Origin of the sequence: Bradyrhizobium murdochi (assembly GCF_000472965.1) — a bacterium.
GTDB lineage: Bacteria > Pseudomonadota > Alphaproteobacteria > Rhizobiales > Xanthobacteraceae > Bradyrhizobium > Bradyrhizobium murdochi.
The window spans coordinates 54,654-112,324 of record NZ_AXAU01000010.1 but is presented as its reverse complement, the minus strand read 5'-3'; the positions used below and the strand labels follow the sequence as shown (position 1 = coordinate 112,324).

The following is a 57,671-nucleotide window of genomic DNA, read 5'->3' as shown; positions in this document are numbered from 1 at the left end:
CTTCCTCGGCGCGGTTCTTCTCCTGCGAATATTTTTCCGCCAGATCGGCCAGTTCCGCCTTCGAGCGCTTCAGGTCGAGCACGTTGGCGCGCATGCGGGCATCGTTTTCGATCAGCTTCTGCTCGTGCTCCTTGATGCGGGTGATGTCGGTGCCGACCGAGACGTAGCCGCCGTCCTTGGTGCGGCGCTCGCTGATATGCAGCCAGCTTCCGTCGTCGAGCTGCGCCTCGAAGGTGCGGGCCCCCGGCGCTTGCGCGCCGGTCTCCTGCAGTCTGGTGCGAACCTCCGGCATGCTGCCGACCTCGATCACGGTCTCGTACGACGTGCCGGGGGTCACCGCCGTATCGGGCAATTTGTGCAGGCGCTGGAAATGCGAGTTGCAGAGCACGAGGCGATCTTCCGCGTCCCACAGCACGAAGGCTTCCGGAATGGTTTCGATCGCGTCGCGCAGCCTGAGGTCGGCTTCCACGGTCTTCTCGGCGAGGCTCTTCTGCTCGGTGATGTCGACCGCGATGCCGATCAGGTGCAGCCCGCCATCGGCCGAGGTGTGACTGAGCTCGCAGCGCACGCGCAGCCAGATCCAGTGGCCGCCGGTATGCTGCATGCGGAAGCTTTGGTCGATGTGGGTGATCTTGCCGGCGATCATCTGGTCGGCGATCGCGAACAGGTCGATGTCGTCGGATTTCACCAGCGCGTTGACTTCGCCGAAGGTGAGGAGATCGTTGCGGGAGTCGAGGCCTAGCATCGTGAACATTGATGCCGACCAGAAGATGCGGCCGCGCGAGAGGTCCCAGTCCCACAATCCGCAGCGGCCGCGGTTGAGCGCGGTATCGATCCGGCCGCGCACTGCGTCGTTGATCAGATCGCCCTCGCGGGCGCGGGTCGATTGCCAGTGGAAGGCGAAGCCGAGGATCAGCACGACGAAGCCGGTGGTGGCCGACAGCGTCACCGACAGAGCGGCATCCGAACCCCACAGCGGCTCGTTCCGTTCCTGGATGACGATGACCATGCCCGGCAGCGATTTGACCAACCGCGAGATCGCCATGGCGCCGTTGCCGTTCGGCAGCGTCATGTCGCTGACGACGCCCTGCTGGCCGGGCGTGGCGAGCAGTTGCGCCGTGCTGATGACGTCGAGGATGCGATCGCCGCCAAGGCTGCCTTCGACGGGAACGCGGGCCAGAATCCGGTGATCCGAGCCGGTGATGATGACGTGGCGGCCGCTCGCAGCGCCCCAGGCCGGGATCAGGTCGGGCAGCAGGCTCTGCAGCCGCTCGATATTGGCGGCGCGATCCTGCCGGACCGACGCGAAGCGGTCGAGGCGTTCGGCCAGGAGCTCGGTGAGCGCGGAGAGATCGCGCTTCATGGCGGCGCGCTTCTGCCGGCTCTGGTCGATCACCTGCACGAAGGCGCCGAGGCAGATGGTGATCAGGAAGGCGATGATGAGCGTGGGCACGGCGCGGCGAAGCGCCGGCTCTGCGGTGAGCAGCCGGTGATAGGCAGGTTTTGCGATCGATTGCGCCAATCCTTTGATCGAATCGGATTGGACACACGCGTTCGCCGCATTCGCCGCATGCGCGCGCGCCATGCTTTAGACCCCCGCCGAAGGCTCTTTGCACACCGTCCGGAAGCGCCTGACACAGCTTCCGAATCACAGCGATTTGAATCCACTTTTTTGGGGCTGTCGAGAGTCAACGATTCGTTAATTCGAAATAAATCCTGTCCAACGCGAATTAAGGCACGCTCGATGCGAGTCCGAAACGGGAACGGGCCCGCAAACTTACGCGCGCGGCGGTTCAGCATGGCTGATGACGCGCTTGATCGACGGGAACGCGCGGCGCAGCGCGCGCTCGATCTCGTCGACGTTCTCATGCACTTTGATCACGCTCATCGACGGCGCGGCGCGGCAATGGAAGTTGACGATTTCGCCCGCATCGGTGTCGCGGACCCGCACATTGTGAATGTCATGGATCGCGCTGTTGCCGCCGGCAAAGCGCGACAGCGCGGCCTTGATGGTTTCCACGCGCTCGGGCGCAGCGTCGGTGCCGTGCGGCAGCTCCGGCTCGAGCGGCTCGATATGGGTGTCGACCTCGACGTCCTCGCCAAATTCCTCGCGGATGCTGCGCTCCAGGTCGTGGGCGATGGCGTGCGCGGCGGTGAGTTCCATGTCGCCGTCGACTTCGAGGTCGATGCCGACAATCAGCCGGGCGCCGAGATCGTGCACGGTGACATGGTGAACGGCGAGGCCGGCATTGCGGGCGATCACCATGATGCGCTCGCGCACGCTTTCATTGTCGCGCGCGACCGGCACCGCGGTGAAGGTGAGGTCGGCGTCGCCGAGCGCTTGCGTGACCGCGACTTGCGCGGTCTTCTTGATCGCCTCGACGCGGTCGATCGGGTAGGTGCGCGGCACTTTCGCAATGGCGTCGATGAAATGCGTCGGCCCGACCATGCGCACGCGCACGCGTTCGACGCCGACGACACCGGGCACCGCGCGGATCGCGGCGGTCGCCTTTTCGGACGCGCCCGCCGGCGCGCGATCGAGCAGGGTTTCGACGGTGGAGCGCCCGAGCCGCAGGCCGAGGATCGATATCATGACGGCAACGGCGATGGCGGCAACCGAGTCACCCCAAGCAAAGCCGAGCCCGGTCAGCATCAGGCCGGTGATGACGGCGAGCGAGCCGAGCACGTCGGAAGCGAAATGCAGCGCATCCGCCGCCAGCGCCTGGCTCCGCGTCTGCCGCGCGGTGCGATGCAGCGCCCGCGCGCGCCAGAAATTGACCGCGATATCGATCACCAGTACGACGAAGGGGACAGCCGATATCGTCGGCGGCGGCGCACCGTCGCGCAGCCGGCTCCAGGATTCGACCAGGATGCCGCCGGCCAGCACGTAGAGCAGCGCGATGACGAACAGCGCCGACAGGCTCTCGAACTTGCCGTGGCCGTAGTGATGTTCCTCGTCGGCAGGCTGGTCGGATACCCGCACCACAAGCCAGGTGATCACAGTCGCGATCACGTCGACGGAGGAGTGCAGCGCCTCCGAGATCAGCGCGAGCGAGCCGATCGCGATACCAACCGCGAATTTCGCCGCAGCCATGCCGGCGCTGGCGAAGATCGAGATCGCGGCGACGTTGGTCTTTATGGTGGGGATAGTGGTCATGGCCGGCGGTTTAGCAGGGCGCTGTGTGGGATTAAAGCTGACAGTTGGATGCGCAATCGCCACTCACTTGCAGGAGCGATTTGTTGCGAATTGTTCTGAGTTTGTAGGATGGGTGCAGCGAAGCGATCCATTCGCCGCACAACGGATCGTCATACCCGCCACCGGGTCTCGCCTTCGGCGAGCCCGATGACATGCTCCGGCGGATATCCAGTACGCCGCGGCTTATCGGTTCAATCATTGCTGCCTCTGGAATACTGGGGCGCCCGGTCAAGCCGGGCGATGACAATTGGGTGTGTGTCCGCGCTCTCGCGGCGCGCTGCCCGAGCTTTGCAAATTCATTCGCCCTACAGAAAGAGGGCGCAGGGAATGCCGGGTGCTTGCTGCACCCGCGGTCTCGTGTGCAATAAGCGCAAAGAGATGCGCACACGAGCATACAGGTACAGCCGAGGCACTCCGGCATTCCCTGCGCAGTGGCTTTACGGCTTATACCGTGCTCTCCCTGGAGACGAATTCCTCTTGCCTCCATCGCTGCCGGATTAAAGGCTTGTCGAAACCCGGTTGGGCTCGACCCACCTCCGTCAGCTTGACACCAGCCACGGGTGCCAGGACCACACGGCTTTGCCGTACGCTTCAGCGCCGTACGTCCTGCGCGCCGTGTCCGCTCATGGCCGTAGCCGCCCTGCGAACAACTTCTCGCGCCGACGCTGCCGCGTCCACCGCATCCCGCCCCACGTTCGTGACGATGGCCAACGCCCCTCTTGTCGGGACGGGACGGCGGGATTTGTAAGCGTGATTTGGGTTGGCGGCGAAGCGGAATATTTTTGATGCGACGACTGGACAGGGCAAATCAGGTTGAAGTTGTTAGGGAAAATTGATTATTCAAGAAAAATCGATTTTTGGGCGCGCTGCCATTTTGAGATTCTTAGATCGCGTCAATAGCTGTTTGTAAGTGCTGGCTTACATTGGTGGTCACTTCGGGGCGCGGGTCCCACGTAAGTGCTGATGGCACAGAGGGGGCAGGCTGCTCCCGGCAGATCGGGTCCGTGCAGCCAATCTACATCAATGACTGGTGCCGAACGAAGGGCAAAAGGGTGGGTATAGCGACAGCGATACCCATCAATGCCTCCGTTCACACCTGCGCTAATCCGCCCTTGTAACGTGTGGTCGATCTGACATGGTCAACTCCAGACGTTGGACTCCGCCACTTTAGAATCCATAGAGGCGGAACATCTGGAGTTGTGACCGAGATCATACTGTTTCCTCGACTTCCGGAGCATTGTGCCGCCGCTACTGATATCCGTTGAGGTCCGGATGCAATGCACGAATTGCGCGGCCGAAGTCTCGGAGCAAAGCAAATTTTGTGGGCAGTGTGGAGCGGCGGTCGTGCGGCGCTGTCTGGCCTGCGGTGCGGCAAACCCAGCGCTGAACAAGTTCTGCCGCGATTGCGGGACCAGATTGGGCGCGGATTCTCCTACGGTGGTGCCATTGGCGCGGGACGCGCGCCCGATCGAGCGCCGACAGCTTACCGTACTGTTTTGTGACCTGGTCGGATCGACTGCGCTGTCCGCAAGGCTCGATCCCGAAGACTTCAGCGCAATCATCGCCGACTACCGGCGCTGCATTACTGAAACCATTGCCAGCTTCGACGGCTTTGTCGCGCGACATCATGGGGACGGCGCGATCGTATGCTTTGGCTATCCTCAGGCGCACGAAGACGACGCAGAGCGTGCTGTTCAAGCCAGCCTTGCACTGGTGCAGGCGATCGCCGCCTTGCCCGCGAAAGAGAAGTTGAGCGCGCGGGTCGGTATTGCAACGGGCGTGGCGATCGTCGGCGATATGTCCGATAGCGCGATTTCCGAGGAGCATGGTATCCTCGGCGACACCCCGAATCTTGCCGCCCGACTGCAATCGCTCGCACCGCCCGGTGGCGTTGTTATCTCGGGTCGCACAAAGACGATCGCGGGACCGCAATTCGAGTATCTCGATCTCGGTAAAGTCGAGATCAAGGGATTCGCAAAGCCGATCGCTGCCTGGCAAGTCGCCGGCAAGACAACAGTGACCAGCCGATCGCACGCTCTCCAAAGCTGTGATGTACTGCCTCTGATCGGCCGTGATGAAGAAATGGAACTAATTCTGAGCCGATGGAAGCGGGCCAAGGGTGGCGAAGGTCAGGTGGTGCTGCTCTCCGGTGAAGCGGGAATCGGCAAATCACGGCTCGCCGTCGCGCTGTTGGAACAGCTTGCTCGCGAACCGCACATTCGGCTGCAGTACTTCTGCTCGCCGCAGCATACCGACAGCACGCTCTATCCGGTGATCGGCGAGATGTCGCGCGCCGCCGGCTTTGCTCACGATGACAGCCAGCAAGCGAAAACGGACAAGCTTGACGCGCTGCTGGCGCAAAGCTCGACGCCTTCAGAGCATGCAGCGCTGTTTGCCGAAATGCTGTCGCTACCCAGCGATGGACGCTACCCTCCGGTTGAAGTTGAGCCGCAGCTCCGCCGAGAGAAAACGCTGAAGGCTCTTGGTTCGCACATCGAGGCGCTGGCGCGGATCCATCCCGTGCTGATGATCTTCGAAGACGCGCATTGGACCGATCCAACCAGCCTCGAATTTTTCGCGAGGGCGGTGGACCTGGCCGTGAATCACCGGTTGTTGATACTCGTTACCTTCAGGCCGGAATTCATGCCGTCCTGGATCGGACGGCCGCACGTGAGTCAGCTGACCCTCCATCGGCTGACGCCGTGCGACATCCATTCCCTCATCGAGGGCGTCGTCGGCAACCGATCGTTGCCGGCGGACATCCGCCAGGACATCATCGAGCGCACCGACGGCATTCCACTGTTCGCCGAGGAGATGACCAAGGCGGTGCTGGATGCAGAGGGTGAGAGTGACGTGCAGCGGGCCTGCGCAGCGGCACCGACGCCTGTCGTAGCAGTTCCGGCTAGCCTGCAGGCTTCGCTGATGTCGCGGCTCGACCGGCTCGGCCCAGCGAAAGACGTCGCGCAGGTTGGTGCGGCGATCGGCCGGGAATTTCCTCACATGTTGCTGGCGGCGGTCGCGCGAAAGCCGGAAGCAGAATTGGATGCCGACCTTCACCGGCTTATTGCAGCGGGCCTGTTGTTTCGACAGGGCATCCCGCCGCATGCGAGCTACCTGTTCAAGCATGCGCTTGTGCAGGACGCAGCCTACAGTACGCTGCTGCGAGAGCCGAGGCGCGCGTTGAACGCGCGCATCGCCGAAATCCTTGAAAGTCAGTTCCCGGAAATAGCCGAGAGCCAGCCCGAGTTGCTCGCGCGTCACTACACAAAGGCCGACCTTATCGCGAAGTCAGCGTATCTGTGGGGTAAGGCAGGACTGCGGTCACAGGAGCGCTCGGCGCTGATCGAAGCAGCAGAACAGCTTGGTCAGGCGCTGGCGCAACTAGCAACCTTGCCCAGCGCGCCCGACCTGCGGCGCGAGCAGATCATCCTGCAAGTCGCGCTCGTGAACACGCTGATGCATGTCAAAGGATATGGCGCTCCCGAAACCAAGACTGCTGTGGCGCAGGCGAGGGCGTTTATCGAACAAGCGGAACAGCTTGGAGAGTCTCCCGATGACCCTTCGCTGCTTCTCTCGGCCCTCTTTGGCCAGTGGATCGTCAATTTCATAAACTTCGACGGTGACGCGGCGCGCGAGCTCGCAAGCCGGTTTCTGGAGCTTGGTGAGAAGGAGGGAGCGGCGGTCCCGCTCTTGATCGGGCACCGTACCATGGCGAGTACGCTGGCGTTGAGGGGGGACCTGGTTGAAGCCAAGGCGCACTACGATGGAGCTCTCGCCCTCTATCGCCCCGTCGAACACCGGCGATTGATGACGCGATTTGGCCAGGACCTCCGGGTAACGTGCTTGGCCTTTCGTTCAATGGCCTCGTGGCTGCTCGGTTATCCCGAAGCTGCGATGAACGACGCAGACTGCGCGCTAATGGAAGCGCGCCAGATTGATCATGCTGCCACTTTGATGTTCACGCTGAATTTTCCGATTCTTGTTAATACCTACTGCGGGAATTATCACGCGGCAAATGAGCATCTAAAAGAGCTTGTCGCGTTAGCGGAGGAGAAAGGCGCCCCGTTCCGGAAAGCGGAAGGCGTGTTACGGCGGGGCTATATCCTAACCCTCACGGGAGCCGCGAAAGCCGTCGAGATGGTCACGGCGGGTATTGATTTATGGCGGTCGACCGGATCGACGATATTTACACCGGAGCAGGAGTTCATGTTGGCAATCGCCCATGCGGACTCGGGCCAGTTCGATGACGCCTGGCGCTGCATTGGCAACGCAATGACAGCGATGCAAGCAACCAAGGAAAGATGGTGCGAGGCTGAGACTCATCGCGTTGCCGGTGAAATCGCGCTCAAGTCGCCGCAGCGGGACGAGGCGAAGGCGCAAGCGTATTTCGAGCATTCCCTGGCCATTGCGCGAGCGCAGCATGCAAAGTCGTGGGAATTGCGCGCGGCAACCAGCTCGGCGTGGCTCTTGAGCCGTCAGGGCAAACGGAAAATGGCGCGTGACCTTCTCGCGCCGATCTACGATTGGTTCACCGAAGGATTTGACACAAGCGATCTGCGAAAGGCCAAGGCCTTGCTCGGTGAGCTTCGTTGATAGCGCCTTCCGTCGTCGCCAGCCTAAGATGCGGCGCGCTGATCCAGCACGCTGCCAGACGCATTGCAGCGCCGCATCCTTGGGATCTGGACGCGGGCCGGCCGCATGTCCAAAATGGCTCGCAACGAGGGGGGCGTCGATGGTGATTGTCGATTCCCAGGTTCATGCCTACGAGGCGAACAGTCCGAAGCGGCCCTGGCACAGTGTGCCGAGCCAGTGTTCTTTACATTGTGCCATCACCAGCGTTGCTCTGCGAAGTCTCGTACCGCAACTGAAGAAATCTCCAGCATAGACGGGTTGAAGCTCGGTGTTTCCGAACCGTACCGTCTCAATGGTGTGAACGCCGCAAATTCAGCACCGCACGGGCATCGTTGAGAGCTGCTAATTCTTGGCTCGCAGGATGCTGATTCGAGATTCGTCGACAAAATTCTTGCTGTCCTGATCGGACCGGCGGAAGAGGTTGCGTTCGACGACGAGTGAACGGCCACTGATCGTCTTGGTGCAGCGCTCCTTGAGATAGATGCCTCCCACTGGCTGGTCTCCTGCATCCGGCTGGCCCTCGGTACATGCCCAGCCGTCCGAGCCGTAGCGCGATCTAGCCTGCAGCCCCAGGAGAAACGCCTTCTTCCGGATATAGAGACGCGCCTTCGGATCGGTCTCGATCTGCAAGCCGGCAACGTGCGCGGTATCGTCGATCAGAAGGGTGAGGATCGCCGGATGACCCGCCACCATCGTGCCGTCGCGGCTGGTCGACGGATCGTAACTAAATCGGATCGACCGTGTCCCATTCGCGTCGGCAGGGCAGTCACGCCAGTTTTGCCAGCCGGCCAATGTGCGCTTCGGATCCGCCGCGCAGTAGAAATCGACGTAACCGGTCTCCGGCAACTCGGCCGCAGCCATTCCGAGGCGAATGTCCCGCAGATCGTTGCCGCTGAATTCTTCCGTCCGTGCCGGAGAGCTCGCGAACACGACGGCCTGCCAGGCAAGCAGGCCCGCAGCAAGAACGCCCGGCAGCTTCAGTCTGCGCATCACTGGCCCTTCCCGGTGCTGGCGGTCGCATCATCCGGCTTCTGCGTCTGGGTTTTGTAGACGTCGCATACCCGCGAGGTGTTTGAGAAGAAGGTGACGCATTCCGCGTAAGTGGGTTCGCCGGCCCCCTTGATGTGGGCGATTACGTAGTCGGCGACGGCTTCAATATCCTTCGGCCGCAGAAACGTTCCGCCCTCGGGCGGCATCTGTGCCCCCGCGTCCTGGCGGTTCATGCCGTGGCATTTCACCTCATCGTAGGCGCCGCGCATAAAGAATGGCATCCCGGTGCCCGGCCGACCGCAGCCGACGATTTCAATGATCTGATCGCGTGTCAGCTCGGTCTTGCGCAGCGACAGCGCGTCACCGCCGTAGCCGCCACCGCCATTGCCGTGCCATTTGTGGCAGCCCACGCAATTGGCCTTACTGAAAACGGCCTTGCCGGCATTGGTCGGATCCGAAGCTGGCGCTTGCGCCGACTGACCGAAAGCTGTGGTACCAATCGAGAAATTCAGGGCGACGACGCTCACGAGCAGCATGCTTGGTGCGGCCGGGAATCTGCTGAAGATCATCGTTGCGTCTCTTATCGAAGAAGTAGGAGGGCCCGCGGTTGGCGGACCCTCCGTTTCTTGGGATGTCAGAGTGCGAATACGTAGAGCATCGATCCCGGCTGTATCTTCTTCAGTTCGGGCGTCGAATCGATGAACCACTTGTCCCAGGCGCCGCCCAGGCCAACCAGAATGGCAACGTATTGTTTGCCGTCGACCGTAAAGGTCATCGGCGGTGCGTTGACGCCGCCGCCCGTGTTGAACTCCCAGAGCTTCTGCAATGACTTGGCGTCAAGCGCCATCACTTCGCCGGACGGCTGACCGGTGAAGACGAGGTCGGGAGTTGCAAGCATGCCGCCCAAATTGGGAAACGGCGTTTCCATTTTTTGGGCGATCTTCCCGGTCGTCACATCGATCGCAGTCACGCTGCCGGTGATCCTGAATGGCTGGCTCGGGCCGCCGCCGGTCCAGAACTCACGCGGTTTCAGTTTGTCCGGCGTCATCACTTCGACTTTGATGCGATTGCAGCTCTCGATCACCGGGATGTACCAGAGCTTCAAATCCGGATTGTAGGCCGTCGGCGGCCAGTTCTTGCCGCCCATGTTGCCGGGGCAGATGTCGGTTTCCATGTTGGTGCGGCTTGGCGTCACCGACGCGATATAGGTCTGCACGGCTTTGTTCGGGTCATACTCGATCGGCTTGCCGCTCTCCGGATCGAGCCCTTTGGTCCATGTGACTTTCTTGACGAACGGCAGGCCCCAGACGAACTTGCCGGTGGTGCGATCGATCGCATAGGCGAAGCCGTTGCGGTCCGCTTCGAGCGCGAGCTTCTGCGGACCACCGGGCCCGGGGATATCGACCAGCACGTTTTCCGCTACGCTGTCGTAGTCGTAGGGGTCGTTCGGGGTGTGCTGAAAGTGCCACTTGATCTTGCCAGTTGTGGCGTCAAGGGCCAGCGAGCTGTCGGTGTAGAGGTTGTCGCCCGGCCGATAGGCACTATCCCAGTCCGGCCCCGGATTGCCGATGCCCCAGATGATGGTGTCGGTCGCGGGGTCGTAGGTGCCGGTTACCCAGGTCGAGCCGCCGCCGGCGGCCGCCGCGTTGTTGCTGTCTTTCCAGGTCTCGATGCCGGGCTCGCCCTTGCCCGGGATTGTGTAAGTGCGCCAGACCTCCTTCTGGGTCGTGAGGTCGGTGGCGGCGATCCAGCCACGGATGCCGTACTCCGCGCCGGCGACGCCCGTGATCGCCATGTTCTTGACGATCAACGGCGCGCCGGTGATCGTCTCGCCCTTGTCCGGATCGGCCACAGTGCGCTGCCAGGCGACCTGGCCGGTTTCCTTGTTGGTCGCGATCAGCCGGCCATCGAGCGTATGGGAAATGACGAGATCACCCCACAATGCGACGCCGCGGTTGTCGACGCCGCAGCACGCCACGGCGCCAGCCCAGTCACGGTCGGTCTTGGGGTCCATCTTCCAGAGCAACACGCCGCGGCCACCATGCGCATCGATCTTGTAGACTGAACCCCATCCATCGGTGACGTAGAGAAAGCCGTTCTCGGCAATCGGAGTGCCTTCCAGCCCGCCATGGCTCCAGATGCCGCCGCCTTCGATGCCGCCGAGGTGCATGGTCCAGGCGACCTTCAGGTTCTTCACGTTATCGCGGTTGATCTCCTTCAGAGTGGAGAACCGGTGAGCCGAGTAATTCTGATGATGATGGAGCCAGTTGCCCGGCTCCTTCTCGACGTTGAGCAGCCGTTCCTGATTGACCTCGTCGGCGGCGGACGCCGGCAGTGCGGCCGTCATGCCCGCAACGACTGCAACAGCGAGCAGGCGCGCTCGCGTGGAGATTCTTGTGTGACCTGAAAATCGCTCCATGAGAAATGCCCTCCTTTGGCAGTCCACGTTAAATCGAGCGTCCGGCACATCCGGGCGTTTAGCTGAGAAGCCTCGTTCAGCGGGCTCACCGGTCCGCTGTCGCGATCAGGGCGTTCGCGAAACCTGCACCTCCGTTTCTTTGGTTCCGCCTTTCTGGAAAACGACGGCGCATGTAAACGTCTCGCCGTCGACAAGCTTCTGCCGTGTCTGCAGCAGCATCACGTGATGTCCGTCGTTTTTGAGTTCGGTCGTCTTGTTCTCCGGGATTGGAATGGACTTGATCTCGCGCATGGCTGGCGCGCCTTCGCCGCGATCGACCGTGTGCCTTACGGCGAAGTTCGCGAACGGACAGCGGACGCGCAACAGGGCGTCGGCTTCGGCCGCATCGTTCCTGATCGTCATCACAAGCGGGAGATCGATACCGATCTGATCGGACGCAGGCACCCGGGCGTTCGTCACTTGCAACGCTTCACCTGCCGCGGCGAACCCGCGCGTCAGCCAAAGAACAGCAACCAGTCCGAACACAAGAAATGCAATCCGGCCGCGATCAAGCCGTGCGCCATCAGCACCTGATGTCGCTGTCGCGGTCATCGGCTATGTCTCGGCCGAAGGGTAATCCTGCAAATGCGCGGTCAGTCGAGGTAAACAAGCGAGGGATGCCCAAACGAAACTCTTCGTTCTGCACATTGGCGTGCCTCCCAAGATCGATTTTTCTTGTTTCTTGGCGTCTCAAGTTACGCTTCAAAATAAGGCGACGAAAGGGCGCTGCGCATTTTTCCCAATCGATGACCGACGAAAAATGCGCTCGCCTTCACAGCCTCTACGCTGCTCGCTGATCAGGTGATCGAACAAACCGCGTCAGTTCCGCTGTTGGGACTCGCCTCTGGACACGAGCCTGCGACATTGTCCAAAATCTCTCGGTACAGAGGAACTGCCCGATGCCGATCATCGATTCCCAGGTCCATGCCTATGAGGCGAACAGTCCGAAGCGGCCTTGGCACAGTGTGCCGAACTGGCCCGATCACGTTACGGGCGACGAGATGGTGGCGGCGATGGACAAGGTTGGCGTCGACGGGGCGATCTTCATCTCGGCGTTTTCGTTGTACCGCTATGACGCCAGCTATGCCGTGGAAGTGCAGCGGGCCCATCAGGGCCGGGTCGCCATCGTCAAGCCGGTCGACCCCGATGACCCTGATGTGGCCGACGTCGTCGCCGAGTGGAAGAAGACGCCGGGCACGGTCGGGATCCGCATCATGCTGACGAAGGAGGCGCAGCGCGCGCCTGATCATCCCGGCCTCGACCGGATTGCGCGCGCGGCGGTTCGCCATGATTTTCCGGTCAACCTCCACTGCTGGGACAATCTGGACGCGGGCAGTGCGCTGATCGATCGCCACCCCGACACGCGGTTCATCATCGATCATCTCGGCCTCCTGCAGCCGCGCGTTCCGCCGGCGCCGCCCGAGCCTTGGGCGGAGCTGCCGAAGGTGCTGGAACTCGCCAAGCGACCGAACGCCGTGATCAAGGTCAGCGGCGCCTGCACGCTGTCGCGCGAGCCGTATCCTTATCCGGATATCTGGGACCCGCTCGCCCGCGTGTTCGATGCCTGGGGTTTTGAGCGCTGCCTGTGGGGCACGGACTGGACGCGGGCGTTCGCCGTCGTCAATTACGAGCAGGCCGTCGAGCCGTTCCTGAAGACGAGCCGCCTGAACGAGAGCGAGCGCGCCATGCTGATGGGCGGTGCCTGCATCAAGGCTTATGGCTGGTCGCCGAACAAAGGCTAGCGCGCAGCTCATCCACCTCAGGAGGAAACGCGATGGAATTTCGAACCTTTGGCCGCAGCGGGATGCGGCTCTCGATTCTCGGCTTCGGCTGCGGCGCCGTCGGCGGGTTGATGGTGCGCGGCGATGCGGCCGACCAGGAGCGGGCCATCGCACGGGCGATTGCGGCTGGCGTCAACTACTTCGACACCGCGGTGCAGTACGGCGATGGGGAATCGGAAAAGAACCTTGGCCGGGTTTTGCAGAAGCTGAAGCCGGCCGACGTCGTCGTCGGGACCAAGGTGCGGTTGCCGCCTGGCGATCGTGGCCGCATTGATGAGGCGGTGCGGCTATCGCTCGAAGGCAGTCTGGCGCGGCTGCAGCTCGAGCGGGTCGATATCTTTCATCTGCACAATCCCATCACCGAGCAGGGCGGCGGGCCGGCGCTGAGCGTCCGGCAGGTGCTGGACGAGGTGCTGCCGGCGTTCGAGCGGCTGCGGCGAGAGGGCAAGATCCGGTTTCTCGGGATCACGGCGCTCGGCGATACGGCGGCGCTGCATCAGGTGATCGATGCGCGCGTGTTCGACAGCGCGCAGGTCGTCTACAACATGCTCAATCCGTCTGCGGCCGGCGAATTGCCGGCGCGCTATCCGGCGCAGGATTACGGACGGCTGTTCGATCACACGGAAGGCGCCGGCGTAGGTGTCGTGGGCATCCGCGTGCTGGCCGGCGGGGCGCTATCGGGTTCGGCCGAGCGTCATCCGATTGCGGGTGCTGCGCCGGAACCGATCGGCTCTGCCATGAGCTATGATGCCGATGTCGATCGCGCGCGCCGGCTGATGCCGCTGGTGGAGGAGGGATTTGCCGCCAGCCTGACCGAGGCCGCGACGCGGTTTGCGATCTCTCATCCGGCGATGGGCACGATCCTGGTCGGCATGGCGACGCCGGGGCAGTTCGAGGATGCACTCGCCGCGGTGGAGAAGGGCCCGCTGCCGCAGGCGGCGCTCGACCGGCTGTCGGAACTGCGGCAGGCGTTTGCCGGCGAGGCGCGATGATCGAAAAACGACGGCCTCGGCTTCCCCTTATCGAAATTATTAACCAATCTGCATTAGGTTTAACGGATTATTAACCAATCTGGTTCGGGATTGGCGTCGCGACCAACCGGCACCAAGGGAGCACCTGATGGATACCCGAACGTCTGCCGCACCCGACGAAAAAACGCCTCCGTCGGAGGCTTTGGCGACGCAACTGAGCAAATCGGAAACGCAAGAGAAGTCGCAACCCTCTAGCGAGCTGGAGATCAGCGCCGAACGAATCAACTCCTCCGTCGCCCGGCTGACCTCAAATTCGATAGGCGAACTTCAGGGGTTGGCTTCGGAACTCCAAAAAATGCAGGACTTCCTGCAGGCCGAGGTCAACAACGTGCAGCGCCAGATCGACAGCGCGTTGGCTGGAATTAACATCATCGTCGAAACGATTAGTCCGTGGAAAAGTATCGCGGGCTCACAAACACTGCCATCCGGTAATCGCCATGTCCGCGCGGGGGGACCGGCGGCCAATATTGAGCAACGCAGTCGCGCCGGGTAGCAGCGGCGCGCGCGCCGCTCGCCGATCTTGTGGAGTCCCGACCGAACTGGCGTCGGTGCGGATACTCGGCCTCATCCATCCGATCGCTTCGGTTGAAGTGCACGGTGCGGGCAAGAGAGTGGTCGCCGGATCGCCACCGCCGCGTCACCAAATCGCCTAACGACTCAACGATGCTCGTTGCAACGGGCTGCGGGCGATGCGCATGGGTGCAGTGATGATGCGCTTTGGGTCCAATCTACATCTAACGCCCGCCCTGAGTGGGCTGGTTATGGTCGCGCTGCTAGTGCTTGGCGCGATCGTCGTTCAAAGTTTTGGACTGGCTGAGAAAGGTGGCCGTGTCACTGCTGTGTCCGAACACAGCAAGGTGAGCACGCGCACCGCCCCCGAGAACGGTGGCCGAGCAACCCTCGATATTGGTGTCGCAGACCTGAGAGGGTCGCTGCCGTAGGATAGCTTGCGGTTTGCGCTGTCTGGAAGAGCGGCGGTCTGCGTTCCCCGGATGCTGTGCGGCACGCCGTTTGCGGCGTGATGCACTGCTGATCCGGGGTCCACTGGTGCGTGGGTCCCGGCTCTGCGGTCAGCGCTCACGCGCTGCACCGCGTTCGGGATACGCAGCTAGTACGCCACCACGATCTTGCCGAGGTGCTTGTTGGCCTCCATGTGCTCGAACGCTTTGCCGATCTCGGCGAAGGGATAGACCTTGTCGATCGGCAGTTGCAGTTTTCGCGATTCCACCGCGCCCCAGATGTCTTTGCGGACCTCGTCAAAGATCTCGCGGATTTCTTCGATGCTGCGGGTGCGGAAGGTGACGCCGATATAGTTGATGCGGCGGGCGGCGTGGAGGTCGAAATTGAAATCGGCGTGGGTGCCGCCGAGCCGGCCGACATTGACGATGCGGCCCTTGACCTTGGTGGCGGCGAGGTTTTGGTTGGCGACCTTGCCGGAAACCTGATCGACGATCAGGTCGACGCCTTCGCCGTTGGTGGCGTTGAGCACCTGATCGACCCAGCCGGGGTCACTGGAATCGATCGCGAGATCGGCGCCGAATTCCTTCAGGCGGCCGCGGCGCATCGCGTCCGTCGAGGAGCCGATCACGAGTTTGGCGCCCTTCAGTTTTGCAATCTGCATCGCCATCAGGCCGACGCCGGAGCTGGCGCCCTGGATCAGGACGCTCTGGCCCGGCTGCAGCGCGCCGTTGGTGACGACGGCGTTGTGCATGGTGGCGAGCGCGACGGGGAGGGTGGCGGCTTCCTCGAAATTCATGTTCGAGGGTGCGCGGAACAGCCGGCCGTGGTCGGCCAGCGTATATTCGGCAAACGCGGCTGCACCCGAGCCCATGATCTTGTCGCCGACTTCAACGCCTTTTGCGTCAGGCCCGAGCTCGGCGACTTCGCCGGCCCATTCCATGCCGAGCACCGTGCCGACGCCGCCGGCTGCGCCGTGCACGTGGCCCTTGGTCATGCCGAGATCGGCGCGGTTGAGACCGCAGGCATGCACCTTGACCAGCACCTGTGTGCCTTTTGGAGAGGGTTTTGCGACCTCTGATATTTCGGCGCCGTTGGCGCCGTAGACATAGGCTTTCATGGGCTCTTCTCGTTGGTGGCGGAGACCGCTTTTATTCTGCCGCCTGACGCTGCGCGCCCGACAGCATGGCTTCGAACCGGCTGCGGATGATCGCTTCCGCGTCGCGCACGATGCGCGAGATCAGTTCGGCGCAGGTCGGAATGTCGTGGATCAGGCCCTGGACCTGGCCGGCCGACCAGATGCCTTCATCGGCATCGCCTGACGCGTAGACCATCTTGCCGCGGGCGCCGGCGACGAGCTCGCGCACGTCCTCGAATTTCGCGCCTTCTCTTTCCATCGCCACCACCTTGGTCGAGATCGCGTTCTTGGCGACGCGCGAGGTGTTGCGCATGGTGCGGAAGATCAATTCGGTCTCGCGCTCGTCATTGGCGACGATGCGCTCCTTCACGAGCTGGTGGATCGGGCTTTCCTTGGTGCACATGAAGCGCGTGCCCATGTTGATGCCATCGGCGCCGAGCGCCAGCGCCGCGACCAGGCCGCGGCCGTCGCCGAAACCGCCGGAGGCGATCATCGGTATCTTGACCTTGTCGGCAGCGACCGGGATCAGGATCAGCCCGGGCGTATCGTCCTCGCCGGGATGGCCGGCGCATTCAAAGCCGTCGATCGAGATCGCATCGACGCCCATCCGCTCCGCCGACAGCGCGTGGCGGACGCTGGTGCATTTATGGATGACCTTGATGCCGTGCTTCTTGAATTCGGTGACATGTTCCTGCGGCTTGTTGCCGGCGGTCTCGACGATCTTGATGCCGGCCTCGATGATGGCCTGGCGATACTCGGCGTAAGGCGGCGGCTTGATCGCGGGCAGAATGGTCAGGTTGACACCGAACGGTTTGTCGGTCAGGTCGCGGCAGCGCGCGATTTCTTTTGTCAGGTCCTCGGGCGTCGGCTGCGTCAGCGCGGTGATCAGCCCGAGCGCGCCGGCATTGGCCACGGCCGCGACCAGCTCGGCGCGCCCGACCCATTGCATGCCGCCCTGGACGATCGGGTGCTCGACGCCGACGAGCTCGGTGAATCGCGTCTTGATCATGTCCTGCCCTCTGGTTTCCCGGCGCGGGATGCCCGCGCACGTCTTCTTGTGAGAATTCGAGCGGCAGGATGCCGTCACCCCCCGCAAAAGTCTACCGGGGGCGGGCGGTGGTCAGGGCAACGCCATCATGCAAAAGCGCGGCTTGTTTCCGCAGTGCGAACAATTCCACATGGAGTCCGGCATTTCCGAGATCACCCGCAGGAGACGTTCTTGGGAGTTATCACTGTCACCCTATGACGCGCGGGCGAGAAAGATCGGCAGCCCTCGCTTATTGCCGTAGATGGGGCGGTAGCGCTCCGTGTTGTATGTGCTGGCGACGTCCAATTTGCGCGGCCCGAGCTTGGCGTCAGGGATGGGCACGAGGTCGTAGCGCCCCTCCACCAGCGCCGACATGCGGCCGGTCTTGCCTTCCAGGATGGCATCGTAGGCCATGTTACCGAAAGTCAGGGCCACGAGCTTGTCCATGAAGTCCGGATTGCCCGATCGCAGGTCGTAGGTGAGATCGGAGGTGATCGTCTCCTCGCCGACGCGTCGCTTGATCTCGTCGGCGAACGATTCCGCCACGCTCGCCTTCTTGCGATGACCGTAGGCATCAGGTTCACCGTATTCTGGCACCTCGTAGCCTTCCCACGCGGCGCCTTCGCTGAGCACGACCAGCGCGTAGTTGCTTGGGTTGGCGCGCTTCTCCTCGACGAGCAACCGGATCAGCTTGTCGAGATCGAACTTGTACTCCGGTATGACGCACCTTATCGAGGTGGCGTACGCGGTGTAGAGCGCCGTAAATCCGGCATCGCGGCCAAAGACGCGGAAAATGCCGATTCGCTCGTGCGATCCGACAGTGGTGCGCTGCCGCTGGATGGCGTCGCTGGCGCGGGTGATCGCGGTCGAGAAGCCGATGCAATACTCGGTGTTGCGGACGTCGTTGTCCATCGTCTTCGGGATGGCGATGATCTTGACGCCGAGGGCGCTGAGCTTGGCTGCGTAACTGAGCGTGTCGTCGCCGCCGATGGCGATCAGATGTTCGATGCCGAGCCCCGAGAGATTCGCCAGCACCTGGGCAGTAACGTCCCACGTCTTGGTTGCGATGCCGCTCTTGGTGCTGAGCGAGACCGGAAAGTCGTTGCCGACGAGATGATCCGGCAGCTTCTTCATCTTGGACGGATTGGTGCGGCTCGAGTGCAGCACGGTGCCGCCGCTCCGGTCTATGGTGCGCGTGTTGTCACGGTTCAGCGGGATGATGTAGTGGGACCTGCTGGCCGGGTCCTCGAGGTTTACGTGCGTGAGGGCCTCCCAACCACGGCGGAGGCCGACGACCTCGATGTCGTTCTCGCTGCCGCGATATGTCACGCTCTTGATGACGGCGTTCAGACCGGGAACGTCGCCGCCGCCCGTGAGAATGCCGATACGTCTTTTTGCCATGCCCACCTCGCAGGTGATGCCTTACTCGGCCGCTTCCGGCCTGCGCTCCTTGCGCACCTGAAAGCGCTTCAGCAGTGAGGACACGGTGTCGCGGAAGCCACCATACTCCAGCTCGGAATAGGGCAGCATCGCAGCACCGGACCAGCCCTGGCTGCGCATCTCGATTGCCTTGCGCTGGGCGCGCCGGCGGACCTCGTCCCACGCCGGGTTGTCGAAGAAATCGGTAAAGGACTCCGAAAAGCGGCCGTCCTTGTCAATCGAAAAGCCGGTGCAGGAAACGATCGGGAGGCAGTACATGCCTGTCACCGGTGTGTTAATTGGCACCGGCATCAGCGGCATCACGTGCGAGCCGCGCGCATCACCGCCTACGAAGTGCGCTTTCGCGAACGGCGAGACGATTTCTTCAGGCGCCGGGAAAATCCCCTGGTTCCTGACGATCGCGACCGGATCGTCCTTGCCGGTGTACTTGCCTGCGATCGCGTGAAGACGCTGCGCCGAAACGGCGACGGCGACTTCGCCATGGGTCCGGGAAACGATCCGATCAATGCCAAAGCGCTCGTTGTCGCGGAGCAGCGCGGCAATGTGGTAGCCGTCCGCGGGCGCGTCTAGTTCGATCATGCTGTCGCCGCCCGTGTGGTCCATGTCGATGACATGGAAACGGAATCCCTTGATCATCGGGGGCAGCATCAGCCCGGCGCAATACATGGGATCGGCAAAGGCGAGGTAGAGCGGCAGGTTGTAGGCGCCGGGGCCGCATTTGTCGGCGGCGAACACCATGAAGGACTCCGCGGGCCTCGAGCCGGAGAGGCTGTGGTCGAAGCTGAGCTCGGCGACGCCCGGGCCGGCGCCGCGGACGTTTCCGGACGGTGCGTCGACGAGAAGATCCTGGCCGGCGCCATAAAGCCCGGAGGTTTTCGCGACCGAGGTGGCCGCGAGGAACGCCTTCCAGGCAAGTTGATGCACCTCGGAGCTTCCTTCGCCCCGGGTGTGTGTCATGATGATCGCAATGTCGTCGCCGGTGTGGCAGACGAAACCGTCGATCAGCAAGCCATCGCAGATCGCCTTCGCGACCTCGCCTTCGACAGCCGCCATCATGCGTGTAGACGGTTTCGTATGACCGCCGACGGAGCCTATGTCAGCCTTGATGACCGAAAGAGTGAGTCTCATGAGCGTTTCCTCCGACCAGCGCAGCGCGACGCCTCGGCGTCTGCGCTTGCTGCGCCGGGGCGACGGCGCTGCTCATCCGCGAACCAGAACGTCCGAGGTTCCTTTAGGTTCCGCAAATGACCTTCTCGAAAAGCTCGGGCTCGTTCCGGTAGCGGGGATCATGATCACCGTAATGATCATGCCAGAAATGATAGGATAATCAGTCGGCGCCGACGAGCTCGGTGAGTCGCGTCTTGATCATGTCTGCCCTCTAATTCCCGGTACAATTCATTTCCGCGGAGGTGTCTAGATTCACGCAAGGCATGACCCATACCCGAACGGGTGTAACTGATGTCGTGTCTATCGCCCGAACGTTTGCGATCCGAATTGACGACTCGGCTTTTGGCTTGCCGAGGTGACATTCTCTCTTGAGTGCGGGAGGCGTCCGTCCGGTCGGCGCGAAACAATTTCGGTAGGGCAACAGTCATGAATCATCGGAGTGTACCGGACCCTGTTCACGGCGTTCCCCTGGACCGCAAGGCTCATCTCGGAAACGATCTGCCAGGCTCGTGGTGGCTGTCCGAGCATTCATGGCCACGCTTCCTGACCCACACGGGAGACAACAGCGCCGGCAATGGCGGCAAAGGTCATTTTGCCGGGAGCCTGATCCATAGCAGCTACGCTGGTTTCGAGCCGCTCAACGTGGCGTGGCCGGGCGTCCATGCGCCAGCCCTCGCCCATCAGACGAACGTCGCCCATTTTGATCAGTCCGCAAGCCAGATCGCGGGAGTTGGCGGCGATGGCGGCAATTGGAACGCCGCATCGGGTGGAAATGCCGGCGCCTTCGGGTCTTTCGGCTCTGCCGCGATCGGGACCGGCGGCAACAGTGCCGGCAATGGTGGCGATGGCTATTTTTTCGGGGCAATGGTGCATGCTCCTGTCGCGGTCTATAACCCGATCAATATTGCGGTGGCGGGTCCCCATGCGACGGCCGACGCTCATCAGACGAACAACGTGGTGTTCGATCAATCCGCGACCCAGATCGCGGGAGTTGGCGGCGATGGCGGCAACGGAAATGCCGCATCAGGCGGAAATGTCAGTGCGATCGGGTCTACCGGCTCTGGCGCGACGGGCACCGGCGACAACAGCTCCGGCAATGGTGGCGACGGATACGCCTACGGGGGCATCGTTCACGCGACCTTTGCGTTTTACTATCCGATCAACATCGCCGTGGCCGGATACAATTCCACCGCCAACGCCGATCAGACAAACAATGTGGTGTTCGATCAATCCGCTTTTCAGATGGCCGGCGTCGGTGGTGATGGTGGCAACGGTAATCACGCGGTTGGCGGAACTGCAGACATCTTCTCTTCCATCTTCGAGTTAATTGGCTCTGACGTAATAGCGACCGGCAACAACAGCGCCGGCAACGGCGGCAATGGCCACTTCTCGGGAAGCATGGTCGACATCGACGTGGCGATCTACGCCCCAATCAACATTGCGGTCGCCGGCTACAATTCAACAGCCGAGGCTCATCAGAGCAACAATGTCGTGTTCGACCAGAGCGTGATCCAGATTGCCGGAATCGGTGGCGACGGCGGCCACGGCAATGCTGCGCTTGGCGGCGATTTCGCTATGAATCTGTTGTCGGACCTTCACTTGCTGGATCATGCCTAGTCTTACTGCGTCATAAACCCTCATGGTGAGGAGCGCGAAGCGCGTCTCGAACCATGAGGTCCCGTCTGTGGCCTACATCCTTCGAGACGCCCGCTCTGCGGGCTCCTCAGGATGAGGGGTTGAGAAGTTATGTCGCAGTAGAAATAGAGCCCTTTCGTTTCGATAGAATCGAAACGCGATTCCAGGTTTTGATTTGACGCGTCTTCCTGGCGCGAACCTCTTCGCTTCACTCGAAAACGCTCGAGCAGCACTGGAGCTGCCCAGATCTCGGCGGCGCGACGGTAGCATTTCGGGCGTACACCGTTGCCACCGGGTGGCATCAGCTTTGGCGGCTAGACCGCTCCGGTGTCCAAATCCAAGATCGTTGCTGTCCACATTGGGACGCACAGTGCACAAACCAAGTCAGGGAGTCTCACATGGCAAAGGCATCATTTCCTTCCGACACGATCGTGTTCAAGGCGTCGACCGGCGGCAACAGCGCAGGGAACGGTGGAGACGGTTACAACGAGGGTAATATCATCAGCAACCCGAGTATCCACTTCAACCCGACCAACAAGGCCGAAGGCGCCGACGTCCACGTCAAGAACGGCGATGACGTTTATCAGAAGGCATACTGGGACGCCGGGGGCGCGAATGCGAAGGCGGAGAAGCATTCCAAGGCAGAGGGCGGCAAGGCCGTCTCGAATGGCGACCAGAAATCCGACAGCGGCCATAACAAATCCGACGTGGATGCCAACACGAAGGCCTATCAGGACAATTGGCTCGCTGCGGACCAGAGTCAGACCGTGATGGCCGGCGTCGGCGGCGACGGCGGAAACAACAACAAGGCCGAAGGCGGAGATATTTACTTCAAGGCCAGCATCGAATCCGCGAACCTGAACGACGTGCTCAACGATTCCAAGTACTTCCATATCGACGATTCAGGCATGTTCAACTGATCGATGCCTGTGTGGGGGTGAGACCGGCGGCGCAATGCCGCCGGTTCTCAATTCGCCGCGCAGTCGACGAGGAGTGAGCGGAAGGTTCGGACTTCAGATCTGGCGGGACCGCAATGCTGATGCCACCGCTCCGGCTGCAGACGATGTCACCACCGCGGACGCCGTTGAAGTCGGCGTTGCGGGCCTGCGCGGGGTCGTTCGGACTCGTTTTCGCGTATAGCTGCAGCTACAATCTCCTTCTTCTCGCGCCTTCCATTTATCTGCTTCAGATCTATGATCGCGTGCTGTCGAGCCGCAGCGGCGATACGCTCCTGATGCTGACGCTCATCGTCGCGTTTACCGTCGTGATCGGCGGGGTGCTTGATGCGCTGCGCCGCGCCGCATTGGGCCGGATGGGCGAGTGGCTTGAAGAAGAACTCCATCCGGCAGCGCTCTCCGCCTGCCTCAAATGCGCCCATGCTGATCGGGCGCGGGCATCGGAAGCCTATCGCGACCTTGCGGTCCTGCGTCAGTTCGCCCAGTCCGGAGCCTGCTCGACTCTGTTTGACGCGCTCTGGACGCCGCTCTTCCTCGGGGTTCTCTTCCTCGTGCATCCCTTGCTCGGAGTGATAGGTGTGCTCAGCGTGCTCTTCCTGCTTGGGCTCGGGCTTGCCGAAGACTGGTTCACGGAAGCACCGCGGGCGCGGTCGGCTGCCGCGGCGACGAGGAGCCAGGGATGGTTCGGCATGGCCGTCGGAAACCTCCAGGTGATCAGGGCCATGGGAATGCTCGACGGCACCGCGCGCCTGATCCGCCAGACTGCGCAGGATGCGAGGAGCGAGCAAGAGGTGGTCCAGCGCCGCCATGAAACCATCATGCTGATTTCCAAACCCGCGCGGGCGCTGGCGCAGGTCCTGATCATGGGTACTGCCGCCTGGCTCGTCCTGGAGCAAAGCCGAAGTCCCGGCATCATCTTTGCCACGACGCTTTTGTTCGGACGCGCTCTCGCGCCTGTTGAAGGGGCGGTTGCAGGCTGGAAGGCATTCGTGATGGCCTTGGCCGCGTACCGGCGGCTCAATGACGTCATGTCCGCTGTCACCACGGTTGCGAACGTCAGAGACCTGCCGGAGAGGCAGAAGGGCAGTCTCATTGTCAACAATGTTGGCGTCGCCGTCTCAGGATCGGACTGTTGGATGCTGAAGGACGTCTCATTCAGTCTCGCACCCGGTGAATGCCTGGGCATCATCGGTCCATCTGGCTCCGGCAAATCCACGCTCGGCAGGATCATCACCGGAATCTCCGCGCCGACGGCAGGTTCGGTCCTGCTCGACGGCATCGATATTCTATCCCTGCACGATTCGCGCGGCGGCGGGCGCCTCGGATATCTGCCGCAGGATATCGATCTCGTCGGAGAAACTGTAAAGGACATCATTGCACGGCTGGACGACGCCGATCTACAGAAGATCATTGAAGCAGCGAAGCTGGCCGGCCTTCACGAGACGATCATTCGTCTCCCGCAGGCATACGATACGGTCGTCAATGGCGCAGCGGCCAATCTCTCACGTGGATTTCGCCAGCGCCTCGGCCTTGCACGGGCGTTTTTTGGCGACCCGCACCTCGTGGTCCTCGACGAGCCGAACTCCAGCCTGGACAGTCTCGGCGAGCGCATGCTCTTCGACGCCATCGAACGGATGAAGGCGGCCAATACAACGGTGATCATCATCACCCACCGGATAGGGATCCTCGGCGCAACGAACAAGCTTGCGATCATGCAGGGCGGCGCGATCAGCGCATTCGGTGAGAGCAGGGAAATTTTCGAACGGTGTTTGGCAAGACCCCAAGTTACTTCGCGTGACCCTGTCTCATGAAGATTTCATTCACTCACGTCGATGTTCGGGAGATTCCACGCTGGCTGAGATCGGCGGCGCTGGCGCTGCGCGACCGGCTGCGCGGTGTCACCTGGATCCGCATCCACCGTCTCTTTGCCCGAAGGGGATGGGCTCGTCTAAAAATTGCATCCGCTCACGTAGAGATCTGGGACGTTCCACGGTGGCTGAGGTCGGCGCCGCCGGCGCTCCGCGACCGGCTGCGCGGCGTCACCTGGACTGGAAACCTGCTGGTTTGTGGCTTCGTCATCGGTCTCGGTACCTGGTCGACCTATGCACCCCTCGAGAGCGCCGCGATTGCTGTCGGCACCGTCGAGTCCGAGTCGAGCCGCAAGACGATTCAGCACCTTGAGGGTGGCATCATCAAGGAAATTCTGGTTGCGGACGGTGACGTTGTCCGTGCTGGACAAACGCTGATCTCGTTGGAGGACACCAAGGCCCGTGCCGAAGTCCAGAGCCTGCAAGGCCAGTTGTGGGAAGCGACGGCGCGAGAGGCACGGCTGCAGGCGGAACAGCGCGGAGACGAGCGGGTATCATTTCCGGGCAGGTTGGAGATGGCGCAGATGGCGAGTCCTTCAGTCGCGGATGTCCTTGCGGGTCAGCAAGCCATCTTCGAAACGCGCCGGCAGGTCTTTCTATCGCAAGCGGCCGTAAATCGGGAGAAGCGGTCGCAGGTGGAAAGGGAGATCGAGGGCCTCAGGGCGCAGGAAAGCGCCGCCGCAAGGCGCATCGACATCGTCCGCGAGGAAGCGGCAACGGTGGCCACGCTCGTCAGCAAGGGGCTTGAGCGGCGCCCGCGGCTTCTGAACCTCGAGCGAGAGATAGCTGACATCGAAGGACGGCGGGGAGAGATTGTCGCGCAGATATCGCGCGCGGGGCAGGTCATCAACGAATCCGAAGCTGTTCTCCTCAAACTGGAACATGACCGTCAAAACGAGATCGCGCAGTCGCTGCGCGAGGTACAGAACCAGATCTTTCAGATATGGGAACGACTGCGGGCGGCCGACGACCAACTCTCGCGAACGACGGTCAAGGCGCCCGAGGACGGCGTGGTAACCGACCTGAAGATCCATACGCCAGGCGGCGTTATCGGCGCCGGGGCACCTCTCATGGATCTGGTTCCCCGGCAGGATCGGCTCATCGTGATTGCGCGCGTCAGGCCCGAAGACATCGATGTGGTCCGTCTCGGACTGAGCGCCGAAGTGAATCTCCTGCCCTATAATCAGCGCCGCGTACCACGGCTCCATGGGACCGTGACGCACGTTTCTGCCGACCGTCTAGTCGATAAGCGCACCGATCAGCCGTACTACGCAGCGAAGATTCGAGTTCAGAATCTGGTCGGCGCCGGGATCGATAATGTCCAGATTATTCCGGGAATGCCGGCGCAGGTATTCATCAAGACGGGTCACGGCACAGTGGCGCTCTACGCTCTCAAGCCTCTACTCGACAGCTTCAACGGCGCGTTCCGTGAGGATTAAGCTGCGACCCGAACGGCGAGCTCGGGCAGCTCTCAAAATGATCGCACGCGTGAGGGTAGAGCGCGATGACTTTTCTTCGAATCGTCATCTCGCTCTATCTCTTTGATTTGAGCATGATCTCCGCGCAAACGCGTTCGCGTGTGTCGCGATGGAAACCGGTTCCCACTTTTCCGGATCATGCTCTAGGCATGATCGTTGGCTCGCCGGCTCCAGCGAATGACCGCCTCGGTGCGGTTATGCGCGGAGCATTTTCGCATGATACGTTGAATATGCATTTTTACAGTGTTTTCCGATAGGTTGAGCCTGACGGCAATCAACTTGTTGGGAAGGCCAAGCTGCAGCGCCTCGAGCACATGTTGTTCGCGCGGCGTAAGGTCGACCATCGCCTTCTCCGGCACAATCCTGGTGGCGCCGTTGCCCTCGTTAGTTCCGAGTAGCTCGGACGTATCTGGGCATCCCGATATCGTCTTGTGGCTTGTCCCTCCATTTTGCCCCACGATCGGTAACGGTCGGTAGACCCCACCGGCAAGGACCAGGCGTAATCCGGCAATCGCGAGTTCGACCGGGATCGATGTCGGAAAGAAACCGCGCACTCCGCGTTGCATCGCGGCCGAAGCCGTCGCATCGTCGTCGCGGTTTGACAACACAGCAACGGACGCTTTCGGGCAGGTTTCTGCAAGGAAGGCGAGGCTCTCCTCGATCGAAGGATCAGTGATCTGCTTGTGCCCGATATTCAGCGCAATCAAGCGGATGTCTCTGCCGGATAGCCAGTTCAGGCCACTGGTCGTTGCCATCTCGACGATCTCGAATCCAGTGAGTTCTCTTTTGAGAATATTGAGGATGCATGTCCGCGCCAGCACATGTTGCTCGATGATCACGAGCACCGGCGAGTTTTGTGATACCGAGGCCAGTTCCGCGGGATTAGAAAAATCGTCCATGATGTCCCCGAAGTCAGAGGTTAGCTGTCTCCACAAATTTTGATTTCCATTTTCCATGGAGCAAATCTGCCCCACACACTCTGCAGCGAATTGCTGCTGATCGCGACGTTGCTTCCGAGCTTCGAGTTCGTTCGCAACGTCGTCACGGACCTTCTGGTCCGTCGCAATAGATCTTGGCAGCGGTCTTATTATTCCAGGCTAGCTGCAAATATTGCGGTACGCGCTCGCCGCAGCCGACTTGGCGGGGCCATCGACGACATATGCTTCATCTTCCGTCACGAGATACAGAAACGGCCTATCTCCAGTATCTTCGCCCGACGCCGTTTTTCCTTTGACACGGCCGCAAATGGTGTCGACGGACTGCCCGAGCGTATTTTTGCGGATGGCCCGTTTCATCTCACCGAACTCGGCAGACGCCGGCTCCTCCAACTTCGCAGCAATGGTGGTCTTCGCCTTGATAATGACCGGATCGGACGTCGCAGCGGGCCGACCAGATGCCGGAGCTTCGACTTTCGCTTCGATCGTGGTGGACTTCGCCTTTTTCTCAGCGGGGTGAGGCCTGTCGCGGACGTCGGCAACCGACGGCTTTTCCGCCTTCGTCGCGATCGTGGACTTGGCTTTTGTTGTCGCGGAATTGGTCTTGGATGACGTAGGCGCCGATTCAATCGGTCGACTGGCGGCCATCCCGTTGAGACAGCCGAACCCGCTCGCGTCCGTGCATGCTTCCATGCTCGCTTGCGGCGGTAAAAGGCAGCTACAGCCAACCAGGGTCGCAGCCAGAACACCAATGAGAAGCGTTCTCATGCTAATCCCTCAAAAAGGGGCCTGAGGTCCGCTCGCAATTCTTGCGGCGATCTAAAATGTTGCGCTGGTTGTCTATCATTTGCGCAAAAGTCTTAACTGTTGCTAAACGCCATCCCGCGCCGCAGCGGTGTGCCCGTGCGCAATGCGGGGGGATGGGCTCGAATTGGCCTGTCGGTGGCCAATGATCGAACGCGTTTTTGAGCGAAGCAGGGACTGTTCGCGTAAAGAAGCGCGGCTCTACTTTGCTGAGACGGGAACGCCTCGCGGCGCCTCAGATGCTTCCGCCGCGATGCTCTTATTCAGTTTCTGATTGACGATCTGGACCGTACGGTCGATTTCGGCATTGGGTACGCCAAGCTGATGCGAAATCAGCTTCACCAGAAGGTCGACGCGCTCGATAGAAGGTGCGCCACCAGCGACCGCCCGGGCCGCCGACGAGGGCTTGAGAAGGCTTTCGGCTGCTTTGGCGTATTTCTCGAAAGGGACCTGATCGGTGGGATCGGCGCCCAGCCGCTGGGCGATGGCATCGACATGGTCGTAGATCGACTGCGAGAGATTGATATCGCCGTGCACCGCGTCGCGGATCGATTGCGGCTCATGCGGCGTGATGCAGCGGTAATTCCCCGTCAACAGCATCGACCATTTGGCCAGAGGGACGAACATCGAATCGAACACTTTGAGCTTCACCGGAACGTCCTGGCCATCCAGCTTCACCGCATCGACGTCGGCTTCCAGCTCCCGAAGCAGCAAGTTATGTTTCTCATCCGCAAATGACGCTGCCTTGAAGTTTGTCGGCAGGCCGACGTGAAGAACATTCGCCGCCTCCTCCGGTGGGCGGAAGGCCTGCGGATCAGGGGAGCAGAGCGACACCAGACCCGGCTCGAACCGTTCCCATACCGCGGCGTTGGTATAGGCGTCCTCCAGCTCCATTTTCGCAAGCGCCGGGATCCGTTTGAGGTAGGGCAGGGGCGGCATGTTCATGATCGAAAGGCAAGGCAGCTTCGCCTCAGCGATCTTGATCATCAGAGCCTGGATCGCATGGTCGGTGTATTGCGGCTCCTGCATGGCAAGACCAACCAGATCATAACGGCAAAGATCGACGTCGGCGGGCTCGACCGCGTCCAGGATGCCAGGCAGGTCGCGCGAGAAGATCGGCCGGTGCGCCGCCTCGTCGCGCAGCTTGATGCGAACTTCGGTGCCGTCGCGATTGATGAGTTCTGCCGTCTGCTTCCGGCAAACCAGCGTCACGTTGTGACCCGCCATCAAAAGCTTTGTCGCCAGCAATGAGCCATATGAGGCTCCAAGGATCAGAATGTTACGCGCCATGCGCCCTCCCACAGATAATGCTTTCCGGCGCGCCACACCTCCGGCGCAAATTTGCGAGCGCCTGCTTTGCGACAGGAGTTAAGCCGAATTTTCGGTGCGATACCGCCGGCTTCCCTGGAGTGCTGCCCAGGAAATGCCGGCGGAGTTCGAAGGGACCGGTCAGGCCGACGCGGCCAGTCTGTAGGGCGTTGCTTCGTCGTCGAACGCGGTCGTGATGTCGCGAATGCTGATGACGCCGATCAGGCTGTAATTGTCGATCACCGGCACGTGGCGGATGTGATGCTTGCTCATGAGGTGACGGACATGCTCGAGCGTATCCGTCGAGGTGCAGGAGACGAGCTGCTGCACCGAAATGAATTGCGAGACGCGCATGTTCACGCCGGCTGCGCCGTGTTCGGCAATCGCGCGAACCACGTCGCGCTCGGTGAACATGCCGACCGCCGTGTTGCCTTCGGTGCGGACGACATCCTTGACGACCAGCGCGCTGATATTGCCGGAGCGCATCAGTTGCGCGGCAATGGCGACGGTCTCGTTCATGCGGACCGTTGCGACACGGGCGGCTTTCTTGCGCAGGATATCTCCGACTTGCATGGCAACCTCCTTGGGGTGGATTATAGGTGAAGTCTGGTATACATAATGCCAAATGTCAACACGCGGAGCGTGGAATTCTCGCAGCCGAGATCGAGATAAATAGGCAGTATTATTGACGTTTCTGGAGCGTACCGTGACATTCCAGAAGGAGGGGCCTCGGGTTTTGGCGGTCTCATGTGGCGTCAGGTATGCCAGAGCTTGCTAGTCGGCAAAAGAAAACGCGCCCACCCGGAGGTGAGCGCGTCTTGTTCTTGCCGTGGATCGGTGAGGTCAGGCCGCAATCTGCGATTTGGCGACCACCATCTTGCGCCATGGTTTCAGCACCGCGATCGCCAGCAGCGAGGCCAGGATATTCGCGCCGGCCGCGACGATGAACACGGTGTCCCAAGTGCCCGACGACTGCTGCATGTAGTTCGCCACCGGCACCAACAGCGCCGCGGTGCCCTTTGCGGTGTAGAGCAGGCCGGCATTGGTGGCCGCGAACTTCGCGCCGAAGGTGTCCGTGCAGGTCGATGGGAAGAGGGAGTAGATCTCGCCCCAGGCGAAGAACACGAAGCCCGACAGCAGCACGAACCAGACGGGATCGTGGCCCAGCATGTAGAGGCCCCAGATGCCGATGCCTTCCATGCCGAAGGCGATGAACATCGTATTCTCGCGGCCGATCATGTCGGAGATCCAGCCGAAGAATGGACGCGTCAGGCCGTTGAGGACGCGATCGATAGTGGCTGCGAACGTCACGGCCGTCATCGTCACCGCCATCAGCGTCACCGGCACGCTGTCGACCTTCCAGTCGACGGCGATCGGCTTGAGGTTGGCCGTCACCATCAATCCGCCGGCGCCGACGATCACGAACATGAAATACATCAGCCAGAAGATCGGCTGACGGATCACTTCGGTGGGCTGATAGTTGCGCCGGGTCTGGATCACGTTGCTGTTCTGCACCGTCGGCACCTGTCCCGGTTTCGGCGAGAACATCAGGAAGGCGAGAATGACGATGATGATGCCTTGGCCGAGGCCGAAATAGAGGAAGGTGGTCTGGAAGCCTGAGTCCTTGATCATCGCCTGGATCGGCGCGACCGTCAGCGCCGAGCCCGCGCCGAAACCGGCGGCGGTGATGCCGGCCGCAAGGCCGCGCTTGTCGGGAAACCATTTCAGCGCGTTGCCGACGCAGGTGCCGTACACGCCACCGGCGCCGATGCCTGCGATGATCATGCCGAGATAGAAGCCGTTGAGCGTGGTCGCGTGGGCGTTGATCGCCCATCCGATGGCGCAGAGGATGCCGCCGATCAGGACGACGAGGCGCGGGCCGTATTTATCGACGAACCATCCCTCGACCGGCACCAGCCAGGTCTCGAACAGCACGAACAGCGTAAATGCCCACTGGATCGAGGCGCGATCCCATCCGAATTTCTGCTGGATGTCGGGGACGAAGAACGTCCAACCATATTGGTAGTTCGCGATCATCACCATCGCGGCGACGCCGATGGCCAATTGAGTCCAGCGATAGGCATCGCTCACTCGCGCCTCCGCGACGGGGGCTGCTCCGTGCACTGTATCCGTCATTCTTCCTCCAAAGGGCTGCTGTTCTATCGTTGCCCGACAGCTCGCGCGAGTGTGGTATATGTTATGCCAGTAGACAAGCGGAAAATTGCATGTGTTCTAAGAATTCCCCGCGCCGGTGAAAAAGCTGCACAAACAAACAAAAAGGGCCGCGCGGTTGCGCGGCCCAATCGTCGGAAGCGTCTTAAGCTATTGCTTTGCTTACAGCTTAATCATGCGGTCGCCGCGGATCGCAGGCGGCTATATCCTTCCTGAATGACCGACCAGAACAGCGCGATCAATCCCAGGATCATGATCGTGCTGACCAGCGGATTGGAAAGGAACACCCCAAACGACCCCTGGGATCCCAGAAGCGATTGGCGGAAGGCCTCCTCGGCCTTGTCGCCGAGCACGATCGCCAGCACCAGCGGGGCGAGGGGATAGTTGCACTTCTTGAGCAGATAACCGATCACGCCGAACACCAGCATCAGCATGACGTCAAACGTGCTGCTATGGACCGAATAGGCACCGATCGCGCATAGCACCAGAATAAGGGGTGCAATGATGCTGAAAGGCACGCGCAGGATAGCTGCGAAAATTGGTACGCAGGTGAGCACGACGAGCAGGCCGACAATATTGCCGAGATACATCGAGGCGATCAGGCCCCAGACGAATTCCTTCTGTTCGACAAACAGCATCGGTCCGGGCTGCAGGCCCCAGATCAACAGGCCGCCGAGCAACACCGCAGCCGTCGGAGAGCCCGGCACGCCGAGGGAGAGCATCGGCAACAGGGCCGCTGTACCCGCGGCGTGCGCCGCGGTCTCCGGCGCAACGACGCCTTCGATCTCGCCCTTGCCGAAATTGCTGCCTTTCTTCGCGACGCGCTTGGCAATGCCGTAGCTCATGAACGAGGCTGGCGTTGCGCCCGCCGGCGTGATGCCCATCCAGCAGCCGATGAAGCAGGAACGCAGCGAGGTCATCCAGTATGCGGGCAGCTCCTTCCAGGTCTGGAGCACCACGCGCAGATTGATCTTGGCGGTGCCGCCACGGAAGGCCAGGCCTTCTTCCATCGTCAGCAGGATTTCGCCGATGCCGAACAGTCCGATCACGGCGATCAGGAAGTCGAAGCCGTTGAGCAGGTGGGTGACGCCGAACGTCAGCCGCAACTGCCCGGTGATGGAATCAAGTCCGACCGCGGCAAGCGCGAAGCCGATCATCATGGCCGCAATGGTCTTGAACGGCGGCTCCTTGCTCAGGCCCACGAAGCTGCAGAATGCGAGGAAATACACCGCGAACTTTTCCGCAGGCCCGAATTGCAGCGCAAAGCTGGCAACCAGGGGAGCGACCAGCGTGATCATGACGACGGCGAACAGCGCGCCGACGAAGGAGGAGGTGAAGGCGGCGGTCAGTGCCTCGCCGGCCTTGCCCTGCTGCGCCATCGGATAGCCGTCGAATGTCGTGGCCACCGACCATGGTTCGCCCGGTATGTTGAAGAGAATCGAGGTGATCGCTCCACCGAACAGCGCGCCCCAGTAAATACAGGACAACATGATGATGGCCGACGTCGGCGACATGCTGAATGTCAGCGGCAGCAGGATGGCGACGCCATTGGCGCCGCCCAGTCCCGGCAGCACGCCGATGATGACACCGAGCACGATGCCGATAACCATCAGCATGATGTTGTACGGCTGCAGCGCGACCGCAAAGCCGTGAAAAAGATTGACGAGTTGTTCCATCCCGATAATCCAATCCTGACTGTGCGTCGTTGTTTACAGGTCGAGCCACTCTTCCAACGGTCCCTTTGGAAGCGGGACCATGAACCAGCGCTCGAAAATCAAATAGGTGACGAGGGGCATGCCGAATGCCACCGCCAGGACGGTGATCCAGTTGTATTTGCCCAGCCATCGCATGAACCATGCGATGAAAATGGTCGAAGCGACGTACAGCCCGATGAACGGCATGGATCCGACATAGATGCCGGTGGGAATGACGACGCTGAGAACCTGACGAAGCTGTCCCCACTCGGCGAACAGTCCGTCATTGTCTTCGCGCAGCCCGTGCCAGAGATTGATCCCGCTGGAGGCGACGATGAAAAGCCCGATATAGAATGGGAAGAACCCGGCGCGGGGGCCCTCAGCGCCCCAATTGATCCCCGCCTTGAGGCTGCCGGCGATCACGATCACTCCGAACAGAGCGATCAGTAGGGTGACGCCTGCTTCCACGAGCTTGTGGGTCGGGCCGGTGTTGCTCGAACTGCCTGTTGTCATCGAAACTCCATGCGCAATCAAGCCCGCGGAAACCGAGCCCGCCGTCTGCGTTGCTACCCAATCGATCAGTGCTTCTCGGTCAGTTGCTCGGAGCGAGGAAACCGGCCTCTTTCATCAGAGCCTGATGACGCTTGTCCTCGGCCTCGACCCATTTGGCGTATTCTGCGCCGGTCAGGAAGGTCGTGTTGAATGCGCCGCTCTTCATGAATTCCTGCCACTCAGGAGTGGCGCGAATTTTCTTGAACAGTTCGACATAATACTCGACCTGGTCCTTGGTGGCCCTGGGCGCCATGAAGATGCCGCGCAGCATCAGATATTCCATGTCGAGACCTGCCGACTTGCAGGTCGGAACGTCCTTCCAGGCCTTGCCGTCCGCGATCGGCTCGTCGTAGGCCATCGGCTTTGCATCAAAAACGCAGAGGGGACGCAGCTTGCCGCCGCGCCATTGCGCGACCGCCTCGATCGGATTGTTGACGGTCGAATCGACGTGGTTGCCGACGAGTTGAACAGCGACTTCGCCGCCGCCCTTGTAGGGAATGTAGGTGAACTTGGTGCCGACGGCTTTTTCCACGGCGACAGTGATGATCTGATCTTCCTGCTTCGAGCCGGTGCCGCCCATCTTGATCGAGCCGGCGGGAGCGGCCTTCACGGCATCGATGTACTCCTTCGCCGTCTTGTACGGCTTGTCGGCGTTCACCCACAGCACGAATTCATCCAATGCCAGCATCGCGACGGGCGTGAGATCTTTCCAGCTAAACGGAATTCCGGTGGCAAGCGGTGTGGTGAAGAGGTTGGAGAGCGTAATGATGATCTTGTGCGGATTTCCGCCCGATCCCTTGACGTCGAGGAAGCCTTCGCCGCCGGCGCCGCCGGACTTGTTGATGACGACCAGCGGCTGCTTCATCAGACTGTGCTTGGTGACGATGCCCTGGATCGTGCGCGCCATCTGGTCGGCGCCGCCGCCTGTGCCGGCGGGGACGATGAATTCAACGGGCCGCACCGGCTCCCACGCCGCCGTTGCGGGAGCCGCGACCCCGCCCGTGCACAGCGCCGCAATCGCTCCCAACGCAAGATGTGTAGAACGCCTCATTTGCTTCACTCCCGTTGAACTGTGGTTACGCCGGTCTTTGCCGGCTTATTAAGTTCATTTCCCGATCAAACGTTTCGGGTCTTCATGCACCCATGATCGTCGCGCCGCAATGGTTGCCTCAACGCGACTCCCGTGGGTTCGAATTGTACGAGGGGCCTGATCGGGCGGCATCCGCTGCTTTCGGCCAATTGTGAATCTGAAAAGCGCAAGAAGAGGGGAAGGCACGCTTGCGCTGCCTGTTCCTTGCGATATCGCCTTCGCTGTCCCTTGCGGACTGCACGGCCTAGCTCCCCCCTGGTATGCGCCATTGTTCTATTATGGGCGTTTTTAGAATTCTTGTATATGATATGCCACGATGCAACTGGTTTTTGGTTTCGACAGGAGGCTAGGCCAATTTGTCGCAGGCGGCGCCCAAACAGGCAATCGGTGAGCGGCGAACGAAAACGGCCCCGGAAACCGGGGCCGTTGATCGAAATGCAATCGATGGTTGCTGTGGGATTTCGCGCGGTGCCGCGCAAAAAGCCTTTACTCTAGAAGCATCAGAGGCCGAAAGGGGGGAGGTCGCCGTTGCGAACCGCAATGCGGCTGCTCGCGATCAGAAGGCGGTCGATGGAAGCCATCAGGCGACCGAACAGGGTGGGGGAGGGCAGGAGGCCGATGGATGCAGTCTTGGACATGGACGTCCCCTTTCTGAAGTAGCGGAGAAGCTCCGCTTTCGTGATACGGGAGACTTATGTATACCAGATACCACCAACAATAACTTTGTTTGCATAGCAGCAATCGGACGTTTGCATTGCAGCAACGAGTCGTGATGCTGGCACTCCAGAATGAAGGAGGCCGCCGGAAACCGGCGGCCGTTGCATTCCAGAATCCCAGGCTGCTTATTCCGCCGCCTGCTTCCGCGGCGGATCTAGCGCGCCGGAGCCGTGGATTTCAGCGACCTGGTGCTCGCTGAGGCCGAGGACCTGGCGGAGGATCTCGTCGGTGTGCTCACCGAGCAGCGGCCACCTCGGTACCGCTTTTCGATCGGAAGGCTTTTTTGCAATGGTGAGCACAGACGCTTTACCTTTCGCCGTTAGATTGCAAGGGACAGGTTACACTCGACGAGGATGGCTAGTAATGAGCGAAGCGACGACGCTCGCCGCGTCCGGCGCTGCAGAAACTGCGCGCCGGAGGTGGCGTACGTTGCTGCTGCCCTTCAGCGCGCCTAACGCGCTCCTGCTCGCGGGCGGGCTGCTGCTCCCGAATCTGACTTCGCTAGTGGGGCTGACCTCGATCGTCGACATTGCTCTGCCGCCGCGGACCTGGGCGATCATATTCTATGCAACCCTTGCGATCCTGGCGCGCCGTATTCCGTTCGCGTCCACGGTTGTGCTGTTCCTCTGCGTGCTCGCCTTCGACATCGTGCACACGCTCTCGCTGCTGTTCCGCCTTGAGCCGATGGAGCTGATGGTCGCCATCGAACTGGTGCGCCACCTACATCTCTTCGCCTCGCCACTTTATCAGGCGCTGATCGGCACCATAGCAGCGACTACGCTGGCGGCGTTGGCGTGCCTCAGTCGGCGTAGCATGCTCATGCGCGGTAATGCTGTCCTCCTTTTCGTTATGGCGCTCGCCTTTGCCACGCTCGATTATCTCAGCAATATCACGTGGAACTACCATTTCGGCTCAATGCTCGGCCGTGATAAGCCCGTCCAGTCGGCAGCCGAAGTTTCGGGTTTCACGGCCGCGGCGACCGCACACGGCAACAACGTCGTCCTGGTGATGGTCGAGGGCCTTGGGTACCTGCTCGATCAAGCCGCTCGCGAGCGCATCGCCGCGCCGCTCTTCGACGCGGAAATTACCAAAGACTATATCATCACCGGAGGTCATACCTCCTATTACGGCTCGACGACTTCGGGCGAGATGCGCGAGCTGTGCAACACCCGCACCTTCTATGCTGATTTTGTTTCGGGAGACACTGCCTCCTGCCTGCCCAACTTGCTCAAGGCGCGGAGCTACGCCAACATCGCCGTGCATGCCTTCTCGGGTGGCATGTTCGAGCGGACGAAATGGTATCCGACGGTTGGCTTCGACAAGGAGCTGTTTGGCGAAGACCTCATCGGGACCGCGCACCGCACCTGCGGCAGCACTTTTCGCGGCGCCTGCGACGCCGATCTGGCGCCGGTAATCTCCGCCGCGTCCCGGGAGGCCGCAAGGGACGGCAAGTCGCGCTTCATCTACTGGCTGACGCTCAACACGCACGTTCCGATCGCGCCCAACGAATCCCAGACCGATTTCCATTGCGGTCGTGACGGCAGCGGCTTCGGCGAGCTCAGGGTGTGCCAAATGGCGGAGCTATGGCACGACGTTTTCACTGTGGTAGCGAAGATCGCGCGTGACCCGGCCGTCGGCCCGGCCGACATCCTTGTAGTCGGCGATCACGCGCCACCGCTGTGGTCGAGGCTTGGCCGAGCACAATTCGCGGACGGTCAGGTTGCGTGGTATCGGCTGCAGCCGCGTAGCAGCGCACTCGTGCCGAGTCGGGAAGCGCAGTAGCCCGCGGACGCACCTTCGATGCGACCCTGCGAGCGGGAGAGGTGCAGCGGGTGCCCGCCGTACCGATTCAACCTGACTTCCTCTCGCTCCAACAAAAAGGCCGCCGAAACCGGCGGCCTTTCGTGCTGTTCGGATGGCGTCGTTATTCCGCCGCCTGCTTGCGCGGCGGCTCGAGCGCGCCGGAATCGTGGATTTCGGCGACCTGGTGATCGCTGAAGCCGAGAACCTGGCGCAGGATTTCGTCGGTGTGCTCGCCGAGCAGCGGGGAGCGGGTCACCTCGCTCGGTGAGTCCGACAGCTTGATCGGATTGCCGACCGAGATGTACTTGCCGCGGGTCGGGTGATCGACCTCGACCACGGTGCCGGTGGCGCGCAGCGACTGATCTTCGGCGATCTCCTTCATCGACAGGATCGGCCCGCAGGGAATGTCGTCCTTGTTGAGGATCTCCATCGCCTCGAACTTGGTCTTCGTCATCGTCCACTGCTCGATGCGGGCGAAGATCTCGTTCAGCCGGGGCAGGCGGGCCGGCGGCTTGGCGTAATCGGGATGGGTCTTCCAGCCGGGCTCGCCGATGACGTCGCAGATCTTCTCCCAGACCGGCGCCTGGGTGATGAAATAGATGTAGGCGTTGGGATCGGTCTCCCAGCCTTTGCACTTCAGAATGCGGCCGGGCTGACCGCCGCCAGAATCGTTACCGGCGCGCGGCACGGCGTCGCCGAACGGAATGCCTTCGCCATACTGGCTGTATTCCTTCAGCGGGCCATGGGCGAGGCGCTGCTGGTCGCGCAGTTTTACGCGCGCCAGATTCAACACGCCGTCCTGCATCGCCGCGGTGACACGCTGGCCTTTGCCCGAGTGGGTGCGCTGATAGAGCGCGGTGACGATGCCAAGCGCCAGATGCAACCCGGTGCCGCTGTCGCCGATCTGCGCGCCGGTGACGAGCGGCAGCCCGTCGCGGAAGCCGGTGGTCGAGGCGGCGCCGCCGGTGCACTGCGCGACGTTCTCATACACCTTGCAGTCTTCATACGGGCCGGGGCCAAAGCCTTTGATCGAGGCCACGATCATCTTCGGGTTGATGCTGTGGATCTTCTCCCAGGGGAAGCCCATGCGGTCGAGCACGCCGGGGCCGAAGTTCTCCACCAGCACGTCGCAGCTCTTGATCAGCGCGGTGAGGACTTCCTTGCCCTTCGGGTTCTTGGTGTCGAGCGTGATCGAACGCTTGTTGTGGTTCAGCATGGTGAAATACAGGCTGTCCACGTTCGGGATGTCCTGCAACTGACCGCGCGTGATGTCGCCGACGCCGGGGCGCTCGACCTTGATCACGTCGGCGCCGAACCACGCCAGCAATTGCGTGCAGGTAGGGCCCGACTGGACGTGGGTGAAATCGAGAATACGAACGCCCGTGAGCGCCTTTGTCATCGTCATTGCTCCGTACTGTGTCTGTACTGCGTGATGCAGATCGAATGGATGGAAGTCGGTTACTTCTTTTTCAGGACGCTCTGCGGGTTGAGGTTGCCGATGCGGCCGCTCTCCGAGCCTGCCGCCGGATCGATCACGGCGTTGATCAGCGTTGGCTTGCCGGAATCCATCGCCGCGTTGACGGCGCGCTTCAATTCGTCGGGCGAGGTGGCGTTGATGCCAACGCCGCCGAAGGCTTCCATCATCTTGTCGTAGCGCGAGCCCTTGACGAACACCGTCGTCGCCGGATCGGAACCGCCCGTATTGACGTCGGTGCCGCGGTAGATGCCGTCATTGTTGAAGATGACGATACAGACCGGAAGCTGGTAGCGGCAGATGGTCTCGATCTCCATGCCGGAGAAGCCGAACGCCGAGTCGCCTTCGACCGCGAGCACCGGCTTGCCGGTTTCGACCGCAGCCGCAATCGAATAGCCCATGCCGATACCCATCACGCCCCAGGTGCCGACGTCGAGACGCTTGCGCGGCTTGTACATGTCGATGACGCCGCGGGCGAGGTCGAGCGTGTTGGCGCCTTCGTTGACGAGAATGGCATCCGGCCGCTCCTTGATGATGGTGCGCAGTGCGCCGAGCGCGCCGTGATAATCCATCGGGGAAGCGTTGCTCATCAGCTTCGGCGCCATCTTGGCGACGTTGTCGTCACGCTTCTTGTTGACGGTCGAGACCCAGTCGGCTGGCGCGGCCGGCCAGTTGCCGCCCATGCCCTCGAGCAGGGCGGATACGCAGGAGCCGATATCGCCGACCACGGGGGCTGCGATCTCGACATTGGAATCCATCTCCTTCGGCTCGATGTCGACCTGGATGAATTTCTTCGGCGCATCGCCCCAGGTCTTGCCCTTACCGTGCGACAACAGCCAGTTGAGGCGGGCGCCGATCAGCATGACGACGTCGGCGTCCTTCAGCACGGTCGAGCGCGCCGCACCGGCCGACTGCGCGTGCGTGTCGGGCAGCAGGCCCTTGGCCATGCTCATCTGCAGGAACGGCGCGCCGGTCTTTTCGACAAAGGCACGGATCTCGTTGTCGGCCTGCGCGTAAGCCGCGCCCTTGCCGAGAATGATGAGGGGGCGCTTGGCGCCCTTGAACACGTCGAGCGCGCGCTTGACGGCCGACAGGGCAGGGATCTGGGCGGGGGCTGCATCGATCACCTTCACCAGCGACTTCGCGCCGGCGCCGGCGTCCATCACCTGGCCAAAAAGCTTGGCCGGCAGGTCGAGATAGACGCCGCCCGGACGTCCCGACACCGCGGCGCGGATCGCGCGGGCGAGACCGATGCCGATGTCGGCGGCATGCAGCACGCGGAACGCTGCCTTGCAGAGCGGCTTGGCGATCGCAAGCTGATCCATCTCTTCATAGTCGCCCTGCTGCAGGTCGACGATCTCGCGCTCGGAGGAACCCGAGATCAGGATCATCGGGAAGCAGTTGGTGGTGGCGTGAGCCAGCGCAGTGAGGCCGTTGAGAAAGCCGGGCGCCGAGACCGTGAGGCAGACGCCCGGTTTTTTGGTGAGAAAGCCGGCGATCGAGGCCGCGTAACCGGCGTTCTGCTCGTGGCGGAACGACAATACGCGCATGCCCGCGGCCTGCATCATGCGTCCGAGGTCGGTGATCGGGATGCCCGGCACACCATAGATGGTGTTGATGCCGTTGAGCTTGAGCGCATCGATGACGAGATGAAAGCCATCCGTCAGCTCTTGCTCGGTGCCCGGTGCTTCGGACTTGGTCGCGGTATTCAGCATGGGCTTCATCTCCCTGATCGTTTTGGTTCGGACGATTTTTCGTCGTCTTCTGGTGCGAAGGTTCGTCTAGCTAAAAAGTTCCTGCCCGTGCGCTTCGACGTAGGCGGCAAGGCCTAGCGTGTGGTCGCGCGCGCGCTTCTCGGCGAGTTCGGTATCGCGTGCTTCCAGCGCTTCGATGATGCCAAGATGCTCGGGCAGCGAAGTCGCGGTGCGGTCCTTGCGTCCGATGGTCAATTGCCGGTAGCCGCGCACATGCAGCAGCAGGTCGTTGGTCAAATCGACCAGCACCGGCGATTCCGAAAGCGAGATCAGCGCCTGATGGAACGCGATGTTGGCCTTGGAGTATTCCTCGACATGATCCTGCGGCAGCCGGTCCTTGCCAAAATCCTTGAAGAAATCGCGCAGCGCGGTGATGTCCTTCTTGCGCGCCGTGGTCGTGATCAGGCGCGCCGCCATGCTCTCGAGAGCGGCCCAGGCGCGGATCATGTCCACGATCTCGGTCTTGGTGCGGCGGACCACGACGATGCCGCGACGCGGCACGGTTTTGACGAAGCCATCCTGTTCCAGCATCGCGATGGCTTCGCGAATAGGGGTGCGGCTTACGCCGAGGCGTTCGGACAGCGCGCGCTCGTCGAGCATCACTTGCTCGGGCGTCGCATAGATATCCATCTTGAGAATAGCTTCCTTCAAGGCCTCGTAGGCCTTGTTCTTGAAGCTCGTCTCAGGCGCAATCCGAACGATTGCGATATCTGCCTCAGCCATGACAGGCGGCGCCTTGGTTTGTTTACGTGCGGGCACGACTCGTCTCCTCCCTGTTTTGGAGACGTCTTCTTAGCAGAAGAAACACCGGAAGATTTTTGGCATACCAAATACCAGGATGTCAAGATGCCCGTGTTTTCGCTGTTTCCGCGCGATAGTTTGTCTTGACAATCTAATCTCTGGCATACCAAATGCCATAAAACTAGCCCCAGGAGGAAGCCAATGTCAAATTCTGCAGATGCGGCCCGCAAGATCGCTGAGCCCAGCGCCCAAGAGGCTGTCCGCCGGGTGCTCGATACAGTGAAAGCCGAGAAGCGCACGAGCCTTACCGCGCCGGAAGGCAAGGTGGTGTGCGATGCCTATGGCATCCCGGTTCCTAAAGAGGGCGTGGCCAAATCTGCCGCTGATGCATCCAAGATCGCATCCAGCATGGGCTTCCCGGTGGTGATGAAAATCGTCTCGCCGGACATTCTCCACAAGACCGAAGCCGGCGGCGTCATGGTCGGGGTCAAGACCGCGGCCGATGCCGAGAAGGCCTATGACACCATTCTCGCCAATGCAAAGAAGTATAAGGCCGATGCCAAGATAGAGGGCATCCAGGTGCAGCAGATGCTGGCCGGGGGCACCGAGGTCATCGTCGGCTCAATTACCGACGGCTCGTTCGGCAAGCTTGTCGCCTTCGGCCTCGGCGGCGTGCTGGTCGAGGTGCTGAAAGACATCACCTTCCGCCTCGCGCCCGCGACCAAGGACGATGCGCTGTCGATGCTCGACGGCATCCAGGCCCATGACATGCTGAAGGGCGTGCGCGGTGGCGATCCGGTCAGCCGCGATGCGCTGGCTGACGTCATCGTCAAGGTCTCGCAGCTCGTCAGCGACTTCCCCGAAATCGTCGAGCTCGATCTCAATCCAGTATTCGCCACCAAGAAGGACGCGATTGCCGCCGACGTGCGCATCGTCGTCGATTTCGACTACAAGCCGCGTCCGGCGCCGCGCCCGACCGAGGAAATCGTCGCTGCCATGAACCGCATCATGCAGCCGAAGGGCGTCGCCGTGATCGGCGCCTCCGCCGAGGATGGCAAGATCGGCAACTCCGTGATGAAGAACCTGATCAATGGCGGCTACAAGGGCGAGATCTATCCGATCCATCCGAAGGCGGCCGATATTCTCGGCTATAAGGCCTACAAGAGCGTCAAGGACGTGCCGGGCGTGATCGACACGGCGGTGTTCGCGATCCCTGCAAAATTCGTCGCCGGCGCGCTAGCCGAATGCGGCGAGAAGAAAATTCCAGGTGCCGTGCTGATTCCGTCGGGCTTTGCCGAAGCCGGCGCGCCTGAATTGCAGGCCGAAATCGTCGAGGTCGGCAAGAAGTACAACGTCCGCCTGATGGGGCCGAACATCTACGGCTTCTACTATACGTGGTCGAATCTCTGCGCGACGTTCTGCACCGCCTACGACGTCAAGGGCCATGCGGCTTTGTCGTCGCAGTCCGGCGGCATCGGCATGGCGATCATCGGTTTCTCGCGCTCGGCGAAGATGGGCGTCTCTGCGATCGTCGGCCTAGGCAACAAGTCCGACATCGACGAGGACGATCTGCTCGCGTTCTTCGAGCAGGACCCCAACACCAACCTGATCGCCCAGCACTGCGAGGACCTGAAGGACGGCCGTGCGTTTGCGGAAGCCGCCAAGCGCGTTTCGAAGAAGAAGCCGGTGATCGTGCTCAAGGCGGGCCGCACGTCTGCTGGTGCGAAGGCGGCCTCGTCGCATACCGGCGCGCTCGCCGGCAACGACAAGATCTACGAGGACGTGTTCAAGCAGTCGGGCGTGATCCGCGCCCGGTCCTTGCGGCAATTGCTCGAATTCGCGCGCGGCGTGCCGGTGTTGCCGACGCCGAAGGGCGAGAACGTGCTGATCATCACCGGCGCCGGCGGTTCGGGCGTGCTGCTGTCGGACTCCTGTGTGGACAACGGTCTGTCACTGATGCAGATGCCGCCGGATCTCGACGCGGCGTTCCGCAAGTTTATCCCGCCGTTCGGCGCGGCCGGAAATCCTGTGGATATCACCGGCGGCGAGCCGCCGATCACCTACATCAATACCGTGAAGCTCGGACTGTCGGATGAGCGCATCCATTCGCTGATCCTTGGCTACTGGCACACGATCGTGACGCCGCCGATGGTGTTCGCCCGCAACATGGTCGAGGTGAAGAAGGAGATGGAGGCCAAGGGCTTCGTGAAGCCGATCGTCGCCTCGCTCGCCGGCGACGTCGAGGTCGAGGAGGCCGCCGAGTATCTCTACCAGAACGGCATCCCGGCCTATGCCTATTCGACCGAACTGCCGGTCGAGGTGTTAGGGGCCAAGTACAAGTGGGCACGCGGCGCGGGCTTGCTCTGAGCTTATCAACGATAAATGCCGCTTCGGAAAACCATCCGAAGCGGCATTTTCATCTGACGAATTATTAGAAACGGAACTTGCCGATCTACGCGCTAGAGCATTTTCCGTGGCTTCATCCTTCGAGACGCCACGCTTGCGCGTGGCTCCTCAGGATGAGGTCTGAGACCCTCATGGTAAGGAGCGCGGCGAAGCCGCGCGTCTCGAACCACGAGGCCACGGATACGCGGTATTGATCCAACCGACGGATGGATGCAGGTCGCGATGAAGAGAGACGTGATCCGGCGCAAGGCGATCGAGCCGAAATCGAGTTCAGACCAGGACGAGAATGCCCGCGACGGCGGCGTCCAGTCCGTCGACCGCGCGCTGTCGATCATTGAAACGCTCGCCGAAGACGACGAAGGCTATCGCCTGAGCGATCTCGCCATCCGCACGGGGCTGTCGACCTCAACCGTGCACCGCCTGCTCGGGACGTTGGAAAGCCGCCGCTTCGTGCAGTTCGACCGTACCGAATCGAAATGGCATGTCGGTGCGCGCGCCTTCACGGTGGGGGCAACCTTCGCCCGCCGCCGCAATTTCACGGCGCAGGCGATGCCATATTTGCGCAAGCTGCGCGACCTGACCCGGGAGACGGCGAACCTCGCTGTCGTCGACGACGAATTCATCATCGTGCTGACCCGCATGGAAAGCCGCGAAATCATGCGTTCGCTGACCAAGGTCGGCGGCCGCGTCGCGATGGTCGCCTCCGGCGTCGGCAAGGCGGTGCTGGCGACCTATTCCAACGAGGACGTCAGCGCGATCATCCGTCATCACGGCATGCCGCGGCTGACCGAAAAGTCGATCGTGCGGCCGGGCGATCTGTTCAAGGAACTCGAAAAAATCCGCCGCCAGGGCTTTGCGATCGACGACGAGGAGGCCTGCATGGGCCTGCGCTGCATCGCAGCCGTGGTCTACAACGACTGCGCCGAGCCGCTGGCGGCGATTTCCGTCTCCGGCATGACCAGCCGGCTGACCGACGAGCGGCTGCCAGCAATCGGTCAGACCGTGCGCGAGGTGGCGGCTGAGCTGACGGTGGCGCTTGGTGGGGTGATGCCGGAGGCGAATGCCGGCTGAGCCGTGGCCGCGAGTGGCGTCGCGACAATCTTCGCGAGATTCTCGGGGCCACTCGATTTTCGACTTTTTCAACAGTATCGTCTGCAAAGCAGACTTTCGCACGGTCAGCTACCAACAGGTTAGGTCCGTGTCGATGGAAGAGCGTCTAGCCTCGCGCAAGAACGATATCGAAATTCAGGACGCGATGGTGGGGCCGGTTTCCCAATGGGACGGGGGTCGCGACCAGCAGGTCCGGACGCAGCGCGGCGTTGAGCAGCCTGTCGCAGGCATTGAGCGGCTCGTCCGGAAAATACATCTGGGTGATCAGCCGCTCGAACTGACCGTGAATTTCGAAGTGAATATGAGGTGGCCGCATCCAGTCTGGACCTGCGGGATAGGCGCCGGGCTTCACGGTCTTGATCCGATATGTGCCGTCGTCGTCAGATCGAATGTCAACGCAACCGACGAAGTTCGGGTCCAACGGTGCGGGGTTGGAGTCATTGGAATGCGCGTACCGGCCGAAGGTATTTGCTTGCCAGATCGTGAGGCCCGCACCGTGAACCGGTACACCATGGCGATTGAGAATGCGTCCGGTGATCTCGATAATTTCTCCTTGCGCAACACCATCAACTCCTTCGATGGTAGTCATGTCGTCCTTCTTTGCCGGCGTGCATCCCACTGGAAAATAGGGGCCCAGAATCTGGTCTGGCGTCCGGTCTCTGTCGGTACTGTTGGTGGAGGCGATCATGACCGGCCTCAATCTTCTGGCATAAATCCGGAGGCTTGCACGATCGATCCCCAACGATCAAAATCGGATTTGATCAGCAGCGCAAATTCCTCCGGCGTTTCGCCGGCAGGATCGACGGAAAGCTTGGCCAAGGCAGTTTTGAAGGCGCCGGCGTTCACGACGGTGCGGATCGCCGCATTGAGCTGGCTCACCGTTTCGGTCGGCGTATTTGCCGGAACGAAGACGCCAAACCACTCATTGGCTTCCAGAGCGGGATATCCGGCCTCGCGAACCGTCGGCACATCGAGAAGTCGCGGCGATCGTTGCGGCCCGGTTGTCGCCAGCGCTCGAATGGCTCCGGACTGCACATGTGGAAGCGCAGTGCCGATGGGATAGATCGTCGCGGCAATTCGACCGCCGATCAGGTCCTGGATGCCGCCCGGGCCGCCATATGGCAGATGCACAAATTCGAACCTGCCCGCCTTGGCCAAGGTCACGCCGGTGAAATGCAGCATTGATCCCGCAGCCGCGGAGCCGTACGTCGCCTGCTTGGGATTGGCCGCGCACCATTTCACGAAGTCGGCCAGCGTCCTGACATCGGCCGGCACCATCGGACCGACGGTGATCAGAAATGGAAAGGAGCAAACCGTGGTGACGGGAGCGAAATCCTTGAACGCATCATAGCCAAGCGTCTTGTAGACATGGGGGAATACGGCGACGCTAGAGGCCGGCGTCAAGATCATCGCCGTGCCATCGGCCGGACCGCCTTTCAGGGCGACAAGCGCAAGTCGTCCGCCTGCTCCGGGTCGATTGTCGACGATGAATGAAGGTGAGTAATCCTTCATTCCGTCAACGAGCATTCTGGCGATCACGTCGATCGCGCCCCCGGCACCAAAGCCCACCAGCATGCGCGAAACGGTCTGGGCGGCCACTGTCGGGATTGTCTTGGGGCAAATGGCAGCGAGACCACCTGCGCACGCCCACGATACGAACCTTCGTTTGGTGATCATGTGATGATCCTCATGTGGGTTCTCTCAGTTTCGGCCAATAATCATCGAGCCGCCGCCACTCTGGTCGTCGCGGCTATTATCTGGTAGACCGAAAATTGCGGCATTCCTGTAACCCCTGGGTTAAGGCTTGCAATGGACTGGTCGGATCGAATTGGCCGCCGCATCAAGTTGCGCGACCTTCATATCCTCATGGCGGTGGCCGACACCGGCAGCATGGCGAAGGCGGCCGCCAGGCTGAGAATTTCCCATCCCGCTGTCTCCAAGGCGATATCCGAAGTTGAAGGTACGCTCGGCGTGCGATTGTTCGATCGCGGCTCACAGGGCGCCGAACTCACGGCCTATGGCCAAGTGCTGCTTCGATGTGGCATCAATGTTTTCGACGAAATGCAGCAGGGCCTTCGCTCGCTGGAATATCTGTCTGATCCAAATTCGGGCGAAGTGAGGCTCGGATGCACCGACATCATTCTGCACGGCCTGGTGCCGCCTATCGTGCGAAGATTTTCCAAGCAATATCCCGGCGTTCAGCTTGACGTGAGGCTCACCAATCCAGGTGAACATCAGATCCAGGAGTTGCGCGAGCGCAAGATTGATCTGCTGATTACGCGAGCCACGGGACAGCAGGACGACTTCCATTCCGAAGTCTTGTTCGATGAGCCTTTTGTCTTCGTTGTCGGGGCGCAGAGTGAACTTGCGCGAAAGCGCCGAATTGATCTCAAGGATATCATCAAGGGCAACTGGGTCTTGCCACCCTACAATAGCGCGCCGGGCGCACTCGTTGCCGAGGTATTTCGAGCCAATGACTTCTCACCGCCGAAGCCGTTGGTTAAGACGATAGCTATTCAGCTCACGGTGTCTCTTATTGCGAGTGGAGAATTCGTCGGCATTCTACCGGCGTCCGTCGCGGCACTGAGCGCTCATCGAGCCGCTTTGCGGGTTCTGCCGTTAAAATCTTCTGGGCCTCGAATATCGGCCGAGATCGTATTCTTGAAAAATCGAACCCTCAGCCCAGCGGTAGAATCTTTCATAAAATGCGTGCGGGAAGTCGCTGTTTCACTTGTCCGGATACCTTAATCAGCCGAACGGCCGCTATTGGGCGCAAAGCGGCTGTTTGGCAGGAAACCCAGATCCGGTAGAGTGCTCCCCAACGGACGAGCGGACGCGGTCGCGTCCTCACACAAAAAAACCGGGGAAGGAAGCATGGCGCGCAGAATCGCGATCGTCGGAGCGGGCGCCGTTGGCGGGTATGCCGGCGCCCATATGGTGCAGGCGGGCGAGGACGTCACCTTCATCGATCCATGGCCCGAGCACGTCGAGCACATGCGAAAGCACGGGCTGCGCGTCACCCACGCGATGGATGTCGCGGAGTTCTCGGTGTCCGTGCGCGCGCTTCACGTCACGGACGCGCAGCGGCTCGCCAAGGAGAAGCCGGTCGACATCGCCTTTGTCTGCATGAAATCCTACGACACCGCCTGGGCCACCATGCTGATCCAGCAATATCTGGCGCCGGACGGCTATGTGGTGTCGCTGCAGAACTGCATGAACGAGGAAACGATTGCCGGCATCGTCGGCTGGGGCAAGACGCTGGGCTGCATTGCCAGCAGCATCACGGTGAACCTGCCGGAGCCCGGCCACATCCACCGCGGCGCCGGCAAGGGCGGGGCGGCGCATACGGTGTTTCGCGCTGGCGAGGTGCACGGCCGCATCACGCCGCGGGCGGAAGAGGTCTGTTGCCTGGTCGGCTATTCCGACAGCGCCAAGGTGACGGAGAATCTCTGGGGCGAGCGCTGGTCGAAACTGGTCGCCAACGTCATCGGCAACGGGCTCTCGGCCTGCACCGGCCTGCCGGGCGCCGAAATCCTGCAAAGCGATCCGCTGCGCCGCTTCTCCACCCGGCTCGGCAGCGAAGCTATCCGCGTTGGCCAAGCGCACGGCTATCAACTGGAAGAGATATTGCATCTGCCGCCGGAGACGATCGCGCGGGCCGGCGAGGGCGACGAGGAAGCCATGCGCATCTGCGACGAGCAGCGCTTCAAGGACAGCAAGCGCACGTCTTCCCAGCAGCGCCCCTCGATGGGTCAGGACATGCAGAAGGGCCGCCGTACGGAGATCGAGTTCCTCAACGGTTTTGTCGTGCGCGAGGGCGAGAAGCTCGGCATCGCCTGCACCGCAAACGCTGTGCTGACCGACATCGTCAAGCGCGTAGAGCGTGGTGAGCTGAGCCCCGATCCGCGGCACATTACGGAACTGCGGATGAACTGAGCGGCCAGCGTCGTCTAGTTGACGGGCCCGCCGCGACCTAAATGTTCCATATCTGGCTCGACCCTCGTTATCCCGGTCATCCGGTTGATCATGATCGTGATGAGCCACAGAACGATGCCCACCCCGATCAGGACGCCGGCGACCCGGTACTGAACGGGGTCACGGCCGGCCCAGGGACTGGCCAAGAAAGCGCAAAACAAGGCGCCCAGGATCGGCAGAATGGTCGGCGTGCGAAAATGCTGATGACTTACAGAATCGCGCCGAAGCACCAGCACCGCAACGTTAACCACCGTGAAAACGCATAACAAAAGCAGCGCGGTGGTGCCTCCGAGTGCCGGCACCTCACCGACGAACGTGATCAGGGCAAACGCCAGCAAGGTCGTGAAGCCGATGGCGACATAAGGCGTCCGCCGCATCCTGTGTACTCTCCCGAGAGCTGGCGGAAGCACATGCTCGCGGCTCATGCCATACACAAGGCGACTGGCCATGAGCATATTGATGAGAGCGGTATTAGCCACGGCAAACATGGTGATGAATCCAAAGATCCAGATCGGAAAATTTGGCGCGCCCTGTTGGACGACCTTCAGAAGGGGTGTTTCGCCTTCGCCCAATTGCTCCGGCGCCACCAGGGTGATTGCCGAGACCGAGACTAGAACATAGATGAGACAGGTGATCACAAGGCCTGCAAGCAGCACCTTTGGAAAGTGACGGCTTGGATCCTTGCATTCCTCGGCCATGTTGACCGAATCCTCGAAGCCTACCATGGCAAAGAATGCGAGCGTGGTCGCGGCAATCACCGGCCAGAACATGCCGCCGTCAGCGGTCGAACGAAACTGCATGACACGCGAGACATCGCCCTGGCCCAACCCGATCGCCCAAAGGCCGATCACAATTATAATCAGCAGTCCCGTCAGCTCCACACAGGTGAGAACGACGTTAGCTTTCAGACTTTCGCCAACACCGCGGAAATTGATCGCGGCAACGACAGCCATGAAAGCGAGACCGGTAATCGTGATGGCAAAGGCCGATAGGTTGAGGCCCATTGCGTTCGACATGTTCGCGGCGAAAGCCCGGGAAGCGGTCGATGCCGAGGTGATACCCGAGCACATCACCGCAAATGCAACGATGAACGTGACGAAATGGATACCAAAAGCCTTGTGAGTGTAGAGCGCCGCGCCCGCAGCTTTTGGATATTTCGTGACCAGTTCTAGATAGCTGAACGCGGTCACAAGGGCGACCACAAACGCAACCACAAAAGGCAGCCACACGACACCGCCGACTTGCTTCGCCACCTGGCCTGTGAGCGCATAGATTCCGGTGCCGAGAATATCGCCGACGATGAACAGCAAGAGCAGCCAGGGGCCCATGACCCTACGAAGGCTCGGTTCGGCAGCGATCGATTGAGTACCGGCGTTCATGGGGACATCGGTCATCGCACGTCCTTTTTATCGGTGGCGCCAGCGCAGTCTACTGGTAGTTGAAGACCTTGTGCAATAATTCTGCCTGGGGTTCGGCAGTGCGAATTGGCTGAAATCCGGAACCATTGCCGGCCGCAGGCATTCAATTGGCTAGCTCGAAGCGGATCTCGAGAGGGCTTGATATGCGATAGATCACATCAACGGCGATACTGGTCCTATCGGTACTTCCTGCGTTCGCCGATCGCGCGGTCACCGAAGACGAGCGCGCAAAGCTTGTCGCTGCGGTTCAGGTCGAGGGATGCTCAGGCGGCAAGTTCGAAATGGATGAAGACGACCAGCAGTTTGAGGTCGATGACGCCGTCTGCGCGGACGGCAAGAAGTATGACCTCAAGTTCGATATGCAGATGAAGTTGAAGCGGAAGAATTTGGACTGAGTTCGGACGCAAATCCTTCTCGCAACGGCGTCCTCACAGGCTTTCCACCACGTTCGTGAACCAAGCGCCTGATTTGTCGCGTATTTTCTAACTCGCTTCCACTCCGCGGGAAATAAAATCACCCGCGTTGAGATCGCACCTCGCCGCCACGAAGATCGCAACCAGAGCCAACACTGGTGAGCGAGGCGCGACATGGCGAAGATGCGGGCGATCGATGCGGCTGTGCGGATCCTGGAGAAGGAAGGCGTGACCATCGCCTTCGGTGTTCCCGGTGCGGCGATCAATCCGCTTTACTCCGCGCTGAAGAAGCGCGGCTCGATCGGGCATATTCTGGCGCGCCATGTCGAGGGCGCTTCGCACATGGCCGAGGGCTATACCCGCGCCAAATCAGGCAATATTGGCGTCTGCATCGGTACCTCGGGTCCGGCCGGCACCGACATGATCACCGGGCTTTATTCGGCGATCGCGGATTCGATCCCGATTTTGTGCATCACCGGGCAGGCGCCGCGGGCGCGCCTCTACAAGGAAGACTTTCAGGCGATCGATATCGAATCGATTGCAAAACCGGTGACGAAATGGGCGGTGACCGTGCGCGAGCCGGCGCTGGTGCCGCGCGTGTTCAGCCAGGCGTTTCACATCATGCGTTCCGGGCGTCCGGGACCGGTGCTGATCGACCTGCCGCTCGACGTGCAGCTTGCGGAGATCGAATTCGACGACGAGACCTACGAGCGGCTGCCGGTCTACAAGCCCGCCGCGACCCGCAAGCAGATCGAGAAGGCGCTCGACATGCTCAATGCGGCGGAGCGGCCGCTGATCGTGGCGGGTGGCGGCGTCATCAATGCCGACGCGCCCGAACTGCTGGTGCAGTTCGCCGAGATCGTCAACGTTCCCGTGGTGCCGACGCTGATGGGGTGGGGCGCCATCCCCGACGATCACGTGCTGATGGCAGGCATGGTGGGTTTGCAGACCAGCCACCGTTACGGCAACGCGACCATGCTGCAATCCGACTTCGTGCTCGGCATCGGCAACCGCTGGGCCAACCGGCACACCGGGTCGATCGAGACCTACACCAAGGGCCGCAAGTTTGTGCATGTCGATATCGAGCCGACGCAGATCGGACGCGTGTTCAATCCCGATTTCGGCATCGTCTCCGACGCCAAGGCGGCGCTGGAATTGTTCGTCGCGGTCGCCAGGGAGTGGCGCAAGGCCGGCAAGCTGAGGGAGCGGCAGGCATGGCCGGCGGCGTGCCAGGACCGCAAGCGCACGATGCTGCGCAAGAGCCATTTCGACGACATGCCGATCAAGCCGCAGCGCGTCTACGAGGAGATGAGCAGGGCGTTCGGGCGCGATACCTGCTACGTCAGCGTGATCGGATTGTCGCAGATCGCCGGCGCGCAATTCCTCGGCGTTTACGGCCCGCGCAACTGGATCAATGCGGGGCAGGCCGGTCCGCTCGGCTGGACATTGCCGGCGGCACTTGGCGTGCGTGCGGCCGATCCGTCGCGCCAGATCGTCGCGCTGTCAGGCGACTACGATTTCCAGTTCCTGATCGAGGAGCTCGCGGTCGGAGCGCAGTTCAAGCTGCCCTACATCCACGTCGTCGTGAACAACTCCTATCTCGGGCTAATCCGCCAGGCGCAGCGCGGTTTTGACATGGACTATCACGTCCAGCTCTCCTTCGAGAACATCAACGCGCCCGAGATCGGGGTCTATGGCGTGGACCATGTCGCGGTCGCGGAGGGGCTCGGCTGCAAGGCGATCCGCGTCACCGACCCGAACCACGCGCAAGCGGCGTTCGCGACGGCGCGCGAATGGATGGCGGAATTCCAGGTGCCTGTCGTGGTCGAGTTCATTCTCGAGCGCGTCACCAACATCTCGATGGGCACCGAGATCGACAACATCATTGAGTTCGAGGAGGTGCTCGATCTGCCGCTGGACGACACTCCGGCCAAAGCGAGCGCGCCGCAATCCGGCAAGCTGCTGCCGGCATAAAGGGAGAATCTGATCGTGCCGAAATTTGCCGCCAATCTCACCATGCTGTTCGGCGAGCAGCCGTTCCTCGATCGCTTTGCGGCCGCCAAGGCGGCGGGATTCACCGGGGTCGAATATCTATTCCCGTATGAATTCGACAAGGCCGATCTGCGCGAGCAGTTGCACCAGCACGGGCTGACGCAGGTGCTGCACAATCTCCCCGCCGGCAACTGGGCCGCCGGCGAGCGCGGCATCGCCATTCTGCCTGATCGCGTCGACGAATTTCGTGACGGCGTCGGACGCGCCATCGATTACGCCAAGGCGCTCGATTGCCGCCAGCTCAACTGCCTCGTCGGCATCGCGCCTGACGCTGCTGATGCGATCGATCTCAACGAGACATTGATCGGCAATCTTCGCTTTGCGGCGGACGCGCTCGCCAAGCAGCAGATGAAGCTCCTGATCGAGCCGATCAACACGATCGATATCCCCGGCTTTTTCCTGAACAAGACCGCACAGGCGCTTCAGCTCATTGCGGATGTTCGCTCGAGCAATCTGTTTGTGCAGTACGACATCTACCACATGCAGGTGATGGAGGGTGACATTGCGCGAAGCTTGCAAAAGCATCTGCCGCGCATCGCCCATGTGCAACTCGCCGACAATCCCGGCCGCAACGAGCCGGGCACCGGCGAGATCAACTATCCCTTCCTGTTCCGTCATCTCGACGCTATTGGTTATCGCGGCTGGATCGGCTGCGAATACAAGCCGAGGACGACGACAGTCGAGAGCCTCGGCTGGCACGCCGCGCTGACCGCCGATACCTGAACAAGAAACGAAATAAGGGGAGTTGAAATGATCGATATCGGCTTTATCGGCCTCGGCACCATGGGGCGCCCGATGGCGGGCCATCTGCAGGCTGCCGGCCATCGCCTGTTCCTGCACGATGTCGGACCCATTGCACCAGAGCTGATTGCGGCGGGGGACGAGGTCTGCAAGACGGGCAAGGAAGTCGCCGAGAAGGCCGACGTCGTCATCATCATGGTGCCTGACACGCCGCATGTGGAGGCGGTCTTGTTCGGGCCCGGCGGCGTCGCCGAGGGGCTCTCCAAGGGGCAGATCGTCGTCGACATGAGTTCGATCTCGCCGCTCGCCACCAAGGAGTTTGCCAAGAAGGTGGAGGCGCTCGGCGCCGATTATCTCGACGCACCGGTTTCCGGTGGCGAGGTCGGCGCCAAGGCGGCGAGCCTCACCATCATGGTTGGCGGACCGGAGCGTGCGTTCAACGCGATGAAGCCCGTGTTCGACAAGATGGGCAAGAACGTCACTCTCGTCGGCGCCAATGGCGACGGGCAGACCACCAAGGTCGCCAACCAGATCATCGTGGCGCTGACGATCGAGGCGGTCGGCGAGGCGCTGTTGTTTGCATCGAAGGCCGGCGCGGATCCGGCGCTGGTGCGCAAGGCGCTGATGGGCGGCTTTGCATCGTCGCGAATCCTCGAAGTCCATGGCGAGCGCATGGTGAAGCGCAACTTCGAGCCGGGCTTTCGCATCGAGCTGCACCAGAAGGATCTCAATCTGGCGCTGGAGGGCGCGCGTGCGCTCGGTCTTTCCTTGCCGAGCACGGCGCTGGCCCAGCAATTGTTCAGCGCCTGTACTGCCCATGGCGGCAAGGCATGGGACCATTCGGGAATGGTGCGCGCGCTCGAAATGATGGCGAGCCACGAAATCGCTAAAGCCTGATCTCTGTTTCTCCCTGTGACTGGAACCGCGCCGATATTTTCGGCGCGGCCCTTTTTGTTGCCGCATTGGAACCGGAACCTTCTCACGCCTCCGGTGGTTGAGACACGTCATCAATTTACTGGAGAATGTGATGAATAATCGTTTGGCCGTTTCACTGATTGCGGCTTCGTTGCTGACCTCTGGTGCGGCATTCGCTCAATCGACCACCGCGCAAGGCGCCGCGGACGGCGCCGCCGCGGGCGCTGAAGTCGGTGGCCCGGTCGGCGCGATCGTCGGCGGCACGGTGGGTGCTGCGCTCGGCGCGGCCGTGGAAATTCCGAACGCTGTGATCAATTCGGTCCCGCGGGACCGATCTGTCGTGGTTCGTGAGCATGTGGTGGTGGGCGAGCCGCTGCCGCCGACCGTCCAACTTCGTCCGGTGCCGCGATACACCGAATACCGCTATGCGGTAGTCAACGATCGTCGCGTGATCGTGGAGCCGCGCACGCGCAGGGTTGTCAGGATACTCGACTAACGAACGTGGCTCTTACTGAGCCATCCTCACTGAGCCATCCTCGCGGGCGATCGTCCCGCGAGGATTTTTCTTGTCACGATGTGCTGTGGCGCGATCGCTTGATCTTCCAGTCGAGAACCATGGCAGCCGCAAGCCCGACGGATGCCGCCAGCGCGTCGACCACAAAGTCCTCCAGGCGTGCGTGCCGGCCTGGCGCCCAGAACTGCAGGATTTCGATCAAGCCGGTGCAAGCGATGACGAAGGCCGCCGTGTGCAACCGGTTGCGCGTATGGGCCAATCCGAAGGCGAGTCCGAGCAGCACAAAGGCAAGCGCATGCTCCCCGTTTTGCCCGAGGTTTGAATGCGGCCGTTGTTCCGCCGGCCCGAGCGTCGCGAAGGCGATTGCCGCGGCAAGGCCCCAGGCGAATAGTCGAAGGATGATCGTCATCGGAATGGCATAGCACGATTTCTGTGCCGGCCATCCCATGCAGGCAAACTGGCAAGGCCTGTGGTTAATTGCCTTTCAGAGCGGCTCCCGTACGCCCATACCGTGCATGAAGCGCTCCCGGATCTGCACGGGATCGCGGCGGGTAGTGCCGACGCCTGGCTTGTCGTCGATGCGCACGCCGATCAGCGCTGGGCCCGCGGCCGACATGGACTGTTCGATCAGGCGCTCGAAGTCCTCCTCGTCCGCTGCCCAGGCGCTGTTGGCGAGGCCGCTCGCGATCGCGATGGCGACGATGTCGGCCACGGTTGCCGCCGGGGTCGGTTGCGCACCGGTGATCTGGTAGATGCCGTTGTCCATCACGATCATGGTGAGATTTTTCGGCGCCAATGTCGCGATCGTCGAGAGCGATCCCAGTTGCATCAACAGCGAGCCGTCGCCCTCCAGCGCGAACACGTGTCGATTCGGTTGTGCGAGCGCGACGCCGAGCGCGATCGGAAAGGCGAGACCCATGCTGCCGAGCATGTAGAAATTCTGCGGCCGGTGGCCGGCGGCCCACAGGTCGAAATTGGTGTTGCCGATGCCGCCGATCACGGCTTCCTCGTTCTTCAACTTCGCAATCAGCCGCGAGGTGAGATCGAAGCGGTTCATGACCTTGGTGTTGCGGGCAGGGGTATCGCTGTTCATGAGATCGCTCACTTGTCGAACACTTTGCCGCCGGTCAGAAGCGGCGAGAGGATCAGCGCCACCGGCGCCTGCGTGGTGATGGCCTGCTTGATCGAGCGGTCGACGATAAATTCCAGTTCGTCCAGTCGGGTAATGGTGTGATGCTCCATCGCGAGCGAGTCCAGCACCGGCCGCATGGTGCGGCACACCAGCGACTGGCCGTAGTTGAATTCGCCGAGCGTGCCGCGTTCGGACACGAACATGATCAGCGGGATCTGATAGGGGATCGCCAGCGATGCCAGCACGTTGGCCAGCGTGGCGAATCCCGAAGTCTGCATCAGCACTGCGCCGCGCATGCCGCCCATCCAGGCGCCGGAGACGATGCCGACGGCTTCCTCTTCGCGCGCGGCGGGGAAGGTCGTGAAGAAAGGATCGGCGTACAAATTCCTGATCAGCGTCGTCAGGACGCGGTCGGGCACGTAGGGGACCAGGCGGATATCGTTGCGCTTGAGGGATTGCAGCACGATGCCGTGCCAGCTCGTTTCGGAAGTCCCTGGCGAGTTTTTTTCCTCCGCAACCGCCATTTTGGTCTCCCTTGTTGCGCCGATTATTCGTCGGCGTTCATCCTTGGAGCGGCGAAACTTGACGCCATTAGTGAGATTGTCAACATGTTCCGATCTTATCCTGCTCTGCGCCGCGCGCCGCTATATCAGGGATGCGACGATGTGAGATAAGCAAGAGGAGATACGGGGAGAGGGCTATGGCTGAATATATTCGGACTGCTGCCAATCTGGTCGCGGCGCCCATACTTCCGCTGAAATCTGTACCCTGATTGCGGCCACCAGCGGTCATCCCGCCAAACCATTCAAGCGCTACGATCTTCGAACCGAAAGTTGCCAAGGAAAATGACCGTCAACAACAAGCGCGTGTTCTATGTCAAATACCTCGCCCACGAGATCTATGTCGATATCATGAAAGCGCGCGCCGACGTGCGGCTTGACCGGCTGGAGAACGACAGCCCGGATACGGTCGCAGCGCCGATCTTGTCGGCGGCGCATGCCTACCAGGTCGGCGCGGCACGCGACGAGATCGCCAGGCATTTTCACGTCGATCAGGATCTGTTGCGGCGGACACCGAACCTCCTGATCGTGTCCTCGAATGGGGCGGGTTTCGATCCCGTCGACGTCGATGCCTGCACGGCGGCCGGCGTGCTCGTCGTCAACCAGTCCGGCGGCAACGCCAATTCGGTCGCCGAGCATGCGCTAGGGATGATGCTGACGCTGTCCAAGCGCATCCTCGAATCCGACCGCGCGCTGCGCCGCCAGGCCAACGTCAATCGAAACGCGCTGATTGGCAACGAGGTGCAGGGCAAGACTGTGGGCATTGTCGGGATCGGCAATGTCGGCCGCCGTATCGCCGAGCTCTGCAGCGGCCTGCTGCATATGAAGGTGATCGCTTATGATCCCTATCTGACCGCGGAAGAAATCGCCGCCCGCGGTGGCGAAAAGGTCGAGCTTCACGACCTGATGCGCCGCTCGGATTTCGTCTCGATCTCCTGTCCGCTGACCAAGGACAACCGCCGCATGATCGGCGCCCGCGAGTTCGCGCTGATGCAACCGCACGCCTTCTTCATCACCACGGCGCGCGGCTTCATTCACGATGAGGAAGCGCTGTACGAGGCGTTGCGCGACAAGCGGATTGCGGGGGCCGGGCTAGATGTCTGGGACAAGGAGCCGCCGCCGCCGGAGCACCCGCTGCTGCAGTTCGACAATGTGCTGGCGAGCCCACACACGGCCGGGGTGACCAAGGAAGCGCGAGTCAACATGGGCCGGATCGCAGCCGAACAGATTCTCGATGCGCTCGACGGCAAGCGGCCGCCGCGCATCGTCAATCCCGAGGTGTGGCCCGACTACGCCAAGCGCTTCGAGCGGACGTTCGGATTTGCGCCGAAATAGGCCATCACCTGCCCCGAGAAAGACGATCCACGATGGCCGAACCGGCAGATTGCTTTTATGAGTCGCAGGGGCTGCGGTTGCATTATGTCGATTGGGGCAACGAAGCCGCGCCGCCGTTGATCCTTGTCCATGGCGGACTCGACCATTGCCGCAATTGAGATGCAATCGCGCAAGCGCTGCAGCCGCATTTTCATATCATGGCGCCGGACCTGCGCGGTCACGGCGATTCCGAATGGGCGAAGGGGAGCAGCTACAGCCTGGCTGACAACGTCTACGACCTCACCCGGCTGATGCGCTTTGCG

General features: G+C 61.5%; 48 protein-coding genes and 1 pseudogene (2 of these 49 cut by a window edge). 20 read left to right on the top strand and 29 right to left on the bottom strand.

The genetic code is table 11. From position 1 onward, the window contains the following. Positions 1-1,585, bottom strand: the 5' portion of a protein-coding gene (locus tag YUO_RS0119985) for a PAS domain-containing sensor histidine kinase (RefSeq protein WP_028348876.1). The gene continues 734 nt to the left of window position 1, outside the view; only the first 1,585 of its 2,319 coding nucleotides appear in the window; the start codon lies at positions 1,583-1,585; its stop codon lies beyond the left edge, outside the window. Positions 1,586-1,777: 192 nt separating this feature from the next. Further along, positions 1,778-3,157: a cation-efflux pump gene (locus YUO_RS0119980; protein ID WP_028348875.1), complete on the bottom strand. Its 1,380-nt coding sequence runs from the start codon at positions 3,155-3,157 to the stop codon at positions 1,778-1,780. 1,311 nt (positions 3,158-4,468) lie between these two features. Here YUO_RS0119980 and YUO_RS41180 point away from each other — a divergent pair. After that, on the top strand, positions 4,469-7,789 hold the full coding sequence (locus YUO_RS41180; RefSeq protein ID WP_083754643.1) for an adenylate/guanylate cyclase domain-containing protein: 3,321 nt from the start codon (positions 4,469-4,471) through the stop codon (positions 7,787-7,789). Between the two features lie 381 nt (positions 7,790-8,170). On the opposite strand, the gene YUO_RS0119970 is transcribed toward YUO_RS41180, so the two are convergent. The 4 genes from YUO_RS0119970 to YUO_RS0119955 form a co-directional block, all read right to left on the bottom strand. Beyond that, a complete protein-coding gene (locus YUO_RS0119970) occupies positions 8,171-8,818 on the bottom strand; it encodes a hypothetical protein (protein WP_051379528.1) in 648 nt (215 codons plus the stop codon). Next, the gene (locus tag YUO_RS0119965) at positions 8,818-9,354 is read right to left on the bottom strand and encodes a c-type cytochrome (protein WP_028348873.1); all 537 of its coding nucleotides are present in this window, start codon (positions 9,352-9,354) and stop codon (positions 8,818-8,820) included. The genes YUO_RS0119970 and YUO_RS0119965 overlap by 1 nt, the downstream gene beginning before the upstream one ends. 98 nt (positions 9,355-9,452) lie before the next feature. Continuing rightward, entirely contained in the window at positions 9,453-11,237 is a 1,785-nt protein-coding gene (locus YUO_RS0119960; RefSeq protein ID WP_035727114.1) for a PQQ-dependent dehydrogenase, methanol/ethanol family, read from the bottom strand. A gap of 105 nt (positions 11,238-11,342) precedes the next feature. Next, entirely contained in the window at positions 11,343-11,828 is a 486-nt protein-coding gene (locus YUO_RS0119955; protein ID WP_083754642.1) for a copper chaperone PCu(A)C, read from the bottom strand. Positions 11,829-12,175: 347 nt separating this feature from the next. Here YUO_RS0119955 and YUO_RS0119950 point away from each other — a divergent pair, with 347 nt between their 5' ends. The 3 genes from YUO_RS0119950 (at position 12,176) to YUO_RS0119940 (ending at position 14,581) form a co-directional block, all read left to right on the top strand. Then, positions 12,176-13,018: an amidohydrolase family protein gene (locus tag YUO_RS0119950; RefSeq protein ID WP_028348870.1), complete on the top strand. Its 843-nt coding sequence runs from the start codon at positions 12,176-12,178 to the stop codon at positions 13,016-13,018. 32 nt (positions 13,019-13,050) lie between these two features. Next, positions 13,051-14,049 (top strand): aldo/keto reductase, encoded by a 999-nt coding sequence (locus tag YUO_RS0119945; protein ID WP_083754641.1) that lies wholly within the window; start codon positions 13,051-13,053, stop codon positions 14,047-14,049. 127 nt (positions 14,050-14,176) lie between these two features. Then, positions 14,177-14,581 (top strand): hypothetical protein, encoded by a 405-nt coding sequence (locus YUO_RS0119940; protein ID WP_028348868.1) that lies wholly within the window; start codon positions 14,177-14,179, stop codon positions 14,579-14,581. Between the two features lie 615 nt (positions 14,582-15,196). Here YUO_RS0119940 and YUO_RS0119930 read toward each other — a convergent pair. The 4 genes from YUO_RS0119930 to YUO_RS0119915 form a co-directional block, all read right to left on the bottom strand. After that, a complete protein-coding gene (locus YUO_RS0119930) occupies positions 15,197-16,165 on the bottom strand; it encodes a zinc-binding dehydrogenase (protein WP_028348866.1) in 969 nt (322 codons plus the stop codon). Between the two features lie 31 nt (positions 16,166-16,196). After that, positions 16,197-17,192 carry an NAD(P)H-dependent flavin oxidoreductase gene (locus tag YUO_RS0119925; RefSeq protein ID WP_028348865.1) on the bottom strand — a complete coding sequence of 332 codons (996 nt, stop codon included), beginning with the start codon at positions 17,190-17,192 and terminating at the stop codon, positions 16,197-16,199. A gap of 231 nt (positions 17,193-17,423) precedes the next feature. After that, positions 17,424-18,611: a 6-phosphofructokinase gene (locus YUO_RS0119920; protein ID WP_028348864.1), complete on the bottom strand. Its 1,188-nt coding sequence runs from the start codon at positions 18,609-18,611 to the stop codon at positions 17,424-17,426. Between the two features lie 21 nt (positions 18,612-18,632). Continuing rightward, the gene (locus YUO_RS0119915; RefSeq protein WP_028348863.1) at positions 18,633-19,778 is read right to left on the bottom strand and encodes a fructose-1,6-bisphosphatase; all 1,146 of its coding nucleotides are present in this window, start codon (positions 19,776-19,778) and stop codon (positions 18,633-18,635) included. 465 nt (positions 19,779-20,243) lie between these two features. Here YUO_RS0119915 and YUO_RS41175 point away from each other — a divergent pair, with 465 nt between their 5' ends. From YUO_RS41175 to YUO_RS0119895, 4 genes are all read left to right on the top strand, one after another. Beyond that, complete coding sequence (locus YUO_RS41175) at positions 20,244-21,434, top strand: hypothetical protein (RefSeq protein ID WP_051379527.1); 1,191 nt, start codon at positions 20,244-20,246, stop codon at positions 21,432-21,434. Between the two features lie 416 nt (positions 21,435-21,850). Beyond that, positions 21,851-22,372 carry a hypothetical protein gene (locus YUO_RS0119905; protein ID WP_063830306.1) on the top strand — a complete coding sequence of 174 codons (522 nt, stop codon included), beginning with the start codon at positions 21,851-21,853 and terminating at the stop codon, positions 22,370-22,372. A gap of 113 nt (positions 22,373-22,485) precedes the next feature. Next, the gene (locus YUO_RS41170; protein WP_083754640.1) at positions 22,486-24,219 is read left to right on the top strand and encodes a type I secretion system permease/ATPase; all 1,734 of its coding nucleotides are present in this window, start codon (positions 22,486-22,488) and stop codon (positions 24,217-24,219) included. After that, positions 24,216-25,715 (top strand): HlyD family type I secretion periplasmic adaptor subunit, encoded by a 1,500-nt coding sequence (locus YUO_RS0119895; protein WP_083754639.1) that lies wholly within the window; start codon positions 24,216-24,218, stop codon positions 25,713-25,715. Before YUO_RS41170 ends, YUO_RS0119895 begins: the two co-directional genes overlap by 4 nt. Positions 25,716-25,897: 182 nt before the next feature. On the opposite strand, the gene YUO_RS0119890 is transcribed toward YUO_RS0119895, so the two are convergent. The 10 genes and pseudogenes from YUO_RS0119890 to YUO_RS46345 all read right to left on the bottom strand — a co-directional run. Further along, the gene (locus YUO_RS0119890; protein ID WP_051379526.1) at positions 25,898-26,653 is read right to left on the bottom strand and encodes a response regulator transcription factor; all 756 of its coding nucleotides are present in this window, start codon (positions 26,651-26,653) and stop codon (positions 25,898-25,900) included. A 198-nt stretch (positions 26,654-26,851) separates the two neighbouring features. Beyond that, the gene (locus tag YUO_RS47805) at positions 26,852-27,382 is read right to left on the bottom strand and encodes a hypothetical protein (RefSeq protein WP_235782765.1); all 531 of its coding nucleotides are present in this window, start codon (positions 27,380-27,382) and stop codon (positions 26,852-26,854) included. Positions 27,383-27,694: 312 nt separating this feature from the next. Then, complete coding sequence (locus YUO_RS41165) at positions 27,695-28,783, bottom strand: ketopantoate reductase family protein (RefSeq protein WP_051379525.1); 1,089 nt, start codon at positions 28,781-28,783, stop codon at positions 27,695-27,697. Positions 28,784-28,942: 159 nt separating this feature from the next. Continuing rightward, complete coding sequence (locus tag YUO_RS0119875; protein ID WP_028348858.1) at positions 28,943-29,374, bottom strand: CBS domain-containing protein; 432 nt, start codon at positions 29,372-29,374, stop codon at positions 28,943-28,945. Positions 29,375-29,644: 270 nt separating this feature from the next. Beyond that, entirely contained in the window at positions 29,645-30,937 is a 1,293-nt protein-coding gene (oxlT, locus tag YUO_RS0119870) for an oxalate/formate MFS antiporter (RefSeq protein WP_028348857.1), read from the bottom strand. A 209-nt stretch (positions 30,938-31,146) separates the two neighbouring features. Beyond that, positions 31,147-32,649 carry a tripartite tricarboxylate transporter permease gene (locus tag YUO_RS0119865; protein ID WP_028348856.1) on the bottom strand — a complete coding sequence of 501 codons (1,503 nt, stop codon included), beginning with the start codon at positions 32,647-32,649 and terminating at the stop codon, positions 31,147-31,149. Positions 32,650-32,682: 33 nt separating this feature from the next. After that, complete coding sequence (locus YUO_RS0119860) at positions 32,683-33,180, bottom strand: tripartite tricarboxylate transporter TctB family protein (protein WP_028348855.1); 498 nt, start codon at positions 33,178-33,180, stop codon at positions 32,683-32,685. Between the two features lie 79 nt (positions 33,181-33,259). Further along, on the bottom strand, positions 33,260-34,270 hold the full coding sequence (locus tag YUO_RS0119855; RefSeq protein ID WP_028348854.1) for a Bug family tripartite tricarboxylate transporter substrate binding protein: 1,011 nt from the start codon (positions 34,268-34,270) through the stop codon (positions 33,260-33,262). Positions 34,271-34,809: 539 nt separating this feature from the next. Further along, positions 34,810-34,947 (bottom strand): hypothetical protein, encoded by a 138-nt coding sequence (locus YUO_RS47195; protein WP_198028056.1) that lies wholly within the window; start codon positions 34,945-34,947, stop codon positions 34,810-34,812. A 204-nt stretch (positions 34,948-35,151) separates the two neighbouring features. Then, positions 35,152-35,307: pseudogene (locus YUO_RS46345) on the bottom strand (formyl-CoA transferase); the annotation flags it as partial. An 82-nt stretch (positions 35,308-35,389) separates the two neighbouring features. Here YUO_RS46345 and YUO_RS0119840 point away from each other — a divergent pair. Next, the gene (locus tag YUO_RS0119840; protein ID WP_028348853.1) at positions 35,390-36,808 is read left to right on the top strand and encodes a sulfatase-like hydrolase/transferase; all 1,419 of its coding nucleotides are present in this window, start codon (positions 35,390-35,392) and stop codon (positions 36,806-36,808) included. Between the two features lie 142 nt (positions 36,809-36,950). On the opposite strand, the gene frc is transcribed toward YUO_RS0119840, so the two are convergent. From frc to YUO_RS0119825, 3 genes are all read right to left on the bottom strand, one after another. Further along, complete coding sequence (gene frc, locus YUO_RS0119835; RefSeq protein ID WP_028348852.1) at positions 36,951-38,228, bottom strand: formyl-CoA transferase; 1,278 nt, start codon at positions 38,226-38,228, stop codon at positions 36,951-36,953. A 59-nt stretch (positions 38,229-38,287) separates the two neighbouring features. Then, positions 38,288-40,018 (bottom strand): oxalyl-CoA decarboxylase, encoded by a 1,731-nt coding sequence (gene oxc / locus YUO_RS0119830; protein ID WP_028348851.1) that lies wholly within the window; start codon positions 40,016-40,018, stop codon positions 38,288-38,290. Between the two features lie 66 nt (positions 40,019-40,084). Then, positions 40,085-40,780, bottom strand: coding sequence for a GntR family transcriptional regulator (locus tag YUO_RS0119825; protein WP_051379524.1), 696 nt, complete (start codon positions 40,778-40,780; stop codon positions 40,085-40,087). Between the two features lie 219 nt (positions 40,781-40,999). Between YUO_RS0119825 and YUO_RS0119820 the strand changes: the two genes are divergently transcribed. Together YUO_RS0119820 and YUO_RS0119815 are read left to right on the top strand one after the other, a co-directional pair. Next, complete coding sequence (locus tag YUO_RS0119820; RefSeq protein WP_035727111.1) at positions 41,000-43,165, top strand: acetate--CoA ligase family protein; 2,166 nt, start codon at positions 41,000-41,002, stop codon at positions 43,163-43,165. A 261-nt stretch (positions 43,166-43,426) separates the two neighbouring features. Continuing rightward, on the top strand, positions 43,427-44,275 hold the full coding sequence (locus YUO_RS0119815) for an IclR family transcriptional regulator (protein WP_035727155.1): 849 nt from the start codon (positions 43,427-43,429) through the stop codon (positions 44,273-44,275). Between the two features lie 145 nt (positions 44,276-44,420). Here YUO_RS0119815 and YUO_RS0119810 read toward each other — a convergent pair whose 3' ends face one another. Together YUO_RS0119810 and YUO_RS0119805 are read right to left on the bottom strand one after the other, a co-directional pair. Then, entirely contained in the window at positions 44,421-45,002 is a 582-nt protein-coding gene (locus tag YUO_RS0119810) for a dioxygenase family protein (protein WP_028348847.1), read from the bottom strand. Between the two features lie 8 nt (positions 45,003-45,010). Further along, entirely contained in the window at positions 45,011-45,991 is a 981-nt protein-coding gene (locus YUO_RS0119805; RefSeq protein ID WP_028348846.1) for a tripartite tricarboxylate transporter substrate-binding protein, read from the bottom strand. A gap of 132 nt (positions 45,992-46,123) precedes the next feature. Here YUO_RS0119805 and YUO_RS0119800 point away from each other — a divergent pair, with 132 nt between their 5' ends. Both YUO_RS0119800 and YUO_RS0119795 read left to right on the top strand, forming a co-directional pair. After that, the gene (locus YUO_RS0119800; protein ID WP_028348845.1) at positions 46,124-47,062 is read left to right on the top strand and encodes a LysR family transcriptional regulator; all 939 of its coding nucleotides are present in this window, start codon (positions 46,124-46,126) and stop codon (positions 47,060-47,062) included. Positions 47,063-47,188: 126 nt separating this feature from the next. After that, entirely contained in the window at positions 47,189-48,250 is a 1,062-nt protein-coding gene (locus YUO_RS0119795; RefSeq protein ID WP_028348844.1) for a ketopantoate reductase family protein, read from the top strand. Positions 48,251-48,264: 14 nt separating this feature from the next. On the opposite strand, the gene YUO_RS0119790 is transcribed toward YUO_RS0119795, so the two are convergent. Next, positions 48,265-49,683, bottom strand: coding sequence for an APC family permease (locus YUO_RS0119790; RefSeq protein ID WP_028348843.1), 1,419 nt, complete (start codon positions 49,681-49,683; stop codon positions 48,265-48,267). A gap of 176 nt (positions 49,684-49,859) precedes the next feature. Between YUO_RS0119790 and YUO_RS44840 the strand changes: the two genes are divergently transcribed. The 5 genes from YUO_RS44840 (at position 49,860) to YUO_RS0119765 (ending at position 54,324) form a co-directional block, all read left to right on the top strand. Beyond that, entirely contained in the window at positions 49,860-50,102 is a 243-nt protein-coding gene (locus YUO_RS44840; RefSeq protein ID WP_035727153.1) for a PepSY domain-containing protein, read from the top strand. A gap of 192 nt (positions 50,103-50,294) precedes the next feature. Then, a complete protein-coding gene (gcl, locus tag YUO_RS0119780; protein WP_028348842.1) occupies positions 50,295-52,094 on the top strand; it encodes a glyoxylate carboligase in 1,800 nt (599 codons plus the stop codon). 15 nt (positions 52,095-52,109) lie between these two features. Beyond that, complete coding sequence (gene hyi / locus YUO_RS0119775; RefSeq protein WP_028348841.1) at positions 52,110-52,895, top strand: hydroxypyruvate isomerase; 786 nt, start codon at positions 52,110-52,112, stop codon at positions 52,893-52,895. A 27-nt stretch (positions 52,896-52,922) separates the two neighbouring features. Then, positions 52,923-53,810 carry a 2-hydroxy-3-oxopropionate reductase gene (locus YUO_RS0119770; RefSeq protein ID WP_028348840.1) on the top strand — a complete coding sequence of 296 codons (888 nt, stop codon included), beginning with the start codon at positions 52,923-52,925 and terminating at the stop codon, positions 53,808-53,810. 130 nt (positions 53,811-53,940) lie between these two features. Then, a complete protein-coding gene (locus YUO_RS0119765; protein WP_028348839.1) occupies positions 53,941-54,324 on the top strand; it encodes a DUF1236 domain-containing protein in 384 nt (127 codons plus the stop codon). A 73-nt stretch (positions 54,325-54,397) separates the two neighbouring features. Here the strand turns inward: YUO_RS0119765 and YUO_RS0119760 are convergent, their stop codons facing one another. The 3 genes from YUO_RS0119760 to YUO_RS0119750 form a co-directional block, all read right to left on the bottom strand. After that, entirely contained in the window at positions 54,398-54,751 is a 354-nt protein-coding gene (locus YUO_RS0119760; protein WP_028348838.1) for a VanZ family protein, read from the bottom strand. Between the two features lie 75 nt (positions 54,752-54,826). Then, positions 54,827-55,435 (bottom strand): thiamine pyrophosphate-dependent enzyme, encoded by a 609-nt coding sequence (locus tag YUO_RS0119755; protein WP_028348837.1) that lies wholly within the window; start codon positions 55,433-55,435, stop codon positions 54,827-54,829. A gap of 8 nt (positions 55,436-55,443) precedes the next feature. Further along, complete coding sequence (locus YUO_RS0119750; RefSeq protein ID WP_028348836.1) at positions 55,444-55,998, bottom strand: thiamine pyrophosphate-binding protein; 555 nt, start codon at positions 55,996-55,998, stop codon at positions 55,444-55,446. A gap of 321 nt (positions 55,999-56,319) precedes the next feature. On the opposite strand from YUO_RS0119750, the gene YUO_RS0119745 reads away from it, so the two are divergent. Further along, on the top strand, positions 56,320-57,369 hold the full coding sequence (locus tag YUO_RS0119745; RefSeq protein ID WP_028348835.1) for a hydroxyacid dehydrogenase: 1,050 nt from the start codon (positions 56,320-56,322) through the stop codon (positions 57,367-57,369). Positions 57,370-57,533: 164 nt separating this feature from the next. Then, on the top strand, positions 57,534-57,671 hold the start of the coding sequence (locus YUO_RS41155; protein WP_347335939.1) for an alpha/beta fold hydrolase. Its footprint extends 621 nt past the window's final position; only the first 138 of its 759 coding nucleotides appear in the window; its start codon is at positions 57,534-57,536; the stop codon falls past the right edge of the window.

Bases quoted from the DNA above. Each gene is read 5' to 3' on its own strand.
- YUO_RS47195 (WP_198028056.1), bottom strand. From the start codon at position 34,947: ATGTCCAAGACTGCATCCATCGGCCTCCTGCCCTCCCCCACCCTGTTC.
- gcl (WP_028348842.1), top strand. From the start codon at position 50,295: ATGGCGAAGATGCGGGCGATCGATGCGGCTGTGCGGATCCTGGAGAAG.
- YUO_RS41175 (WP_051379527.1), top strand. From the start codon at position 20,244: ATGAATCATCGGAGTGTACCGGACCCTGTTCACGGCGTTCCCCTGGAC.
- oxlT (WP_028348857.1), bottom strand. From the start codon at position 30,937: ATGACGGATACAGTGCACGGAGCAGCCCCCGTCGCGGAGGCGCGAGTG.
- YUO_RS0119925 (WP_028348865.1), bottom strand. From the start codon at position 17,192: ATGATCAAGACGCGATTCACCGAGCTCGTCGGCGTCGAGCACCCGATC.
- YUO_RS0119895 (WP_083754639.1), top strand. From the start codon at position 24,216: ATGAAGATTTCATTCACTCACGTCGATGTTCGGGAGATTCCACGCTGG.
- YUO_RS0119875 (WP_028348858.1), bottom strand. From the start codon at position 29,374: ATGCAAGTCGGAGATATCCTGCGCAAGAAAGCCGCCCGTGTCGCAACG.
- YUO_RS47805 (WP_235782765.1), bottom strand. From the start codon at position 27,382: ATGGAAGCATGCACGGACGCGAGCGGGTTCGGCTGTCTCAACGGGATG.
- YUO_RS41165 (WP_051379525.1), bottom strand. From the start codon at position 28,783: ATGGCGCGTAACATTCTGATCCTTGGAGCCTCATATGGCTCATTGCTG.
- YUO_RS41180 (WP_083754643.1), top strand. From the start codon at position 4,469: ATGCAATGCACGAATTGCGCGGCCGAAGTCTCGGAGCAAAGCAAATTT.
- YUO_RS0119980 (WP_028348875.1), bottom strand. From the start codon at position 3,157: ATGACCACTATCCCCACCATAAAGACCAACGTCGCCGCGATCTCGATC.
- YUO_RS0119805 (WP_028348846.1), bottom strand. From the start codon at position 45,991: ATGATCACCAAACGAAGGTTCGTATCGTGGGCGTGCGCAGGTGGTCTC.
- YUO_RS0119755 (WP_028348837.1), bottom strand. From the start codon at position 55,435: ATGAACAGCGATACCCCTGCCCGCAACACCAAGGTCATGAACCGCTTC.
- YUO_RS0119790 (WP_028348843.1), bottom strand. From the start codon at position 49,683: ATGACCGATGTCCCCATGAACGCCGGTACTCAATCGATCGCTGCCGAA.
- YUO_RS0119815 (WP_035727155.1), top strand. From the start codon at position 43,427: ATGAAGAGAGACGTGATCCGGCGCAAGGCGATCGAGCCGAAATCGAGT.
- YUO_RS0119860 (WP_028348855.1), bottom strand. From the start codon at position 33,180: ATGACAACAGGCAGTTCGAGCAACACCGGCCCGACCCACAAGCTCGTG.
- frc (WP_028348852.1), bottom strand. From the start codon at position 38,228: ATGACAAAGGCGCTCACGGGCGTTCGTATTCTCGATTTCACCCACGTC.
- YUO_RS0119905 (WP_063830306.1), top strand. From the start codon at position 21,851: ATGGCAAAGGCATCATTTCCTTCCGACACGATCGTGTTCAAGGCGTCG.
- YUO_RS0119760 (WP_028348838.1), bottom strand. From the start codon at position 54,751: ATGACGATCATCCTTCGACTATTCGCCTGGGGCCTTGCCGCGGCAATC.
- YUO_RS0119840 (WP_028348853.1), top strand. From the start codon at position 35,390: ATGAGCGAAGCGACGACGCTCGCCGCGTCCGGCGCTGCAGAAACTGCG.
- YUO_RS0119800 (WP_028348845.1), top strand. From the start codon at position 46,124: ATGGACTGGTCGGATCGAATTGGCCGCCGCATCAAGTTGCGCGACCTT.
- YUO_RS0119945 (WP_083754641.1), top strand. From the start codon at position 13,051: ATGGAATTTCGAACCTTTGGCCGCAGCGGGATGCGGCTCTCGATTCTC.
- YUO_RS0119940 (WP_028348868.1), top strand. From the start codon at position 14,177: ATGGATACCCGAACGTCTGCCGCACCCGACGAAAAAACGCCTCCGTCG.
- YUO_RS0119950 (WP_028348870.1), top strand. From the start codon at position 12,176: ATGCCGATCATCGATTCCCAGGTCCATGCCTATGAGGCGAACAGTCCG.
- YUO_RS0119970 (WP_051379528.1), bottom strand. From the start codon at position 8,818: ATGCGCAGACTGAAGCTGCCGGGCGTTCTTGCTGCGGGCCTGCTTGCC.
- YUO_RS0119965 (WP_028348873.1), bottom strand. From the start codon at position 9,354: ATGCTGCTCGTGAGCGTCGTCGCCCTGAATTTCTCGATTGGTACCACA.
- oxc (WP_028348851.1), bottom strand. From the start codon at position 40,018: ATGCTGAATACCGCGACCAAGTCCGAAGCACCGGGCACCGAGCAAGAG.
- YUO_RS0119855 (WP_028348854.1), bottom strand. From the start codon at position 34,270: ATGAGGCGTTCTACACATCTTGCGTTGGGAGCGATTGCGGCGCTGTGC.
- YUO_RS0119930 (WP_028348866.1), bottom strand. From the start codon at position 16,165: ATGAAAGCCTATGTCTACGGCGCCAACGGCGCCGAAATATCAGAGGTC.
- YUO_RS0119955 (WP_083754642.1), bottom strand. From the start codon at position 11,828: ATGACCGCGACAGCGACATCAGGTGCTGATGGCGCACGGCTTGATCGC.
- YUO_RS0119770 (WP_028348840.1), top strand. From the start codon at position 52,923: ATGATCGATATCGGCTTTATCGGCCTCGGCACCATGGGGCGCCCGATG.
- YUO_RS0119960 (WP_035727114.1), bottom strand. From the start codon at position 11,237: ATGGAGCGATTTTCAGGTCACACAAGAATCTCCACGCGAGCGCGCCTG.
- YUO_RS0119915 (WP_028348863.1), bottom strand. From the start codon at position 19,778: ATGAGACTCACTCTTTCGGTCATCAAGGCTGACATAGGCTCCGTCGGC.
- YUO_RS0119750 (WP_028348836.1), bottom strand. From the start codon at position 55,998: ATGGCGGTTGCGGAGGAAAAAAACTCGCCAGGGACTTCCGAAACGAGC.
- YUO_RS0119765 (WP_028348839.1), top strand. From the start codon at position 53,941: ATGAATAATCGTTTGGCCGTTTCACTGATTGCGGCTTCGTTGCTGACC.
- YUO_RS0119920 (WP_028348864.1), bottom strand. From the start codon at position 18,611: ATGGCAAAAAGACGTATCGGCATTCTCACGGGCGGCGGCGACGTTCCC.
- YUO_RS0119820 (WP_035727111.1), top strand. From the start codon at position 41,000: ATGTCAAATTCTGCAGATGCGGCCCGCAAGATCGCTGAGCCCAGCGCC.
- YUO_RS0119745 (WP_028348835.1), top strand. From the start codon at position 56,320: ATGACCGTCAACAACAAGCGCGTGTTCTATGTCAAATACCTCGCCCAC.
- YUO_RS0119810 (WP_028348847.1), bottom strand. From the start codon at position 45,002: ATGATCGCCTCCACCAACAGTACCGACAGAGACCGGACGCCAGACCAG.
- YUO_RS0119825 (WP_051379524.1), bottom strand. From the start codon at position 40,780: ATGGCTGAGGCAGATATCGCAATCGTTCGGATTGCGCCTGAGACGAGC.
- YUO_RS0119865 (WP_028348856.1), bottom strand. From the start codon at position 32,649: ATGGAACAACTCGTCAATCTTTTTCACGGCTTTGCGGTCGCGCTGCAG.
- YUO_RS0119795 (WP_028348844.1), top strand. From the start codon at position 47,189: ATGGCGCGCAGAATCGCGATCGTCGGAGCGGGCGCCGTTGGCGGGTAT.
- YUO_RS41170 (WP_083754640.1), top strand. From the start codon at position 22,486: ATGCTGATGCCACCGCTCCGGCTGCAGACGATGTCACCACCGCGGACG.
- YUO_RS0119890 (WP_051379526.1), bottom strand. From the start codon at position 26,653: ATGGACGATTTTTCTAATCCCGCGGAACTGGCCTCGGTATCACAAAAC.